Origin of the sequence: Curtobacterium sp. RIT-PI-V (assembly GCF_025642935.1) — a bacterium.
Lineage (GTDB): Bacteria > Actinomycetota > Actinomycetes > Actinomycetales > Microbacteriaceae > Curtobacterium.
Window position 1 is genome coordinate 1 of record NZ_JANZKM010000021.1, and the last position, 57,671, is coordinate 57,671.

The window sequence follows — 57,671 nt, forward strand, 5'->3', positions numbered from 1 at the left end:
GGTATGCCCGAGAACATCAGGTATCGCGCGCGCCCTGGGAAAGAACGGGCGAGCTCAGGCGCCGAGTTCGACGAGCACCCGCGGGATCTCGGCTACGAGCTCGCTCGCCAGGTAACCGAGCGGGCCGACCTGCACCGCGAGCCGGTCACCCGCGGCCGCGTGCACGTACGACGCCCACGCCACTGCCTGCGCGGGATCGGCACCCCGTGCCAGCAGCCCCGTGACCGCACCCGACAGGACGTCCCCACTGCCGCTGGTGCCGAGTCCTCCGGCGCCGGTGCCCTTGATCCAGCTCCGCCCCTTCGGAGTCGCGATGGCGTCCCCGAGGGCCACGACCGCACCGAACCGCTGCGCGATCGCCATCGCGTCGGCCACGTCGTCGTCGCTGCCCTCCCGACCGAGGAGCCGTTCGGCTTCGCCGGAGTTGGGCGTCATCACCAGCCGGCCCCGGAGCGGTTCCAGACGGTCCCGCACGTCGGCCGCCACCCCGAGGGCGAACGCATCGAGCACGACGGTGGTCTGTGGTCCGACGACGTCGGCGAGGCCGGCCACCAGGTCACGGGTGCCGTTCGGCTCGTCGAGCCCCGGGCCGACCAGCAGCGCGTCCGCACTCGCGGCGGCGGCGGCGATCCCCTCGATGGCACCGACGGCGACGTGACCGTCCGCGTCCTCGTCGAGCGGTTCGACGCCGGACTCGGGCACGGCGACCGCGACCTCGTTCGCGATGCTCCGTCCCACTGCGAGGGTGAGCCGCCCCGCTCCCACCCGGAGTGCAGCGAGTGCCGAGAGCATCGCGGCTCCGGGCGTCCGCGCTGCGCCGCCGACCACGAGCACCTGCCCGCGACCGTACTTGCCGGCGCCGGGCTCGGGGAGCGGCCAGTCCCGCAGGAAGTTCGGGGTGACGGTCTCAGCGGACATGCTCGTCGTCCTTCCGGCCGGTGTGTGCCGTGACCTCGTCGTCGTCGAGGTGCCCGACGGAGGAGAACTCCTCGAGCACCCACGGTGCACCGGCACGTTCGCGCCGGAGTCGTGTGAGCGAGGCGTTCGCGACCGCGTGCGTCCGAGCGAACTCCATGAGCGCCGGCTCGTCGAGGTCGAGGCACACCGCCACGACCAGCATCACGACGGCGTCGTGGGCCGCGACGACGAGCCGCTCGGTGCCCTCGATCCGGTCGACGTCGACCAGTGCCGATCGGAGGCGGAGCATCACATCGGCCCAGGACTCACCGCCCGCTGGCCGGTGGTAGTACTTGCCGAGCCACTGCCGGCGACGTTCCTCGTCGGGGTGCCGGTTCCGGACACCCTGCAGGGTGAGCAGGTCGAGGACACCGAGCTCGCGGTCGCGGAGCCGCTCGTCCACCCGTCTCTCCGGCTCGGCCAGTCCGCCGGCCCCGAGCGCGATCTCGATGGTCTGCTGCGCACGCAGGTACGGGGAGACCCACAGTGCCACGGGGACGTCGTCGATGCCACGATCGGCGAGTTCCTGCCCGAGCGACCGCGACTGCGACTCGCCGAGCGGGCTGAGCGGGACGTCGGCGTCACGGTACTGGACGTCGATGACGTCGTCGCCCGCGGCCTCCGCTCGGGCGGCGGCGACGTTCGCGAGCGATTCACCGTGGCGGACGAGCCAGATCTCCTGCACTGCCATGCGGCCACGCTAACCACGACGCGCTGAGCCGGCTCACCGACGCCCACCGACTGCGGTGCGGCGGGCGCTCCGGACCGGGCGGATCGCGCAGGGCAACCCCGCGGCGCGGAACCGGAGCGCCAGCGCATCGAGGTCGAACAGGTCTCGCCACTCGAGCCGGATGATCGTCCGGACACCCGGCACGGTGAGCAGCCGACCGTGCCGCCGCTTCTCGTCGAGGAACACCTCGGCCTGGCTGCGGCCCCCGAGGTAGCGCTCCTGCGTGTACTTCGCGCGTCCGTCGATCTCGACGACGACGCCTTCTGCGGGGAACCAGAAGTCGACGGCGGACCGGTGACCATCGACGACGAACTCTCGCTGCAGCACGGGCGTAGGCAACCCGAGCTCGCGGAAGACCACGCGCGCGAGTGACTCCGCCGGGGAACCCGAACGCCCGTCGGCCAGGTCGAGGACCTGCGCTGCCCTCGCCCGCCCGCGAGCACTCGGGTGCACCGCTCGCCACAGCTCGTCGCGCCCGGTCCCGTTGCGCAGCGCGGCGTCTGCCACGACGACCCCCGTGCGCAGGTCTCCGGTCATCGCGATGTCGATCACCGTCCGCGGGACCGCGGTCACTGCGAGGTCGCCGACCCGGACCCGTTCGGCACCGGACACCGGTCTCGTGTGCAGGACCAGCTCGGGGGTCCTGCCCCGGTACATCGAATCCGGCACGGTGGCGTGCACCGGGACGCTCCACCCGCCGAGCGCGGGCAGCCCGTGCACCGCGGCCGCTGAGTCGTGCGATGCCGTCGCCCGCGGGCCGAGCCGGCCGAGCCGCGCGTACACGCGGGTGACGTACCGCTGCCGTGGCCCGGCCGCGTCCCACGCTGCCCCGTCGACGAACGCGTTCGGCCCTGCCCGGACGAGTCGGCCCGGACCCTGGAGTCGGGTCCGGCGGCGCAGGGTGGTGGCGTCGAGTCCGGCCTCTCGCGTGGCCGAGGCTCGGAGGATGGGCAGCGGTTCGTTCATGGAGGAGACGTTGCCCGACCCGCCACGCGCCCAGCGGGCTGACGTCGAGGACTGTGGACGGGCCTCCAGGCCTGCCCGTCTGTGGAGGAAGGACGTTCCTTCCCAGAACGGCCGCGATGCCAAGTGGAATCGGGCGTACCTGGTCGGAACTTTCGACCAGGTACACCCGAATCGACCACCTACGCCCGAATCGACCAGGCCCCCACGCACCACACAGAAGGCGGCGCCGGACGGAACGCACCCGTGTCCCGTCCGACGCCGCGGTCTCTCCCCCGAAGGGGACCGGCCCCGCTGCCTCAGGCCCGGCGTACCCGCAGGGTCACGATCTCGAAGGGCCGGAGCGTGAGCACGACCGGCTCCCCCGAGTCCCACGAGTCCCCCAGCGGGCGTTCCAGCAGGTCCACCGTCGCCACCGAAGCGACGTCGAACCCGAACGACACCCCGACGTCGGTCGCCCGACCACCGGAGGCCTCGTACAGTCGCACGACCACGTCACCGGAGCGGTCCTCGGCGAGCTTCACGGCCTCGACCAGCACCTGCGGCGACGACACGGTCACGATCGGGTCGACGGCAGTCGTCCCCGCGACCGAGCGCACCGGCAGGTTCAACCGGTAGCCGGAGTCGGCGGCGTCGAGCACCGATGCCCCCACCCGCAGCACCGTCCGGAACACGTGGTGCCCCTGGTCGGCGTTCGGGTCCGGGAACGTCGGTCCGCGCAGCAGCGACTCGCGCACGAGCGTCGTGGTGCCGCCGTCGCGCCGCGTGGAGCGCGTGATGTCGTGTCCGTAGGTGGAGTCGTTCGCCACCGCGACGCCGAACCCGGGCTCGGCGACGTGCACCCATCGGTGCGCCGAGGTCTCGAAGCGGGCGTGGTCCCACGAGGTGTTCTGGTGGGTCGGCCGGTCGATGTGGCCGAACTGGATCTCGCTCGAAGCGGACGAGGCGCGCACATCGAGCGGGAACGCCAGCTTGAGCAGCTTCTGGTGCTCGTGCCAGTCGACCTCGGTCTCGATGGTGAGTTCCGGCCCGCCCTCGACGGCCGAGTAGCGGGTCGTGAGCGTCGACGACCCGAAGGACCGTTCCACCACGAGCGAGGAGCCGTCGATCGCGACCGACGAGGCCGACAGCACGGTGCCGTTGCGCTGGTACGCGCGGTCGATGTCCCACGCCTCCCACTGGTTCGGGGTGTCGCGGAAGACCGTGTACTCGGCAGCGGCCGCACCCGGTGCGATCGCGTCGCGTCCGCTCGCGCGGTCGACGAGCGACACGACGTGCCCGGCTCCGTCGATGGTCGCCGTGACGACGCCGGTGTCGAACACGAAGTGGTCGCCGGAGCGGACGGGAGGCACGGGTCGCGGTTCCGAGCCGAGCGAACCACCCAGGGCGGTTGCGTCCCCTGCCGCGACCGGCGAGGCGTTGAAGCGCACGACGTTCCCGGACGAGCCGCTGCCGCCGACGGCGTCGCCGCCGGACGGCGCGTCGAGCAACGCACTGCTGCCGCCGGCGGCCGTCGACGACGAGGCCCCGACCCCGGCGAGTGCCGCAGCGCCCCCGTTCGCGAGCGCGGTCGTCGCGTTGCCGATCAGCCCCTCGAGCACCCGGGCGATCTGCGCGTAGTTCTCCTCGGCGTTCTCGTAGACCCAGGCGATCGAGGACCCCGGCAGGATGTCGTGGAACTGCTGCAGCAGGACGGTGTGCCAGGCGCGCTCGAGCTCTTCGTAGGGGTAGTCCAGCCCGAGGCGCACGGCCGCGGTCGATGCCCAGAGCTCGGCTTCGCGGAGCAGGTGCTCCGAGCGGCGGTTGCCCTGCTTCGTGCGGATCTGCGACGTGTAGGTGCCGCGGTGGAACTCGAGGTACATCTCGCCGGACCACACGCCGGGGGTCGGCAGGGCCCGTTCGAGCTCCTCGAAGACCTGCGCCGGGGTGCCGAGCTGCACGCGCGGCGAGCCGTCCAGGTCGTGCTGGCGTCGGGCTGCGGCGACCATCTCGCGGGTGGGTCCACCGCCGCCGTCACCGAAGCCGTAGAGCAGCATCGAGGTGTTCGCGACCCCGCGCTCCTTGTTGTTCCGTTCGCCGCGGTGCAGGTCGGCGGCGGAGACGTCGGAGTTGTAGGTGTCGGCCGGCGGCAGGTGCGTCAGGACGCGCGAGCCGTCGATGCCCTCCCAGTGGAAGGAGGTGTGCGGGATGACGTTCGTCTCGTTCCACGACGGCTTCTGCGTGACGAACCACTTCGAGCCGGCGGCGCGGACGATCTGCGGCAGCGCCCCGGAGTAGCCGAACGAGTCGGGCAGCCAGGCCTCGGGGGTGTCGATGCCGAACTCCTCGAGGAAGAAGCGCTTGCCGGCGACGAACTGTCGTGCAAGCGCTTCACCACCGGGCAGGTTCGTGTCCGACTCGACCCACATGCCACCGACCGGGATCCACCGGCCCTCGGCGACGCGCTGCTTGATGCGGGCCCAGATCGACGGGTAGCCGTCGCGGATCCACGCGTACTGCTGCGCGGACGAGCAGGCGAAGGTGAAGTCCGGGTCGCGGTCCATCAGGTCGAGGACGTTCGAGAACGTGCGGGCGCACTTGCGGATCGTCTCGCGCACCGGCCAGAGCCAGGCGGAGTCGATGTGCGCGTGGCCGACGGCGATCGCCCGGTGTGCCGCGGCGCTCGCGGGGACGGCCAGCACGGGTGCGAGAACCTGGCGGGCGTCGGCTGCGGTGCCGGCGACGTCGTCGGGGTCGAGGGCGTCCGCTGCCAACTCGAGCGCGTGCAGGATGTCGGCGCCGCGGGTGCCGTCGGTGGGCAGCTCCGCCATGAGGCCGCGCAGGACCCAGAAGTCCTGCTGCAACTCCCACACGGTGTCGTCACGCTCGACGAGTTCGAGGGCACGCACGCGGTAGATCGGCTTGTCCCCCGCGGTCGATCGCGACCCGAGGGGCGTCGCGCCCTGGAACGAGTCGCCGCCGATGTCCGGGTTCGCGCCGGCTTCGACGTACAGCTCGAAGGACTCCCCGGGCCGGGCCTCGACGGGCACGGTGTCGTTCCGCGGCTCGACGCCCTTGATCGTGGAGCCGTCGGTGCGGTACGCCAGGCCCTCGGCCTGGAACCCCGGGTGCCGCTTCGTGAACCCGAGGTCGACGAGCAGTTCCGCCGTGGTCCCCGGCGCGGTGCCGAAGTCGGCGGGGACGGTGCCGGTGATCCGGAACCAGGTGGTCCCCCACGGCCGGCCACCCCAGGCGCTGCCCACGGTGAACGGTGTGTACGCCTGCTGGACGGCGGAGTCGAACGGCACCGGCTCGTCCGGCACCTCCCACGCCTCGATCGTCACCGGCGCCGAGCGGCGGTGGACGGCGGGGTCGACGCGGTCGCGAACGAGGCGGGCGATCCGGGCCTCGACGAGCGGTTCGTCCTGGTGCATGTGGTTCCTTTCGAGAGAGCCGGCCGGAGCCAGCAGATCAGCCCTTGATGCCGCCGGCGAGGGCGTTGCCGCCGCCGAGGCCTCGGGACACGATCACGTAGAGGGCGATGACGGGCACGGAGTAGACGATGGAGAACGCGGCGAGCTGTCCGTACGCGACCGCCCCGTTCTGCCCGAAGAAGTTGAAGATGCTCACCGCGGCGGGCACCTTGTCGGGCGAGAGCAGCAGGACGAACGGGACGAAGAAGTTCCCCCACGCCTGGATGAACACGAAGATGAACACGACGGCGATGCCCGGACGCATGAGCGGGACGACGATGCGCGTCAGGGTGGTCATCATCGACGCCCCGTCGGTCCACGCAGCTTCCTCGAGCGAGATCGGCACGGAGTCCATGAAGTTCTTCGCCATCCAGATCGCCATCGGCAGCGACGTGGCGGCGAGGAAGAAGATGCAGCCCCACACGTTGTCGATCAGGTTGAGCGACACGAACAGCGCGTAGACGGGCACCATCATGGCGGTGATCGGCAGACCGGTCCCGAACAGGATGCTGTACAGGAACGGCTTGTTGACCCGCATCTTGTAGCGGGACAGCGGGTACGCGGCGAGCAGTGCGAAGACCACGGTGACGACCGCCGTGCCACCGGAGAGCAGCAGGCTGTTCGCGAGCGGGATGAACGACAGCTCGGGCGTGAGCACCTTCGTGAAGTTGTCGAGCGTGAACTGCGTCGGCAGCTTCACGGACAGCGACGCCTGGGTGTCGACCGAGGCGAGGACGAGCCAGAGCAGCGGGACCGCGAAGCACACCGCGATCACGAGGAGCACGATGTTCGCCACCCACCGCATGGTGCGGCCGCGGGGCGACGTCATGTGCAGCGAGCCGGGAGCGGTCACCGATCGGGTGGTGGTCGGGTCGAGGGACGGGGCAGTGATGGCCATCAGTCCACCTCCGGCTTGAGGGCTCGGATGTAGATGATCGAGAAGACCGCCCCCACCACGAGCAGGATGGTCGCGATCGCGGTCCCGAAGCCGAGCTGCGAGAACTTGAACGCCTCTTGGTAGGCGAGGATCGGCAGGGTCGACGAGTTCGTGCCCGGCCCACCCCCGGTCATCACGAAGATGAGGGTGAAGACCGACAGCGTCTGCAGCGTCGTCAGCATCAGGTTGGTCGAGATGCTCCGTCGGATCACCGGCAAGGTGATGTAGACGAGCCGCTGCCACCCGGTGGCACCGTCGACCTCGGCGGACTCGGTGATCTCCTCGGGGACCTCCTGCACGGCGGCGGAGTAGACGAGCATCGAGAAGGCCGTGCCGCGCCAGATGTTCGCCAGGATCACGGCGAACATCGGGAACGTGTAGAGCCAGTTCGGTCCGCTGATGCCGATGGACTTCAGGAACTCGTTGAGCGTGCCCTCGTCGTTGAAGAAGGCGTACGCGGCGAACGAGGCGACGATCTCCGGCAGGACCCAGGCGGCGACGACGAAGGTGCCGACGATCGCGCGGACGGCCTTGTTGGCCGAGCGCATCAGGAGTGCGAGGCCGAGCCCCAGCACGTTCTGTCCCACGACCGCCGAGGCGAGCAGGAACACGACCGTCAGGATGACGGACTTCGGGAAGTCCGGGTCCTGGAAGAGTTCGACGTAGTTCTGGAAGCCGACGAACTGCTGGTCGGCAGCGCCGGCGCCGGTGAGCGCGGAGTTCGTGAACGACCCGTAGAACGACGAGATGACGGGGCCGAGCAGGAAGATGACGAGCAGGACGAGGGCGGGCAGGAGCGGGACCGCTCGGCCGACGTTCCGCAGTGGTCGCCGCTTGCGCGGCACGGGTGGATCGGTGCGCTTCGGCGCACCGGGCGCCGACAGCGTCGGCGCGAGGGGGGTGCTGGACACGATGGGTGCCTTCCGGGTGCGGAGGGGTTCCGAAGGTGGGGAAGGACGGACCGGGAGGCGCGGTGCGGGGCCGCCCCGCGCCTCCCGTCCGTCAGTGGGGGACGTCCGTCAACCAGCCGAGACGGTGTTCTCCTTGCCGACCACCTGCGTGACGGCCTTGTCGTACACGGCGGCCGCCTGCTTCGGCGTCTGCTGTCCGGTCATGACCGACTCCATCGCGACCTGGATCGCGTTGGACACCTGCGAGTAGTCGCTCGTCGCCGGGCGGAAGTTCGTGTTCTCCACCAGCCCGGAGAAGAACTTGAACGTCGGGTTGGCGTCGGTGTAGGCGGTGTCGTCCGCGACGTCCTTGCGGACGGCGATCTGGCTGTTCTCGGTGTCGTACTTCAGCGAGCCGTCCTTGTCGAGGAAGCTCGTGATGAAGTCGAACGCCGCCTGCGGGTTCTTCGACTTCGCGCCGACCGCCAGGGTCCAGCCACCGGACATCGAGTTGTAGCCCGGGTCCTGACCGTTCTGCGTCGGCATCGGCGCCTGACCCATCACGTCGTTCCACTCGGCCCACGGCGCGGTGCCGGACTTGAGCCACGTGCCGGACTGCCACGAACCGTCGAGGTCGATCGCGAGCTTGCCCTTCGGCAGCCACGTCTGCGCGATCGTCGTGCCGACGTTCGTGTCGAGCGCCTGCTGCGGTGTCGGGCCGAGACCACCCTGGTAGACGTCCTTCACGAACTGCAGCGAGTCCTCGAACTGCTTCGAGCCCGTGACCCACTTCTTGTCCTTGTAGAGCGTGTTGCCGGAGCCGTCCGCCCCGTACAGGAGCATCTCGAAGCCCTGCATGGTCGATGCCTCGCCCTGCGCCTTGCCCGAGTAGATGTTGAACGGGATGAGGTCGGGCTTCTTGTCCTTGATCGTCTTCGCCGCGGCGAGCACGTCGTCCCAGGTCTTCGGCTGCCACGGCACGGGCAGGCCGACGGACTTGAAGATGTCCTTGTTGTACCAAAGAGCGCGGGTGTCGGTGCCCATCGGGACGCCGTAGATCTTGCCGTCGTCACCCTGCCCGGCCTGCTTGGCGTTGTCGAAGAACTGGTCCCAGTCCTTCCACTTCGCCGTGTACTTGTCGAGCGGCAGGAGGTAGCCGGCCTCGGCGTCGGCCTTGACGAGGAAGGTGTCCTCGTACATGACGTCGGGAGCCGTCGCGGGCGCCTTGTTCATGAGCGCGAGCTTCGTGTAGTAGTCGTTGCCCTGGGCCTGGATCGGGACGAGCGTGACCTTCTTGCCCGGGTTGTCCTTCTCGTACTCCTTCTTGACGAGCTTCATCTGGGCGTCGAGCTGCTGGAAGGCTCCGAACTTCTGGTACGCGATCTTGATCGTGTCGCTCGAGGCGGACCCCGAGGCTGAGCAGCCTGCCAGGCCGACCGCGGCGACGGCCACGGCTGCGAGTCCGGCGATGATGCGGGTGCGTTTCATCGGTGCTCCTTTGCACGGGTGACATCCGCGGGCTCCATCGCCCGCGCGCAGGATTAGTCCAGCGTATGGACTTATCCGTGTCAAGGAGTTTCTCGCGCCGCGCGCGTCGCGTGCGCGTGGTTGGGGGCGTACCGTGCCGAAGCGGGCGTACCTGGTCGGAACTTTCGACCAGGTACGCCCGAATCCGCTTCCCATCCCACGCGCTGCGGCTCACTCGATCGGGGTCGCGCCCCCGGTCACGGTGATCCCGCCGGCCGACGGGACGTCGACGAGCAGCAGGCTCGGGCGACCGACGTGCCGCCCCTGCCGGATGACGACGCGGTCCCCCGGCTCGACGGCACCGACCTCGCGCAGGTACGCCCCGGTCGACGCTGCCGCCGAGCCCGTCGCCGGGTCCTCGGTGATGCGGCCGGCGGGGAAGAGATTCCGCGCCTCGTACTCACGCTCCCCGGTCCGGTGCAGCACCGTGACCGTCCCCTGCCAGCCCGCCTCGTGCTTGAGGTCGGCGAGCGGGCCGGGTGCGAAGCGGAACTGGTGGAAGAGCTCCCGGTCGTGCAGCACGAGCACCGGGTGCCAGTTGCCGGCGAAGGACTCGAGCACCGGGAACCCCGGCGCGATGTCGTCAGCCGTGAACCCGAGCAGGTCGAACAACCGAGCGAGGAGCGCCGGGTCGATGTCCCGCGTCGCCGGTTCGACACTCGTCATCGCGACCTGGACCGCACCATCGGCACCGGTGGTGGCGTCGAGGGCGACCTCTCCGGCGGCCGTCGTGAACACCCGGCGGCCGAGCCCCTGCCGTTCGGCGAGCGCCACCGCGAGCGCGACCGTGGCATGGCCGCAGAACGGCACCTCGGCGGCGGGCGAGAAGTAGCGGACGTGCGGGCCCGTTGCGGTGGCGCCGACGACGAACGCGGTCTCGGGGTAGCCGACCTCGCGGGCCACGGCGAGCATCTCGTCGTCGGAAAGCGCTGCTGCGTCGAGGACCAGACCGGCGGGGTTGCCGCCCCCGGACTCGGCGGCGAAGGCGGTGTACCGGAGGACGTCGATGCTCATGGTGCGACGCTACTGCGGGGGCAGCGAGGTCCGCGCGGGCCGATCACCGACGGGTGGCTCGGCACCTCAGGTGGGGGTAACCCCCGCACGGGTCCGGGTGTGCACGTGATGTTTCAGCAGGTGATCCGTCACGAGACTGGGTGCATGAGCACCGACACGCGACCGAACACCTCCCGCCGCACCCTCCGCATCGCCCTCGCCGGGGCCGCAGCACTGTCCGCGCTGCTGCTGACCACGGGGTGCAGCGTGATCCAGGACATCGTCCCGAACAAGACGCCGCAGAAGCACTTCGCCACGTACTCGGACGCGCCGCGGTCCGGTGAGTCGGAGGACATGGCGTTCTTCATGCCGGAGTGGGTGCCCGAGGACGCTGAGGACATCGACGTCCGACTGCATGCCTCCCAGCCCGGGTACGTCATCCGGTTCGCCTCACAGGACGGTGTCGACCTCACCGCGTGCACGAAGCTCGACGGCTCGTACGGCGGCCCGGCGATGGAGGCGGACTTCCTGCCCGACGACCTGCCCACGACGGGCCTGGTCACGTGCGGCGACGGCCGCGCGGTCGCCGAGATCGGCGACCGCTGGTACGGCTGGACCACGAAGGACGCGATCCCCGGTCAGGACGACTCGAGCACGCTGCGCACGGACGGCTGACGCGCCCCCAGGGCGGACGGGAGGCCCGTGGCGAACCCGCCACGGGCCTCCCGTCCGCCTGGGACTCGCGCCCAGGGCTACTCCGCAGCCGCCGCCGTGCGACGGCGGACGATCAGGACGCCGGCTCCCGCAGCGAGCAGCAGGAGCGCGATCAGCGCACCGGCCCCGAGGCCTTCGGCACCCGTGAACGCGAGCTGCCCGTCAGCGGTGATGGTGATCGTGGTCCAGCCCAGCACCGTGCCGTCCGCAGCGGTCACCACGATGCGGTGCTCGCCAGCCGGAGCATCGGCCGGGATCGTGACGCGCACCGTGCCGTCAGCGGCGACCGTCACCGTGCCGAGCAGCGCCGGGGTCGAGTACAGCCACACGCTCACCCGGTCACCGGCGTACTGCTCGCCCACCGTGACCGTGATGGTCTCCCCCGCGCGGGCGGACGACGGGGCCGAGACGCTTCCGCGATTCGTGTCCGTCAGGCCGGTCTCCGAGGGGGCCACCGGAGCGATCGGAGCGGCCGGCGACGGGGTCGGCGTCGATCCACCGGTCCCGGGGGTCGGCGCGGGCGTGGGCGTCGGTGTCGGCGTCGGCGTCGGGTCCGTGCCAGGGTCCGTGCCAGGGTCCGTGCCGCCGCCCTCGCACGGGTACGTCCCCGTGCGGAGCGAGAACCCGTCCGTGTCGTTGTCGTCGGCGTAGAAGGTCGCACGTTCCCCGTCGGTGCAGACGCCGGAGATCGCGAAGCCCTCGTTGGCGAGGGTCCGGTCGGCGTTCGACGGTGCCTCGAAGACCTTCGCGGCGGTGAAGGCGCCGTCGGTCAGCTCGTACAGCGCGGTGCGTCCGGCGCAGGCGTCGTCGCACACCACCCAGAGCGCGTCGAGGGTCGGGTCGAACTGCACGTCGGCGACGACCGCGAACGGCGACCCGATGGTGGCCACGCGCTGGGACGAACCGTCCGCCATCAGGGCGTACGCGTACACGCTCGCGGTGCCCTCGACACCGACGAAGAAGAGCCCCTCGCCGTGTCCGGCGTACGTCGACGGCGCGTAGGCCGCGCCCGTGTGCTCGTCGGCGAAGCCGTGCTCGGTGAGCCACGAGTCCGGGATCCAGGTGACGCCCTCGAGACCGGCGTTCGCACCGAGTCCCGGGAAGTCGGCGGCGAGGTCCCACTCGTCGGTGGCGCGCAGGGTCGACTCGGACCCGTCGGTGGTGGCGTACCGCAGGACCGACGGACGGCTGGTCTTCGACACGTCGTTGTCCCGCTCGGTCGACACGTACACGGCGCCCGGGTCGTCGCTCGTGACGGTGACGCCCTCGGCGTCCGGGGTTCCCGTGCCGTCGGCGTACCGCAGGTCCGTGCCCGCGGCGTTCGACGGCGCCCAGCCGCCCTGACCGTCCGAGGTCAGGTGGTAGAGCAGGCCGTCGCCGTTCTGCACGGCCCAGAGCTGGCCGTCCTCGGACGTGCTGGAGGTGGTCCAGTCGATGCCGCTCAGGTCACCAGTGAAGGTGTCCTCGTCGTCGAGCACGGTCTCGTCCGGGCCGCCGGGCCAGGGCTCGGCGGTGACGACTCCGGCGAACCGGTTCGCGGTGCCCTTCGTCGGCTCGGCGGTGTCGGCGAAGTCGCCGGTGCCGTCCGGGTTGCGGCCGTACGTGGCGGCAGCGTGGGCCGTCCACGAGTACGAGTCGACCAGCGCACCCCGCGGATCGACGACCCGCGCGGAGTCGGCCTTGCCGAGGCCGAAGCCGAAGTCCGCCTCGTCGAGGACGGCGAAGCCCCCGGCCGCGACGGTCGTGCCGGCGGGGATCGTGTACGCGTGGTCGTCCTCGCTGTCCTTGAGGACGTACCCACCCAGGTCGACCGTGGCGCTGCCGACGTTGGTCAGCTCCACCCAGTCACCGGGGGTGCCGTCCTGCGACTCGACCTCGTTGATGCGCACGGGCGAGGAGCAGTCGTTGGCGGCCCCCTTCGTCGACGCGGTGGTGTCGACCAGCGCACCGGTCCCGTCGGCGCACCGGCCGTACGTGACGACCGCGTGGCTCGTCCACGAGTACCGCAGCACCAGGTCGCCGGCGGGGTCGTACACCCGCGCGGTGTCGGCGCCGCCGAGCCCGAAGTCGAACCCGGGCGCGGTCGCCGAGACCTGGTCGATCACGAAGTACCCGCCGGCGGCGATCGTCGAGCCGGCGGGCAGGACGTACGCGTCGTGGGTGCTGTCGTCGTCGAGGAACGCGTAACCGGTCAGGTCGATCGACGCCGACGACGTGTTCTTCAGCTCGACCCAGTCGGTGTCGTCGCCGTTCGACTCGACCTCGTTGACGACGAGGCCGTTCCGAGCGGCGGCGCCGACGCTCGGGTCGTCGTCACCGACGGCGGCGAGTGCCGGGCTGGCCGTGACGACGCCGGCACCGAGGGCCAGCGCGGTGACGAACGTGGCACCGAGCCGCACGGAGCGGGGGCGCAGGGCAGGAGTGCGCATGCAGGTCCTTCTCGGGAGGGGAGGGAGACCTGCACGACTGTTCAGCACCCGGGCGTCCGACCGGTGGCCGGCCGGTGAACGACAGGTGTCGCGCGGCGCCGCAGCGCGACGCCCCAGCGCTCGACGTCGCAACGTTCGACGTCGCAACGTTTGACGTCAGCGGCGGATGAGCAGCCCGCTCGCCCGCGGTGACAACGCGGCGTCGAGCACCAGGCACGCGGCTCCCACCGCGGCGACGTCGGCACCGCGGTCGCTCTCGACCACGTCGACCGCGTGCTTCGGGACGAGCAACGGCGACCCGACGATCGCTGCGCGGGCCGCCGGCAGTGCGGCACTGGCGATGCGCGACCAGAACGGTCCGCCGAACACGACCCGGTCGATGTCGAGCAGGTTCACGATGACGACCGCGGCGTCGCCCATCACGGTGCCGGCCTCGGCGGCGAGGGTGATCGCGGCCTCGTCTCCGGCGACGATGGCCTCGGCGAGCTCGTCCCACGCGCGGTTCACCGCATCGACCGCTTCATCGGACGAGACCACACCAGCAGCATCGCCGCCGCCGGACAACGCCACCCCCCGATCCCGCGCGATCCGCACGAGCCGGTCCGGCGCCACGGCCGCCCCCACCTCGCCCCGGGTGCCGGACCCGTCGGGGGTGCCGGCGAGCGATCGCTGGTCGACCATGATGTGCCCGGCGTCCCCGGCGTTCGACCCGACGCCGCGCACGGGTTCGTGGTCGACGACGAGCCCGACGCCGAACCCGGTGCCGAAGTACACGAACGCGAAGTTCCGGGCCGACGACTCCCCCGCAAGGAACATCTCGCCGACCGCGGCGGCCGTGACGTCCTTCTCGAGCAGCACCGGGTAGCCGGTCGCCTCGGCGAGCGCGTCGCGCAGGGGCACGTCCCGCCACCGGGGCAGGAACGGCGGGTCGACGACGATGCCGGCGTCGACGTCGATGGGGCCCGGGCTGGCGATCCCGACACCGAGCACCCCGTCGACGTCCACGCCGGCGTCGGCGATCAGGCCGTCGACGGCGGAGCCGATGGTGCGGACGACCTCGGACGGGTCGTCGGCGGTCGGGGTCGAGGTGGTGGACGAGGCGACGACGGTGCCGGCCAGGTCGAGGAGCACGTAGGTGACGACGGCCGGGTCGACGTGCACGCCGACGGCGTAGCGGCTGCCGGGTTCGAGCCGCAGGATGGTGCGCGGCTTGCCCCGACCGGCGACGACGGTGCCGGACTCGACGATCATGCCCGCCTCGATCAGGAACCGGGTGACGTTCGACACCGTCTGCGCGCTGAGGCCCGTTCGTGAGGCGAGTTCGACACGGCTCAGGCCGTCCGGCGAGCGTCGGACGGCATCGAGCACGACCGTGCGGTTGAAACCGCCGATCGACGGGAGGTTCGCTCCACGCCGATGTTCTGCCATTCCGCGACCATACCGCGGCAACGGTGCGGTCTCGGTCTCCCGTCCGCGCTGGCCCCCACACGGGTCGCACCGTTACCCTGGCCGCATGGCCGACCTGCGTCTCGAAGAACTCTCCGCGAAGACCGCTGCCGCGGCGAACTCCCTGACGCTCAAGCCGGGGCAGGAACAGTTCGTGCAGCCGACCACCTACGGGGTCGCCGAGTCCGACGTCAAGCCGAGCTCCGCGTGGACCCGGGTGGTCCTGGACGGTGACGAGGTCCTGGGCCTCATCATCGGTTCGTTCGACGCCGACAATTCGCAGGAAGAACTGCGCAGTGCCATCTGGCGGGTCAACGTCGCTGGCACCGCGCAGGGTCGCGGCGTCGGCCGCTTCGCGGTGCACGGCCTGGCGGACGAGGCCCGCAGCCGTGGGCAGGAACGCCTGACGGTCGTGTACGAGCCCGGTGGCGACGACAGCCCCGAGGCGTTCTTCCGCGCCGTGGGCTTCGAGGTCGTCCGCGAGACCCAGTACGGCGACCACTTCGCGGTCCTGACGCTCTAGTACTTCCCGACGACGTGCCCGAGGACGACGCCCCCGCGCCGGAGCAGGACTTCGGGGCGGCGGTGGCCGAGGTGGTCCGGATGATCCCGTCCGGTCACGTCATGACGTACGGCGACGTCGCCGCGGCGCTCGGCTCACGCGCGTCGCGTGCGGTCGGCAAGGTGATGGCGCACGAGGGCGCCGACCTGCCCTGGTGGCGTGTGGTGCGCGCGGGTGGGCACCCGCCGCTGCACCACGAGGCCCGTGCACTCCAGCACTACCGCGCGGAGGGCACGCCGATCGTGCAGGGGACGGCGGTCTGGAGGCTCGACATGCGTCGTGCCCGCTGGTCGCCGTCCACGGATGCGGACGACCCGTTCTGACGCGCCGCCCGCGGACGTCGGCCGTCAGCGGTCGAAGCGCTCGCCTCTCGGGCTCGTCGGGATCAGGCACAGCACGTACACGACGAGCGAGCCGATGCCGGGCACGACGTGCAGGAACTGCCAGAAGCCGGACAGGCCGGCGTCGTGCAGCCGTCGGGCGCCGAGGGCGAGCGACCCGATCAGGGTCGCGAGGCCCCAGAGGACGAACAGGTAGGACCCGACGGGGTTCTCGAACAGCGCGGTGTCCGGCGTGAACGCCTGCGGGACGAGCTGCAGCACGAGTCCGATCGCGAGCGACGTGATCCACCACCACCAGAACTCGGCACGCGAGGCCCGTCCGGTGAACACGGTGTACTTCCGCCAGAACCGCCGGACGGCCTCGGTGAAGGGTGCGCCGTAGAAGGGGTCGCGCAGGGCGACGCCGCCGGGCTGCACGCTGTCGTTGCTCATGGAGCAAGCCAACCACGTGGTGCAGCCCGGCTGCGTCCTACACGAGCGAGTCGCGCCAGGCCGCGTGCAGCTGGGCGAACCGCCCGGTACCCGAGATGAGGTCGGCGGGGGTGCCGTCCTCGACGATCTTCCCGTGCTCCATGACGAGCACCCGGTGCGCGATCGCGACGGTGGACAGGCGGTGCGCGATGATCACCGCGGTGCGGTCGGCGAGCAGGGTCTCGAGCCCTTCCTGCACCAGCCGCTCCGAGGGGATGTCGAGCGACGCCGTGGCCTCGTCGAGGATGAGCACCTTCGGGTCCGCGATGAACGCCCGCGCGAACGAGAGCAGCTGCCGCTGTCCCGCCGAGACACGACCACCGCGCTTGTTCACGTCGGTGTCGTACCCGTCGGGGAGCGCCATGATGAACTCGTGCGCGCCGACCGCCTTGGCGGACGCCTCGATCTCGGCGCGGGAGGCCCCCGGCTTGCCGAGCGCGATGTTGTCCGCGACCGTGCCGGAGAACAGGTACGCCTCCTGCGTGACCATGACGATCGCGCGGCGCATGTCCTTCGTGTCGAGGTCGCGCAGGTCCACGCCGTCGAGCCGCACGGAACCGTGCGACGGGTCGTAGAAGCGCGCCATGAGCTTGGCGAGCGTCGACTTGCCGGCGCCGGTGGACCCGACGAGTGCGATGGTCTGCCCCGAGGGGATGTGCAGGTCGAACTCCGGCAGGACGACCTTGCCCGCGTTGTACGCGAACACGACCTCGTCGAAGTCCATCTTGCCCGTGGCGTCGGCCAGCTTGGTCGGCTTCACGGGGTCCGGCACGCTCGGCCGTTCCTCGAGGACGCCGGAGATCTTCTCCATCGCCGCCGAGGCCGACTGGTACCCGTTGTAGAACATCGCGAGCTCCTGCGCCGGGTCGAAGAAGCGCTTGGCGTACAGCGCGACCGCGAGCAGCGCACCGACCTCGAGCGTCCCGCCGACGATCCGGAAGCCGCCGACGATGACGACCGCGGCGAGCGTGGCGTTGCCGATGAGCACGAGCACCGGGTCGAACGTCCCGAACAGGTTGAACACCTTCGTGTTCGCCAGCCGGTAGTCCTCGACGAAGCCGCCGTACTCGTCCTTGTTGCGGGACTCCTTGCGGAACGCCTGCACGGCGCGGATACCCGTCATCGTCTCGACGAAGTGCACGATCACGCGTGCCGAGGTGACGCGGGTGGCGCGGAACAGCGTCTGCGAGTTCGTCTGGAACCAGCGGATCAGGAACCAGAGCGGCACGAGCGACACCGCGAGCACGAGCCCCGACGTCGGGTCGAGCAGCACCAGGGCCACGGCGGTGAACACCATGTAGAGCACGCCCTGGATGAGCTGGTTCAGCCCGGAGTCGAGCAGCTCACGGATCGAGTCGAGGTCACTCGTCTGGCGGGAGATGATCCGGCCGGACGTGTAGGTCTCGTGGAACTCGAGCGACAGCCGCTGCGTGTGCAGGAACACCCGCTTGCGCAGGTCGAACAGGATCGCCTGGCTGATCCGTGCGGCGAGCACGGTGTACCAGGCGGTGAGCACCGCGCCGAGGACGGCCACGACGATGTACGTCGCGACGACGCCGAACGCCGGCACCCAGTCGTTCTGGTCCATCACCGCGGGCAGAGCGTTGTCGATGCCCCACGCGATGAGCGCCGGACCCGCGACGGTGCCCGCCGTGGAGACCACGACGACGATCCCGAGCAGCACCAGGCGGAGCTTCAGCGGGGCCGCGAGGGAACCGAGCAGGGCGAGGGAGCGACGCCGCAGGCGCTTGCTCTCCGCCTTGGTGAAGTCCTCGCGCTCCTCGCCGCGCACGCCCAGGGTGGTGATCGAGGCGGTGACGGGCGCGGCAGACTGCGCGTCCGCAGCGTCGTCGGTGACCGGTGCCGTGCCTCCCGGCAGGTCCTGGTCCGTCTGCTGGCTCATGCCATCGCCTCCTGTCGTGCGACCTGGTCATCGTCGTCGAGCGACGAGATGACGTAGCGGTAGTGCTCGTTGGTGGCCATCAGGTCGTGGTGGGTCCCGACGGCGGTGATGACGCCGTTCTCCATCAGGGCGACCCGGTCGGCCAGCGTCACCGTCGACGGACGGTGCGCCACGATGAGCGACGTCGTTTCGGCGAGGACGCGGCGGAGGCCGGCCTCGACCCGCGCCTCGGTGTCGACGTCGAGCGCCGACAGCGGGTCGTCGAGCACGAGCACCGACGGCCGCGCCGCGATCGCACGGGCGAGCGCCAGACGCTGTCGCTGTCCACCGGACAGCGACAGGCCCTCTTCACCGACGCGCGTGTCGACGCCGTCGGGCAGGTCGTCCACGAAGGACGCCTGCGCGATGTCGAGGGCCTCGCGCATGAGCGCCTCGGCCTCGTCACCGTCGACGTCCGGACGACCGAGCAGCACGTTCTGCCGCACCGTCGTCGAGAACAGGGTGGCGTCCTCGAACGCGACGCCGACGTGACGTCGCAGTTCTTCGCGGGTGAGGTCGCGGATGTCGACCCCGTCGATCGTCACCGAACCGCCGGTCACGTCGTAGAGGCGCGGCACCAGCGAGAGCAGCGTCGTCTTGCCGCAGCCCGTGAGCCCGACGAGCGCCATGGTCTCGCCCGGCTGCAGCTGCAGCTCGACGCCGTTGATCAGGTCCGGGTACTGCGGGGCGGAGTCCTGGTACCGGAAGTGCACGCCGTTGAACGACAGTGCACCGTGCGGCTCCGCGATCGTCTTCGGGTCCTTCGGGTCCGTGATGGTGTTCTCGGAGTCCATGACCTCGAAGAACCGGTCGACCGCGGTGCGGGTGTCGAACGTCATCGAGAGCAGGAAGCCGATCGACTCGATCGGGAACCGCAGCACCGTCGCCGTCGCGAAGAACGCGAACAGCTGCCCGACGGTCATCTCGCCCTGCGACGCCAGCCAGATGCCGGCGAGCAGGCACAGCGCGAACGCGACGTCCGGCACGAGCAGCAGCCACAGCCAGATGCTCGCGATGGCCTTCGCCTTCTTGATCTCGGTTCCACGGAGCGCTTCGGCCTGCTCGCTGAACTCCTCGAGCTTCGACCCGCCGCGACCGAACGCCTTGAGCACGCGGATGCCGTGCACCGACTGCTCGACGCTCGTCGCGAGGTCACCGACCTGGTCCTGGCTGCGGCGCGCGACGACGGAGTACCGACGCTCGAACAGCAACCCGTTGATCCACAGCGGGATCGACGCGATCAGGAAGATCAGCCCGAGCAGCCACCCGAAGGTGAACAGCACGACGAAGCCGACGACGATCGTCACGACGTTCACGACGAGCAGGACGACACCGAAGGCCAGCCAGCGGCGGATCAGCGACAGGTCCGACACGGAACGGGACAGCAGCTGCCCCGACTCCCACCGGTCGTGGAACGCGACGGGCAGGTCCTGCAGCTTCGCGTACAGCGAGTTCCGCATGCTGGCCTCGATCCGCGTCGAGGGACGCATCACCATCCGGCGGCGCGAGGCGATGAAGAACGCCTCGAGCACACCGAGGGCGAGCACGCCGAGGCCGGCGGGCCAGATCTGTGCGCCGTCCTTCGATGACAGCGGACCGTCGACGAGCCACTGCAGGACGTAGGGGATTGCGAGCGCCACCAAGGAGGCTCCCATCGCTGCGGCCATGCCGCCGATGAGGCGCCCCTGGTAGGGCTTCACGTAGGGGTGGATCCGCGCGATCGCGCGGAAGGTGGACGGGCGCGCCGTGGTGGGCGACTTGGACATGCGTTGCGTCCTCATGCGTCTGCCGGGTCCCCGGGTCGCGCTGCGCCCTGGCCGCCTGCTGCTTGCTTGCTGCTGGCAGGCGGTGCGTGCGCGGCCTCGACCTGGAGGCTCGGTGTGGCGTTGCGTGGTGATCATCGGCCGGGCGCGTGGTCGCGCCTCCGCCGTCACTCGCGTGACGTCGGTCGGGCCGGAGGGCACCGGGAGACACTCGTCCCCCGGGTTCAGGCGGGTGGTTCGCGGACGCTCGTCGTGCGGCGCCGCGAGGCCGTGGGAACGGCCTGGCTAGACGGCGGCCGCGACGCGCGGTCGCGGTTCGATCAGGGATCGCCGTGCGGGAGTGGTCCCCACGACGGACACGAGACCTGCACGGGCGGCCGTCGCCACGGTTCCGGTCATGTTGTCCATCGTCACTCCAGTCGTCGTCTTCGTCACCGTTGTGTCCGCGGTGCCACCGGTCCCGGAGGATCGTCGGCTGCCTGTCGCGGAGCCTTACAGACTATTCACAGTGACTCTCAGCGCGCAATAGGGTGCCGCGATTTGTTCACTTCAGTGGACGAACCGGTGCTCGCATCAGTGGAAGAAGTGGCGCTCACCCGTGAAGTACATCGTGACCCCCGCGGCCGTCGCTGCGGCGATGACCTCGTCGTCGCGGACGCTGCCACCGGGCTGGGCCACCGCGCGCACACCGGCGTCGAGCAGCACCTGCAGGCCGTCGGCGAACGGGAAGAACGCATCGGACGCCGCGACGCTGCCGGTCGCGCGGTCACCGGCGCGGTTGACCGCGAGGTGGCACGAGTCCACCCGGTTGACCTGGCCCATGCCGACCCCGACGCTCGCGCCCTGGTTCGCCAGCAGGATGGCGTTCGACTTGACCGAACGGCTCGCCTTCCACGCGAAGGCAAGGTCGGCGAGGGTCTGGTCGTCGGCCGGCTCGCCGGCGACCAGGGTCCACGTGGACTGGTCGAACGCCGTGAAGCGGTCGGCGTCCTGCACCAGGAAGCCGCCGGAGATCTGCTTGACCTCGCGCGGCGCCAGGGTGAAGTCGGCCGGCAGCGTGAGCAGGCGGATGTTCTTCTTGCGCGACAGGATCTCGAGCGCCTCGGGGTCGAAGCCCGGGGCCACGACGACCTCGGTGAAGATGTCCTTCACGGTCTCGGCCATCGCCACGGTGACCGGACGGTTCGCGGCGATGACCCCACCGAACGCCGACAGCGGGTCGCAGGCGTGCGCGGAGGCGTGCGCGGAGGCGATCGGGTCGGCGGCGTCCGCGGGGGCGATCGCGATGCCGCACGGGTTGGCGTGCTTGATGATCGCGACGGCGGGGGTGTCGAAGTCGAACGCTGCACGGACGGCCGCGTCGGCGTCGACGTAGTTGTTGTACGACATCTCCTTGCCGTGCAGCTGCGTCGCCTGCGCGATGCCGGCGCCGTCGGTGCTCGTGTACAGCGCGGCGGCCTGGTGCGCGTTCTCGCCGTAGCGGAGCGTGGCCGACAGGTCGGCGGTGAAGCCGAGGTGCTCGTCGAACGCGCCGGGTGTCTGGATGTCGCCGCTGGTCGTCGGCGCCGCAGCGGCCGCGACGACGTCGCTGGCGAAGTAGGACGCCACCGCGGTGTCGTACGCCGCGGTGTGCGCGAACGCCTGGGCCGCCAGACGCTTGCGGAGCTCGAGCGAGGTGCCGCCGGCGCGGACGGCCTCGACGACCTCGGCGTAGGACGACGGCGAGACGACGATCGCGACGTTCGGGTGGTTCTTCGCCGACGCACGGACCATCGCGGGGCCGCCGATGTCGACGTTCTCGACCACGGTCGCGGTGTCGGCGCCGGAGGCCACCGTCACGACGAACGGGTACAGGTTCACGACGACGAGCTCGAACGCCGCGATCCCGAGGTCGGCGAGCTGCTGCTCGTGCGACTCGAGCCGCAGGTCGGCGAGCAGACCGGCGTGCACCGACGGGTGCAGCGTCTTGACCCGGCCGTCGAGCGACTCCGGGAACCCGGTGACGCTCGCGACGTCGGTGACGGCGTACCCGGCGTCGCGGATGGTCTGGGCGGTGGACCCCGTCGACACGATCTCGACACCCGACTCGGCGAGGGCGCCGGCGAGCTCGAGCAGGCCGGACTTGTCGCTCACCGAGATGAGTGCGCGGCGGACCGGCACCACGTCACGGTCGCGGTAGAGGCTGGGGTCGGCTGCGTGCACGCTCATGCGCTCGGGGTGCCCTTCAGGTCGGTGGTGCCGTTGGCGATGTCGAGGATGGTCTGGATGAGCAGGCGGCGCTCGACCGGCTTGATGCGGTCGTGCAGCGTCGACTCGGAGTCGCCCGGGAGCACGGGGACGCGCTCCTGGGCCAGGATCGGGCCGGTGTCCACGCCGTCGTCGACCGCGATGACGCTCGCGCCGGTCTCGGTGACGCCGGCGGCCAGGGCGTCCCGCACGCCGTGGGCGCCGGGGAACTCGGGCAGGTAGGCCGGGTGGGTGTTGATGATGCCCGGGGCGAACTCGGACACCACGGCCGGGGGCAGCAGGCGCATGAGGCCCGAGAGCACGAGCAGGTCGGGCGACCACGGTCGGATCTGCTCGGCGAGGGACTGTCCCCACTCGGCGCGGGTCTGGTAGCGCGAGAACGGCACCGTGAAGGTCGGGATCGAGAACTCCTCGCCCAGGCCGAGGCCCTCGGCATCACGGTCGGCACCGATGGCGACGACACGGGCGGGGTACTCGGCGTCGAAGGTCGCTTCGAGCAGGGCTCGGAGGTTCGACCCGGTACCGGAGATCAGGACGACCAGTTCGAGCACGGCACCAACCCTACCGGGACCCGCGGGTCGTGACGTCGGCGCTAGCGATCGCCCTTCGGGCGGCGCCACCAGGGCAGCTCCTCGTCGGGGATCTGGTCGGTGACGTCCCAGTTCGTCGGCCGGGCCGACGGGGTGGAAGCGGCGGCGGCCTCGGGTGCGGCCGGTTCGTCGTCGACGTCGTCCCGTCCGGCGACGAACTCCTCGGTGCTCCACGGGAACGCCGGCTGCGCGTCGGTGTGGTCGGGCGTGGACGTCGACGTGGCGGGCCGTTCCGGAGCGGGTACCGGGCGCTGCTGCTCGGCGACGGCGTCGGCACCGGTCACACGGTCGCGGAGTCCACCGGCGCGGTCGCGGAGTCCACCGGCGCGGTCGCGGAGTCCACCGGCTCGCTCGCGGAGTCCACCGGCTCGCTCGCGGAGTCCACCGGCCCGTTCGCGCGCACCGTCGGCGACACCGTGCAGTCGATCGCGCAGGGCACCCATCGCGGCACGTCCCGACGAGCGGGGTTCACTCGGGCTCTCGTCGGCCAGGCGCTCCGAAGCGACGGCGTCGGTCTTCGCCCAGGCCGGCAGTTCCACGTCGTGGTCCGGGTCCTGCGGGGGCGTCCGATGCGTTGCGATGGGCGCAGGCAAGACCGGCTCGTCGGCGATCGGTTCCGTCGGGCTGTCCACAGTGGCGCGCGAGCGAGCAGCGGTCGAGCCGTCGTGGGACTCCTCGACCACGAACCGGTGCACGTCCGTGGTCCGTCCCGCGCCGGCCTGGTCGAGCGCGGCGAGCAGCGAGCCCGCCCCCGCGTCAGCACCGCCGCGAACGGCCTCGTCGTCGTCGGCCTCGGTCCAGCGCTCTCGTGTCCAGCCCCGGTCCGGCAGGCGGACGAGGTCGCTGCCCGCGGCGAGGGCGATGACCGCCGGCAGGCCGATCTCGAGCGCGGCGAAGCCCCCCACCACCAGGGCGTGCGGGCCGACGTCGGCCAGTCGTCCGGGGCCGAACGATCCGGACGACACCCAGGCGATCAGCCCGGTCAGCACACCGGCGACGACGCCCGTCGCGACACCGGCGAGCGCTCGGTGGAGTGCGGAGTCGGCGTTCCCCAGCGCGCGGACGAGTCGCGGGCGCATCAAGCCGCCGATCGCGAAGCCGGCGATCACCGGTACCAGGATCCAGACCAGGCCGAAGGTGTGACCAGCGGCCGGCAGTGCGCCGAACACCGGCAGTCCGGGGATCGGCCCGAGGGTCGTGGCGATCGGGGACACGCTCGAACCGGTGCCGATGGCGAACCCGGGGCCGATCAGCCACGACGTCGCCCACCCGACGAAGTCCGGCAGGAACGCGAGCTGTCCGACCGTGAGGGCGATGCCGCCGATGACGCCGGCGTGTGACTGTTCGTACAGGGTGATGACCTCGGCGAACGAGGTGAAGAGCAGGAGCGCGACGACGACTCCGGCGAACGCGACGACGACTGCGGTGGCGGCGGTTCCGGCGCGGAGTCCGAACCCGGCGATCGCACGCCAGAGCAGGGGCACGCGGTCGAGCAGGTCGAGCACACGCTGGGTGGCGGGGTCCGCCGGCAGGTCCCGCCGGCGTCGGCAGACCTCCGAACTGATGAGCGCCGGTATCCCGAACCACAGAGCAGGCAGGACCACGGCCTGCCAGATCGTGGGCTGCGTGGCTGCGGAGGTCGACGACAGCGCGACGCCGAGCCCGAGCGCCGCGACGACCGCCGTCCCGACCAGCAGGCCGGTGGTGCGGTGCTCGGTCTCCGCGAAGCGTCGACCCGCACGGGCGCCGAGCCAGGCGGTCACGACCGCGAAGCCGAGCGCCGCGAGCGTCACGTGGATGGGGTCGGCGGCACCGCTGACCCCCGAGCTCTTCGCCAGCGCGGACCCGAGCAGGAACGAGACGTCGACGCCGTGGCCGACGAGCCAGACGCTGCCGGTGGCCTTCCAGAACACGTCCCAGTCGATCTGCAGGCCGTACTCGAAGCCCCACAGCAGTGTGAGCGGGACCAGTGCGATCCCGATGCCGACGCCGACCGTCACGACCGCCTCGATCGCGGCGAGCAGAGCGGTTCCCAGGCGGTTCATCGCAGCGAGGATACGTGGCAGTCCGGCTCTCGGCCGTGAGCCGCGCGGCTCCGCAGCAGACTCAGCGGGTGGTCCCGGACGAACTCAGTTCCGACGGCGCCCGCTGATCGTGATGATCTGCCACGCGACGACCGCGATGCCGATCGCGAATGGCCAGGCGATCCACCGATCGAGTCCGATGAGTCCGCCGACGAAGAGCGCGCACATCAGGGAAGCAACCGACACAGCGACCGCGATGGGCGTCTGGCCAGTGCGACCGTCGACCTCGGTCACGTAGCCCGGTCGCCGTTCGTAGTCGGCCGGGTCGTAGATCGCCGGGTCGTGCGGCATGTCGATGTCCTCGCGACGCAGGCTCGGGTTCGTGCGAGAACGCGGCAGGAGGAATGCAGCCCACGTGAACCATGCACCGAATGCGATCAGAGCGATGGCGATGCTCCAGAGGTGCACGCCTCCCGGGGTGTCGACCGCACGGATCGGGGTGGCGAGGAAGCCGATGCCGACCAGTGCCGACACGAGCCCGACCACGATCCCCACGCGTGCGGGTTCACCCCGCTGCACGCTCCGCTCGACCACGCCGCGATGCTACCGGTGCCGCGGGGACCCCACGCAGAACACCGGTGCTCGTCGGACGAACACGCGCAGGACGCGGTTCGACGAACGAACACCGGTGTTCAGCGGAACGGACGAACCGCTAGCGGGCGGCGACGACCTCGCGCAGCAGCGCGGCGGTCTCGGACGGCGTCTTGCCGACCTTCACGCCGGCGGCCTCGAGCGCCTGCTTCTTCGCCTCGGCGGTGCCGGCGGAACCGGACACGATCGCTCCGGCGTGGCCCATCGTCTTGCCCTCGGGGGCGGTGAAGCCCGCGACGTAGCCGACGACCGGCTTCGTGACGTGCGCCTTGATGAACTCGGCTGCGCGCTCCTCGGCGTCGCCACCGATCTCACCGATCATCACGATGGCCTCGGTCTCGGGGTCGGCCTCGAACGCGGCGAGCGCGTCGATGTGCGTCGTCCCGATGACCGGGTCGCCGCCGATGCCGATGGCGGTCGAGAAGCCCAGGTCCCGCAGCTCGTACATCATCTGGTAGGTCAGGGTCCCTGACTTCGAGACAAGGCCGATCGGGCCCTTGCCGGTGATCGTCGCCGGGGTGATGCCGACGAGCGACTCCCCCGGGGTGATGATGCCGGGGCAGTTCGGGCCGATGATGCGGGTCTTCCCGCCGAGCGCCTTGGCGTGCGCCCAGAACTCGGCGGCGTCCTGCACCGGGATGCCCTCGGTGATGACGACGACGAGCGGGATCGCGGCATCGATGGCCTCGAGCACGGCGTCCTTGGCGAAGGCCGGCGGCACGAAGACGATGGAGACGTCGGCACCGGTGGTGTCGATGGCCTCGCGCACGGTGCCGAAGACGGGCAGCGACACGTCACCGTGGGTGACGGTGGTGCCGGCCTTGCGGGCGTTGACGCCACCGACGACCTGGGTGCCGGCCTTGAGCATGAGGGCGGTGTGCTTGGTGCCCTCGCCGCCGGTGATGCCCTGGACGATGACCTTGGAGTCCTTGTTGAGGAAGATCGACATGGTCAGTCCCTTCAGGCCGCGGCAGCGGCGAGTTCGGCGGCCTGCTCGGCCGCGTCGTCCATGGTCGCGGCGACGGTGACGAGCGGGTGCGCTGCCTCCGCCAGGATCCGTCGGCCCTCTTCCACGTTGTTGCCGTCCAGGCGCACGACGAGCGGCTTGGTGGCCGCGTCGCCGAGGATCCCGAGGGCGGCGACGATGCCGTTCGCGACGGCGTCGCAGGCGGTGATGCCACCGAAGACGTTCACGAAGACGCTCTTCACCTGCGGGTCGCCGAGGATGACGTCGAGGCCGTTGGCCATGACCTCGGCCGAGGCGCCGCCGCCGATGTCGAGGAAGTTCGCGGGCTTCACGCCGCCGTGGCGCTCACCGGCGTAGGCGACGACGTCGAGCGTCGACATGACGAGGCCCGCACCGTTGCCGATGACGCCGACCTGGCCGTCGAGCTTGACGTAGTTCAGGCCGTGGGCCTTCGCCTTGGCCTCGAGCGGGTCCTCGCTGGCGGAGTCCTCGAGGTCCTTGTGCGCGGGGTGGCGGAAGTCGGCGTTCTCGTCGAGCGAGACCTTGCCGTCGAGCGCCAGGATCTGGCCGTCGCCGGTGCGGACGAGGGGGTTCACCTCGACGAGCGTGGCGTCCTCGCCCTTGTAGACGTCGTAGAGCTTCGAGAAGACGTCGGCCACCTGGTCGACGAGCTCCGCCGGGAACCCGGCCTGCTCGGCGATCGCGCGACCGGCGGCAACGTCGATCCCGGTGAGCGGGTCCACCTCGACGCGGGCGAGCGCCTCGGGCTTCTCGACGGCGAGCTGCTCGATCTCCATGCCGCCCTCGACGCTGGTGAGCGAGAGGTAGGAGCGGTTGGCCCGGTCGAGCAGCACGGAGAAGTAGAACTCCTCGGCGATGTCCGCGCCCTGGGCGATCATGACGCGCTTGACGGTGTGGCCCTTGATGTCGAGCCCGAGGATGGCCTGGGCGTGCTCGAACGCCTCGTCGGGGGTCTTCGCGACCTTGACGCCGCCGGCCTTGCCGCGCCCACCGACCTTCACCTGGGCCTTGACGACCACGACGCCACCGATCTTCTCGGCCGCCACTCTCGCCTCTTCCGGGGTGTCGGCGATGATCCCCTGCAGTACGGGGACGCCGTAGGACTCGAAGAGGTCCCTGGCCTGATACTCGAAAAGATCCACGCTGTTCTTCTTCCCGCACGGTACGTGCGATCGGCATCGGTTTCCCGGTCGCGCACTCCACATCGAGGGTCGCTCGATGTCGAGACAACGGCCGGGAGCCAGCCTAGCGCCGGACCGTGGACGTCCGGTGCGCGCTATCCCGGCCCGTTCCCCAGCGAGCTCCCGGCACGGTGGATCGGTGAACGCTGCACTCCGTACCCGCACCGCCGACGTGTTCGGCTGGCACCTCCGCCCCGACCAGGAATCCGTCATCGACGCCGTGCTCGACGGGCGCGACGCGCTCGCCGTGATGCCGACCGGATCGGGAAAGTCGGCGATCTACCAGGTCGCCGGCCTCGAGCTGGAGGGCGTCGTCATCGTCGTCTCGCCCCTCGTGGCGCTGCAGGAGGACCAGGTCGTCGGACTCGAGCACCACGTGGACGCTCCCCGCGCGGTCGCGATGAACGCCACAAGGAAGGCCCGGGACGTCGCCGAGGCCTGGGACGCGGTCGCCGCTGCCGAGGTCGGCTACGTGTTCCTGGCACCCGAACAGCTGGTGAAGGACGACGTGCTCGAACGACTCCGCGACGCCGGTGTCGCGCTCGTCGCCGTCGACGAGGCGCACTGCATCTCGTCCTGGGGGCACGACTTCCGACCGGACTACCTGGCGCTCGGCGAGGTCGTGGAACGCCTCGGCCGGCCGCCGGTGCTCGCACTGACCGCGACGGGCTCCGCTCCCGTGCGGGACGACATCGTCGAACGGCTCGGCATGCGTGACCCGTTCGTGCTCGCCTCGGGGTTCGACCGCCCCGGCATCCGGCTCGAGGTGGTCCGGCACGCGGAGGACGCCGAGAAGCGCGCGGCCGTGGTCGACCAGGTCGTCGGACTCGACGGGGCCACCGTCGTCTACGTCGCCACCCGCGCCGCGACGACGGAGTACGCCGACGCGATGGCCGCCCGCGGTCGTCGCGCGCGGCCGTACCACGCCGGCATGCGGGTGGCGGAGCGCGAGGCGGTCCACACGGGGTTCCTCGACGGCGACGTCGACGTGGTGGTCGCCACGAGCGCGTTCGGCATGGGCATCGACAAACCCGACGTCCGCTTCGTCGTGCACGCCGACGTCCCCGAGTCGGTCGACGCCTACTACCAGGAGATCGGGCGGGCCGGCCGCGATGCCGAGCCGGCCGGCGCGACCCTGCACTACCGGGCCGAGGACTTCGGCCTGCGCACGTTCTTCGCGTCCGGTTCGCCCCGACCCGCGTCGGTCCGCGCCGTCTTCGACGCGTTCCCGGCCACCGGCCCGATTGCCCGGTCGGCGCTCGCGGAGGCCTCCGGTCTGTCGTCCCGCACCGCCGGCCGTGCCCTCAACGCCCTGCTCGACGCCGGCGTCCTGCGCGACGACGTCGACGGGGTCACGCGGGTGCCGGACGGCCCGGCGACCGCGGCCCACGCGGCCCGCGCAACGGCGGACCGCGCGGCGGAGCGCGAACGGGTCGAGGAGTCCCGCATCGCGATGATGCGCCAACTCGCCGAGACGACCGGGTGCCGACGGCAGTTCCTTCTCGGCTACTTCGGCGACGAGCTCCCGGAGCCGTGCGGCAACTGCGACACCTGTTCGTCGGGGACGGCCCTCAACGGCGGAGCCCACGTGGCCGACGGCGCGAACGACGACGTCTGGCCGCCGGATGCCCGCGTCGAGCACGCCGAGTGGGGCACCGGCGTGGTGATGAGCACGGAGGAGGACCGCATCACCGTCTTCTTCGAGTCCGCCGGGTACCGCACGCTCGCGTTGGCGGACATCGCCGAGCGGGATCTGCTCCAGCGGGTCTGATCCGCCCCCGCGACCCACGGGGGAAGGCGCGGTCGCTCGACCACCCGTCGGCGACCGCGCTCCACTCCCCCGAGCACCGGCAGTGTGCACGGCCGTCGTGACGAGCAGGTGACGTCGAGGTGAACTCCCTCGGCGTTCCGGGTCGTCCCAGGGGGACCGGCGTACACCAGAAGACCCCGACGGAAGGACCCCGCATGACCGCGGAACGGAACCAGCAGGCGCAGGAACGACTCGGCGAGATCCTGGAGGCGCGCGCCTTCGACCGCTTCCCCGAGGTGTGGGCCGAGGACGTCGTGGACCACGACCCCGCGCCCGACCAGCAGCCCGGCCTCGCGGGGATCGTCGACTTCTGGACCGAGTTCACCACAGCGTTCCCGGACCTCACGCTCGAGCCCGACCCGCTCGTCGTCACGGACGACTACATCACCGCGGTGTTCACGATCCGCGGGACCCACACCGGTCCGTTCCAGGGCCACGCGCCGACGGGTCGCACCTTCGAGGTCCGCGGCATCCAGGTCTCGAAGTTCCGTGACGGCAAGATCGCCGAACGCTGGGGCGCGACCGACGAGAAGGGTCTGGCGGAGCAGCTCGCGCTCGGCTCCGGCGACGTCCACTTCGTCAGCGCCTGAACACCATCAGACACCCGGCACCACCCACACCCAGGAGGACACCATGAGCGATCCCGGCATCAGCCCCGTCGACGACTTCGAGGCCCAGCAGCGCCGCGACGACGACATCGACCGCGAGCACGTCGGCCCGTACGAGGTGGACGAGTCCGAGGAGTCCCTCGAGACCGTGACGAACGACGCCGTCGCCGGCGAGACCGTCGAGCCGCAGCCCGGTGACGGTACCGACGACGGTCCGACCGGCGGCTCCCCGCGCGAGGGCTCGCCCGACCTGTGGGAGCACGACGCCGACGAGGACCGGCCGGACCTGGGTGACGACCTCGGCACCAAGCCGCTCTGATCCGCTTCCCCTGACCAGCGATCCCCAGGGATCCGCGGAACACGGCCCGTAGCATCGGGCCGTGTTCCGTCGCGTCCGAGCCAGCGTCCGCAGCACGCCGTCGGCCGCCCGGCTGGTGGCGATCGCGGCGATGCTGCTCGTCGCGGCCTCCGCACACCTCGCCGCGCAGTCCGAGCCGGCAGGACGGTGGGTCCCGCTCCTCGCGGTCGCGGTGGTCGGAGCCGTCGTCGCCGGAGCACCGAGTCGCCTGTGGCCGCTCCCCGCGATCTGGCTCGTCGCGACCCTGCTCGCCCTGACGGGCGCCGTCCGGGTCGACGGCACGTACCTGGTGATCGCCCTCGCGACCGGCGCGATCACGCTCGTCGCGGCGATCGCCGCTGATCTCGTCCCCGTCCTGCGGGCGCGACGCCGACGGGGTGCGTCGTGACCACCCCGCAGCCTGGAGGCCCGGTGCCGGGCCCGCCACGTCCCTCCAGTCACGGCCGTCACCCCGCTGGCGCGGTGCGCCGGAACCGGCTGGTGGGGCTCACCTCCCGTCCGTCGTCCGGTCACGTCCACGACCGCAGCCTGCGTCGGTTCCTCGGTGACAGCACGCCCGTGGCCGCGGGCGGCCGTGCCATCCTGCTGCAGATCGCCGACCCGGTCGTCGCGGCGGGCGTCCGCCGGCACTCGGACTTCGCCCGTCGACCGCAGCAGCGGCTGGCCCACACCCTGATGTTCGTGTACGCCGTCGTCTCCGGCACGGAGCGGGACGCCGCGATCGCCGCCGGCTTCGTGAACCGGGCCCATGCGCCCGTGACCGGCGCGGACGAGGTCGACCGGCAGCTGTGGGTGGCCGCGACCCTGTTCGACTCGGCTCGTCGGGCGCACGACCTGTTCGGCGCTCCCGTCACGGCGGAACGCGCGGAGGACGTCCTCGCCGCGTACGCCCCGATCGCGACGACGCTGCGGGTGCCCGCCGAGCGCTGGCCGACCTCCGTCGCGGCCTTCGACGAGTACTGGGCCGACGCCCTCGAGCGGCTCGAGGTCACCGACGACGCCCGCGGCGTGGTGCGGGACCTGCTCCACCCGCGCTTCGCGCCGTTCTGGGTGCGTGCCGCGATGCCGCTCGTCCGGATCGTCACGGTCGGGATGCTGCCGGAACGGCTGCGGACCGCCTACGGGTTCGCGTGGGGGCCGCGCGAGCACCGTCGGTTCCAGCGCACGGTCGCCGTGGTCAGCTGGGTGCGGTCGGTCCTGCCCGGGGCCCTGCTGCGGCTGCCGGGTCCGCTGCTGCTGCGGGCGATGCGGCGGACGGCCGGGCGACACGCCACTGCTGCTGGCGCTGCTGCTGGCGCTGCTGCTGGCGCTGCTGCTGGTGCTGCTGCTACTGCTGCTCAGCCGGCGAGTACCCGCACGGCGTAGTCCCCCACCATCACGACGTCACCGGGCCGGGCGATGACCTGCGCACCGCCCACGCTCGGTTCCTGGGCACCGGAGGCGCGGACGACCACCGTGCCGTTCGACGATCCGAGGTCCTCGACCACCAGGCCGCCGTCCCCCGTCGGCCGCATCGCGGCGTGCTCGCGCGACACCGACTTCCCCGGGTCGTCGAGCAGCACGGCTCGTCGCCCCGGCGCGGTCGGGACGCGTCGTCCCACGACGACCGGCTGGTCGAGCGGCACGACGGTGCCCGGCGCGACCTCGAGCACGAGGCGCGGCACGATGCCGATCGTCGGCAGCGGCTGCTCGGTCCGGACGACGGCGTCCGGCTCGTCGTCCGACACCGGAGCCGCTGGCAGCACCCATGCCCGGGACAGGTACCCGGCCTGTCGGTCGCGCTCGACGTCGGCACGCGTCACGACCGGACGTCTCGGAGTGTCGTCGTCCTTCCGGCGTCGAGCCACCGTGTACCCCTCGTTCTGGTGATTGTTCAGAAGTGGTGCGAGATGCAACGCGATCCAGTATGGTCGAATCGCGCCGGGGGTCGCCCGGTACTTCACATACGCATCGGGAGGGCATGCGCCATGGCCAACGTCAACGTCACCTACGACGATCTTCGCAACCAGGCTTCGCAGCTTCGCAACGGCCAGAAGGCCATCGAGGACCAGCTGAGCCAGCTCAAGAGCCAGATCGACAACCTCGTCTCGTCGGGCTACGTCACCGACAAGTCCTCGAAGGCGTTCGACTCGACGTACTCGGAGTTCAACTCCGGCGCGACGCAGACGATCCAGGCCATCGACGGCATGGCCGGGTTCCTCGAGAGCGCGGCGAACACCCTCGAGTCGACCGACGAGCAGCTCGCGTCCAGCATCGGCTGAGACCGGCTCGGAACCGTGGTGGCCGGCGTCTTCGGATGCCGGCCACCGCTCTCGCTGCTCCGGCAGCACACGCTTCGAACGACGACTTGACCAACGGGGGGGACCGTGGGCGGCACGCTCAAACTCGATCTCGACATGATCGGCGGCCTGGCAGCTGATCTATCGAGGCTGCACGGCGACTTCGAACACGTCGCCTCGACTGCTGCTGACTACAAGTCCGGGGTCGGCTCGTCGACCATCGTCAGTGCGATCGACGAGTTCGCCAGCAACTGGGACATCCGCCGGGGGCGACTCCAGGAGTCCATCAAGGCGGTCGCCGAGATGGCTGAGAGCGCACACGACGGTTTCACGGAGACCGAGGTCGAACTCGCCAACAAGATCCTCGGGAAGGACAGCTGATGGCGCGTCCCACCGACTGGAGCGCCGTCGACCTGCCGATCGACCCGGTGCCCGGCGATCCCACGGAGATCCGCCAGTCCGCATCGGGCGCTCGTTCGATCGAACGGGCCATCACCGAGCAGGTCAACCGCCTCAATTCCCTCAAGGACGGCGAGGGTTGGGAGAGCGAGTCGGGTACGAAGTTCCGCGACTCGGCCGGTGACCTCGCCGGCGCCATCGAGAAGGCGAAGGGGCGCTACACCCAGCTCGCCGCGGCGCTCGACGACTGGGCGAACGGGCTCGAGGGGCTCCAGCGCGAGGCCGACGCGGCCCTGGTGCAGGCGCAGGACGCGCGGGATGCGCACCGCGCGGCGGCGAACCAGACGATCACCGCCGAGGCCGACAGCCCGGACCACCAAGACCAGGTCGACGCGCAGGACCGCGCGCTGAGTGCGGCGCAGGGCGACATCGACGCGGCGAAGGCGATCATCCACCGGATCGCTGGCCCGTCCGGGCTGGCAGGCGAGTACGGGGACCTCTCCGACCGCGTCGCGAGCCGCATCCGGGACGGTGCGGACGACGGGATGAAGGACGGCTGGTTCGACCACGTGAAGCAGGCGATCCACGATGCCAAGGGGGTGCTCGAGGCGATCAAGAGCATCCTGAACGTGGTCGCCCTCGTCCTCGTGGTGGCCGCGGTCATCGTCGCCTTCGCGATCCCGGGCGTCAACCTCATCGCGTTCGCCGTCGCCGGTCTCGTCGTGGCGAGTCTGACGTTCGGTATCACTGCAACGCAGGCCGCCGCCGGAGACGCCACAGCATCGGATGTGGCGTGGGCGGCCGTCGGCGTCGCGGCGTCCGCTGTAGGTCTCGGAGCCGCGAAGACTGCTGCGTCCGCGCTACCGGCCTTGACACGGTCGACCCTGCAGTCCGGCGCACGCGGAGCTGCGAACAGCGCGCGAGCGGCCGGCATCCCGGAGGGACCGGTCTTCTCTGCCAAGTACGCCGAACTGCGAGCGAGCGCGGCAGCGGTCGGCGACAAGGCCTTGGTCAAGTTCTTCGACAACACGCTCACCAACGGTGCGATCGCGCCGGTGCTCATCAGCCGGCTTGCGAGCGGAGGGCCGATCGCTCAGGAGATGCTGCCGAAGATCCTGCTCCCAGCCGTGACCGCCTCGGTACTCGGGGCGAAGGGCATCTACGACGGCGTCGTCGACGCTGCTGACGACCTCGGCGACCTCTTCTCCGGCAACTACTGGAAGAACGCGACGTCGGTGCAGGTCGGCTCTCTGTGACCGGCTACCGCCTGCAACTCCCGGAAGGGTGGATCCGGACCCGTCTCTCCGGTGACCTCGACCACGTCGTCGACCAGACGGTCGAGCGGACGATCCCGCGCGGGCGCTTCGGAGACTCGGACGGTGCCATCGCCAGACGCCGGCTCAGAGACGACCTTCGCCAGTCCTTCGGCGCCGCCGCCGACGCAGGAGCGGTCGACATGTACTCCTTCGAGGGCGAGGTCAGCGGTGTCCGGCTGCCGATGAGCTTCTCGGTCTCCGTGGCGCACTTCGGCGTGACCGTCGGCGCCCTGCCGCTCGAGGTCTTCGCAGAGGCGCTCAGCGACTCGGGTGACGCGCGGGTCGTCGACTTCCCCGCGGGCAAGATGATCCGTGCTCGGAAGGAAGTCAGCGAGACTGCCGGAGCAGCACTCCGCGCCGCAGGGCCCCCTGCCACCGGGATCGGTCTCCTCTCCGCGCCGTCCCAGCGCTCGCTGGAGGCGTTGAACCGATTCGTCGCAGACAACGCCGACGTCGAGGTGTCAACGACAACGGTCGATTACCTCGCTCCCATCCCGGGTGAGCAGGGGACCTTCGTCCTCGTTTCGCTGACGGCTCCCGGCCCCACGGACGTCGAAGCACGTGTCGGGCACTTCGACGTGCTCATGGCAGGGTTCGGGTGGACACGATGACGACGCGGCTGGAGGTCCCTGTCACCACCGTGATGGCCCCGCTCGGGATCGTGTCGAACCGCGTCCAGACCAGCGAGGACCTCGCCACGACGGATCGCGAGGACCTTTCCGAGCTCGGCCAGCTGCTGGCTGCGCGGGGAGCAGATGCCGCATGGGCCCTCCTCGACGAAGTCGACGATTCGATCGCGTCCTGGATCGCGCTCACGCTCCGACCCCTCGGAGGTGCTGCGCCGGGTGTCGTCCGTCGAGCCGCGCGCTACGACGATCCGATCGAGAGCGACGAGGCGATGCGCAACACGACGCTCGGCCGAGCGCTTCGACTTCGACAACGAGCCGCCATCACAGCGCCGAGGCGCGACGAACCGAATGCCACCATCGTGAGCGAGAGCCTCAGTTGGTCGTGGGTCCTCCCCGCGGACATGATGTTGTGCGTGCACTCGAACACAACACAACTGGTCTATGCCGATTGGGTCGCCCGTCACGTCGATCTGGTAGCGAACGGCATCGACGTTGTCCACTGATCTCCCTGAACTCGTCGTCCGCAGCGCGGTCGTCAGTGATCGGGCAGCGGCGCGTGACCAGTTCATCGGTCTGACCGTCGTCGATGGCACGGTCTTCTCGGTCCGATCGGACGGCCGCATCGAGACGCTCTGCTCCGGCATCCGCCGAGCGGCATGGGCTCCCGCCACGGCACTGCCACGGGAGATCGGCGTCGTCACCTCCGTCGGGGCGGTTGTCCTGATCAGCGACGACAGCACCAACGTGTTCCCACTGGACGTGTGGTGGATCGAGCCTGCCGCTCCGGCGACGGCTCGCCAAGCAGTGTCATCAAGCGGGTTCGACGACCTCGCCGACCGACTCGGTCTCGAGATCGCGTTCGATCCGGACGCGATGACGGGCTTCCAGACAGCGAGTGCCGTCGTCCACGTCCCGCTTCCGGACACCGCAGCACGCCGCGCCCGACGGCGCACCTTCGTGGTCGCGCTCCTGCAGGCGATCGCGCTCGTTCCCGTCCCCATCGCGTTCGCGCTGCTCGGCCGAGGGTGGGGCGGCAGCGTCGCGGTGCTGGGTTGGCTGAGTGCGGCCGTCTCAGCAGCCGCTCTGGTGAACGTCGCGCTCAGTGTCCGAGGACGACGTCGAACGCGACTGCGGATCGGGACCACGGTGGTTCGTCCGAGATCCGGGCCCGGGTGGTTCCGAGCGCGAGCCGGCATCTCAGTCGCGAGCGGCATGGTCGTGATCGACGACGGACGCGGCCGATCCGTCCTGCTGTCCACACCGCAAGCGACCTCATCCGCGTCGGCTGTCGTTCGTGCGCGCACGGTCCGCGGGAAGCAGGCTCGCGCGGTACTGATCGACGGGACGGACGTCGTCCGCGCCGAGCTGCCGTTCGCGTCCTGGCCCGAGTCCGACATCGACGAACTGCTCCGAGAGCTCTCGGTGATCCGAGATGCAGGCAGCGACCGACGCAGGTCTGCGGACGTGTGCTTCGACCCGCACCGCGGTGCCGCCGTTCCTGGCACATCACTCATCGCGTGGACCTCGCTCGGGGTCGTCCCGCTCACCGCCGTGGGCGGTGCGACGATCCTGCAACTGATGGTCTCGGTCTTCGCGAAGATCGGAGGGCCGCTGACATGGGGGATCGCCCTCTCGTTCGGTTCCGCGTCCGTCGTGATCCTGCTCGCGGTCATCGGTACCGAGCTCGGCGGACGACTGCCCCCTGTCGAACCGCCTCCTCGAGGTTTCCGGCCTTCTCGGACCTTCGGGTCTGTTGTCGGCTGGTTCGTCCTCCTCTCCGCCGTGGCAGTCGGGTTCCTCGCGGTCGGAGACCCGGGGACCGCCTGCTACGCGGAAGCGCTTGCTTTCGCGAGTGTGGCGTTGCACTGGTCGCTGTACCGTCGCCGTGCCATCCAGTCCCGGCGTGGAGTGACGAGCATCGGGCGCTGGCTCGCAACGGGATGCAGGAATTGACCGGACAGCCGAGAAGGGAGAACTCCTGATGGGACTCGAATTCGATTACGTCAACGCCTGGACGAGGTTCATCGAGGGCGACCCGGCCACCGCGGGGCGCGCCGCAACAGCGAACGTGATCAGCCACATCCACCGGCCTGTTCCGAAGCGTGTCGCAGGATCGCTCGAGTCGGCGATGACTGAACTGGCACGACTGCGAAACGACGTCGATGCCCACGACTTCTTCGTCCTGACGACCGACGCCCCGACCATCGAGATACTCGCCTACACGGTCATCCAGTACTTCCCAGGACTCGATGCTGCAGCCCGGGCGGTCGACGACGCACTCCTCCCGCTCGCCGAACGGACAGCGGATGCCGATGTGTCCACCGTCACGACGGCACTCGGCCCCGCAACAAGGATCCTCGACCGGACGGAGACACCGGCTCGCTCACTCCTGCGCCGCGCGGTTCCGTCCACGACGATCCGATGGGTGCAGCCCATCGGACAGCTACCCGATCCGCTGACCGCCGTCCTGACCACGTTCATCCCGAAGCGTGCGGACGAGTCGTTCGCTGCGCCCTTGGCCGACCAGTTCGCCCTCGGGCTGGTGCTCACTCCAGACGCCGAGTGAGAACGACCACGACAACCACCACGACCACGACCACCGACCCGCGAAGGAAGCGATGACACGACGGCTCCCCCGCACACCCGGACGCCGCTGGGCCGCATTCGCCCGCGACACGGTGATCGTGCTGGCCATCGGTGTCGGCGTCTCCCTCCTCCCAGGTGGCAAGTACGACACGGGTCCCTGGGACGGACCGACCGCGTGGCTCATCCGGTACGTCGTGTGGGCGATCGCGTTGGTCGTCGGCGTCGTCATCGGAAGTCGTCACCTGAAGGCATCCCGTCCTTCGAGGGGCGGACGATGACGACGCCCGCTGGCGGCGGCGCACCGCCCGCGCACTTGCAGCGCATGACCTGGCCGTTCGTGTCCGACGCATCCACGGCGCGACGTGACCGATGGGGGCTGCACTGAGCCCGCGTCGAGGTGAACCGACCCGCTCCCCCACACCGCGCCTCCAGGCCGAGCGCCCATCCACAATCCGGACGCAACACGACCTGCCCGACCGGGGAACCTGCGAGAATCGACGAATGAGCGGCAGCATGACGCTGCGGGGGGCCTCGTCCGACCACCGCGCTGCGACCACGACGACCACGATTTCCGGTGCGGGGCGCCACACGTGCGCCTGACGTTCACCGCGAGCCACCTTCCATCGAGCGCCTCCGCCGACTTCGTGGTGGAGTGCGACGAGGACACCCTGCTCGGCGAGGTCGTCGAGGTCGTCGCCAAGCGGCTCGGCCACGGGGCCGCGGCGATCGTCGACGTCGCGGTCGACGCGGTTCCGACCACCCCGCACGCCCGCATCGGTGACGGCGTCCTGCTCGAGGGTGCTCGGCTGACGTTCGGGGCCCCGGCCCCGGTGCTCCCACTGCCCGGTGACCTGCCGAGCGTCCGCATCGTCGGCGGACCTGGCGCCGGCACCGTCGTGGTGCTCGACGCCGGCATCGCCCACGTCGGTTCAGCGCCCGACGCGACCGTGCCCCTGCCGGACCGGAGCGCACCGGAGTACGCCGCGATCCTGCGGCTCGACCTCAACCGTCGGTTCACGATCACGCCGACCGAAGGCGCCACGGTACTGGTGGACCGCGCCGAGATCGACGACGAGACCCCGGTCGAGCCGGGCAGCATCGTCACCATCGGCGACACCCTGCTGTCGGTCGCGGTGCCGGACGCCGACCGAGCAGCGATCACCCTGACCGCCGGCGGCGGCTCGCTCGACTACACACGGCCGCCGCGGCTCCTGCCCGAGGACCACCCCTCCGTGTTCAAGTTGCCGGCCGTGCCGGCGCAGCAGTCGCGGCGCTCCATCCCGATCATCGCGGCGCTCGCGCCGCTGGGCATGGCCGCCGTGATGATCTCGATCTTCCACAACGTCGCGTACCTCGCGTTCGGTCTGATGTCGCCGATCATCATGTTCGGCAACGCCTGGTGGGACCGCCGGAACGGCAAGAAGACCCACAAGCAGCGCGTCGCCGAGTACGAGGAGACCAAGAAGGCGGTCGAGGCGGACGCCCTGGAGGCAGTGGTCCGGTACCAGCGCGAGCTGCGGACGAGCGCACCCGACCCCGCGACCGTGCTCGACGTCGCGTTGCGGCGTCGCGCCCGCCTGTGGGAGCGACGCCGGACCGATCCGGACTACCTGACGCTCCGCGTCGGGACCGCTGACGTGCCGTCGGGTGTCGTGCTCGAGGACCCGGCGGCGCTCGAGCACCGTCGTGCCGTGGACAAGCTGGCGGAGGACGTGCCGGTGGTCGTCGACCTCGGCGTGCAGGGCGTCGTCGGCGTCGCGGGTCGTGACGAGCACACCCGCCACCTCACGTCGTGGTTCGTCGCGCAACTCGCGGTGCTGCAGAGCCCGCGCGACACCCAGTTCGTCGTGCTGACCGACACCCGGTCGGCTGACGAGTGGGCGTGGCTACGGTGGATCCCGCAGGCCCGTCCGGGCTTCGGGCAGGACGCGGTGATCGCCATCGGCAACGACGCCGAGACGCTCGGCGCCCGGGTGGCCGAGGTCGGTCAGTTGATCGATGCACGACAGCGGGCGATGCGGGAGTCCAACCTGCGCGGCATCCCCGGTCCGGACATCGTCGTCGTGCTCGACGGCGCTCGACGGCTCCGCGCGCTGCCCGGCCTCATCCGCATCCTCAAGGAAGGTCCGGCGGTCGGCGTCCGGTCCGTCTGCATCGAGGAAGAGGCGCGTCTGCTGCCGGAGGAGTGCTCGGTCGTCGTCACCGTCGGCCCGGAGCGCATCCGCGTGGCTGCCCAACGCCAGGCGACGGTCACCGACGTGCGTCCCGACCGGATCCCGGACGGCTGGTTCGAGACGGTCGCCCGTGCGGTCGCACCGATGGTCGACGCCGACGACGAGAGCGATGCCGGCGGCCTGCCAACCTCGTCGCGGTTGCTCGACGTCATGCTGCTCGAACCGCCGACGGCCCGGGCGATCACCGGGAAGTGGACCGCCCGACCGCGGACGACCGAGGTGGTCGTCGGGGAGAGCCTCGACGGTCCGTTCGCGTTCGACCTGCGGAAGGACGGCCCGCACGGGCTGGTCGCGGGCACCACGGGCTCCGGCAAGTCGGAGCTCCTGCAGACGATCGTGGCCTCGCTCGCGGCGACGAACACGCCAGAGGGCATGAACTTCGTCCTCATCGACTACAAGGGCGGCGCGGCGTTCCGCGACTTCGCACCGCTGCCGCACACCGTCGGCATGGTGACCGACCTCGACACGCACCTGGTCGAGCGGGCACTCGAGTCCCTCGGCGCCGAGCTCCGGCGTCGCGAGCACCTGCTGGCCGATGCGGCGGCGAAGGACATCGAGGACTACCTCGACCGCCTCAGCCGTGGCGAGCCCCTGCCGCCGATGCCGCGCCTGCTCATCGTGATCGACGAGTTCGCGAGCCTGGTGCGGGAGCTGCCCGACTTCGTGACGGGGCTCGTCAACATCGCCCAACGCGGCCGATCACTCGGCATCCACCTCATCCTCGCCACCCAGCGTCCGACCGGCGTCGTGTCGAACGACATCCGCGCGAACACGAACCTGCGGATCGCGCTGCGGGTCACCGACTCGAGCGAGAGCACCGACGTGATCGACGCCGGAGATGCGGCGCAGATCCAGAAGAGCACGCCGGGCCGTGGGTACATCCGGCTCGGCGCCGGTGCGCTGCTGCCGTTCCAGTCCGGTCGCGTCGGTGGCCGCCGTCCCGGGCAGTCGACGCAGCGGAAGCAGGTCTGGGCCGGCGCCGTCTCGTGGTCCGCGCTCGGCACCACCCCGCCGGCGCCGCCCAAGTCGCAGGAGCAGCACACCGACGAGCGCACCGACCTGCAGGAGCTCGTCAGCGCCGTCACCCAGGCCGCGGTCGACCTCGGCGGGCCGGCACCGTACCGGCCGTGGCTCGACGCCCTGCCGGAGACCCTGCTCTTCACCGACCTCAACGACCGTGCGTGGCAGCTCGACGACAGCACCGTGACCGACGCCCGGCTGACCCCGCTGCCGTTCGCGTTGCAGGACTTCCCGGCCGAGCAGGCCCAGCGGGTGCGCAGCTTCGACCTCGATTCCGACGGCCACCTGTACGTCGTCGGCGCCCCGCGGAGCGGCCGCTCGCAGGTCCTCCGCACCATCGCGGCGGCCATCGCGCGGAACACCTCGTCGGCCGATGTCCACGTGTACGCGCTCGACTGCGGCAACGGCGCACTGCTGCCGATCCAGGCCCTCCCGCACGCCGGCGCGGTCGTGCAGCGGGTGCAGACCGAGCGGGCGCAGCGCCTCCTGACGAAGCTCACGCAGGAGCTCGCCCGGCGGCAGCAGGTCCTGGCAGACGGCGGGTTCGCGAGCATCGTCGAGCAGCGCGCCGCTGCAGTGGTGCCGGCCGAGCGGCTCCCCCACGTCGTGTTCATGCTCGACCGGTGGGAGGGCTTCGTCGGTTCCCTCGGAGAACTCGACCACGGTGCCCCGACGGACCAGGTGATGACCCTGCTGCGCGAGGGCGCGAGCGTCGGCATCCACCTCGTCGTCACCGGGGACCGCCAACTGCTCTCCAGCCGGATGGCGACCCTGGTCGAGGACAAGCTCGTCCTCCGGCTGTCGGACCGCGGGGACTACGGGCTCGCGTCGCTCAACCCGCGCAAGCTCCCGGAGCAGGTGCCCGACGGTCGCGCCTTCGCCTCCGAGTCCGCGACCGAGACCCAGATCGCGCTGCTCGCCGCCGCCGGGACCGGCCAGTCGCAGGCCGCGGCGATCACCGCCCTCGCGACCTTCGCCACCGAACGCGACCGCGCGGTCGAACGTGCCCGCCGTCCGTTCCGGGTGGACCAGCTCTCCGGCCCGGTGCCGTTCGAGCGCGCATGGGAGATGCGCGACGACGATGCCGGGCTGTTCGGCCTGGTCGGCATCGGCGGTGACGACCTCACCGCGATCGGACCGGACCTCGCAACCGCCGGATCGTTCGTGGTGGGTGGACCCGCGAAGTCCGGGCGCAGCGCCGTCCTGCTGTCGATGACCCGGTCGGTCCTGCGCGAGGGAGGCGAGGTCGTGCTCGTGACCCCGCGGCAGTCCCCGCTCCGCGCACTCGCCACCGAGCCCGGCGTCCTCGCGGCCCACGAAGGCGTCGACCTCGCCGAGGACGACCTCGCACCGCTGTTCGACGGTCAGCCCGGCCGCCGGGTCCTCGTCATCGACGACGCCGAGCTCGTCAAGGACGCCCCGGCGAAGAGCTGGCTGCAGGCCTTCGTGAAGAGCGCGGCGGACAACGGCCAGGCGATCGTCGCCGCGGGCCTGACGGCCGAGTTCGGTGTCGGGTTCACCGGGTGGCAGGTCGACATGAAGCGCCGCCGGTCCGGAGCCCTGCTCAGTCCGCAGACGATCACCGAGGGCGACCTGCTCGGCATGCGCCTGCCGCGCAGCAGCATCGTCGAGCGCGTGCAGGTCGGCTCCGCGATCGTGCACCTGGGCGACGGCGAACTGGTCTCCGTCCAGGTCCCGACCCCCTGAGGCGGGGGAGTCGACACGGCTTCTTGTCATCCTGACAATTACCGTGGTACGGTCGAGTCATGGCAGTCGAACTCAGCACCTGGGATGCCCAGGGCAACCAGACGACACCGACGTTCTCCACCATGCGGTTCCCCGCCGGTGAAGCCCACGTCAAGGTCGCGAACGACACCGCCGAGCCGGGGGACCTCACCGAGATCGCGACCCTGCGCGGCACGAACGGCGACGACCTGATCATGCTCGGCATGTGGGCGGACGCCGTGCGACAGCGCGGCTCGAAGTCCGTCGCGCTCGTCCCCTACCTGCCCGGTGCGCGGCAGGACCGCGGCCTGCCGTTCGGCGCGAAGGTCTACGCCGACATCCTGAACGGCTTCCACCTCGACCAGGTCATCGCGTTCGACCCGCACTCGCCGGTCATCGTCGGACTCGTCGACAACCTGACCGTCGTCACGAGCGAGCAGGTCGTCCGCGACGCCGTGGTCAGCGCACCCGAGCACGACGGCGGCGACCCGTACACCGGCATCATCGCTCCGGACAAGGGCGCGGTCCTCCGGGCCACCGCGGTCGCCGAGGCGTGCGGGCTGCCGCTCTACCGGGCCGAGAAGCACCGCAACCCCGACACCGGCAAGCTCGACGGCTTCACCTGCGAACCCCTGCCCGACACCGGACGGTTCCTGGTGGTCGACGACATCTGCGACGGCGGCGGCACGTTCATGGGCCTCGCCGGCTCGACAGGTCTGCCCAAGGAACGCCTCGGCCTCTGGGTCTCGCACGGCGTCTTCTCCGGTCGGGCCGCACAGCTCGCCGACCACTTCGGCGAGATCGTCACCACCGACTCGTACCCCGCGCAGAACGCCATCGACGGCCTGCGCACGATCGCACTCACCCCCTACCTGACGGAGCAGATCCGATGACGCAGACCACGAGCACCACGAGCAGCACGAGCACCGGGATCGAGCCGCGCATCACCACGGCGAGCCCGATCGCGCCCCTGCTGGCCGTCGACGGCTACAAGCACTCGCACCGGCAGGTCTACCCGGCAGGCACCACCCGCATCCTGATCAACTGGACGAACCGGTCGAACGCGCACATGCCCGAGTCGACGCACGCCGTGGTCTTCGGACTGCAGGCGTTCATCCAGCGCTCGCTCGTCGAGGCCTGGGCGCCGTTCTTCGCTGCAGACGAAGACGAGGTCGTCCGGCTGTTCGACGAAGCGCTGCAGAGCTACTTCGGCCCGAACCACATCGGCACCGACCACGTCCGGGCCCTGCACCGTCTCGGCTTCCTCCCCCTCGAGATCCGTGCGCTTCCCGAGGGCACCCTCGCCCCGATCGGCGTCGCGACCCTCACCGTCGAGAACACGATCGACGAGTTCTACTGGCTGCCCAACTACATCGAGACCGCCCTGTCGGCGTCGATCTGGCACCCGTCGACGGTCGCGACGAAGGCGCTCGAGTACCGCGACCTGATGGAGGACTGGGCCGCCCGCACCGGCGCGGTCCCGGCCGGCATCGACTTCGCCGCGCACGACTTCTCGTTCCGTGGGCAGTCGAGCATCGAGTCGGCCGCAGCCGGCGGCGCGGGCCACCTCCTGTCGTTCCTCGGCACCGACTCGATGCCGTCGCTCGACTTCATCGACCGCTACTACCCGGGCGACAACGGCCTCGTCGCCGCGAGCGTGCCCGCCACCGAGCACAGCGTGATGTGCGTCCGCGGCGCCGACGGCGAGCTGGCGACGTTCGAGCAGATCCTCGACGTGTACCCGACGGGCATCGTCTCGGCGGTCAGCGACGGCTTCGACCTGTTCAAGGTCATCACCGAGACCCTGCCGCAGCTCAAGGACCGCATCACCGGTCGTGACGGCAAACTCGTCATCCGACCCGACTCGGGCGACCCGGTGGACATCGTCACCGGCACCGTGCACGGCGTCGACGAGGCGGAACTGTTCGCCGCCGACCGCAGCCACGAGCAGAAGGGCGTCGTCGAACTGCTCGACGAGATCTTCGGGCACACCGTGAACGAGCAGGGCTTCAAGGTCCTCGACCAGCACATCGGCGTCATCTACGGCGACAGCATCACGCTCGACCGTGCCCGCCGCATCTACGAGCGCCTGGCCGCCAAGGGGTACTCGAGCGACAACATCGTGCTCGGCATCGGGTCGTACACGTACCAGTACATGACCCGCGACAACCTCGGCAGCGCGGTCAAGGCCACGTGGGCACTCGTCGACGGCGAGCCCGTCGACATCCAGAAGGACCCGAAGACCGGCAGCGGCAAGAAGAGCGCGAAGGGCCGCATCGCCCTGCACCGCGACGAGACCGGCGAGATCCGGCAGACGGACCAGGCCACGGCCGACGACGAGGCGACCAGCCTGCTCCAGCCGGTCTGGGTCGACGGCCGCTTCACGCGCCTCCAGTCCTTCGCAGACGTCCGCCAGACGCTCCGCGACGAGCGTTCGGCCCGCGCAACCCGCCGGGCGGCCACCGCGTGACCGACGCCGCAGCGGCGATCCGCGACCAACCGCTCATCGCGATCGACGTCGTCCCGGTGTCCTTCGCGACGACGGACGGTCTGCGGATCGCCACCGCGCGTCGGGCGTACGCACCGTACGCCGGACGAGAAGCGCTCCCCGGCGTGCTCCTCGACGGCACCGAGATCCTCGCCGACGGTGCGCGGCGCGCCCTGCGGACCAAGACCGGGATCGGCTCGACGGCGGTACGCCACCTCGCGCAGGTCGGCGCGTTCGACGGACCCGACCGCGATCCACGGAGCGCCGCGATCAGCATCGCGTTCCTCGCGGTCATCGACCCGGCAGCGCACGCCGACGCGACGTGGCACGACGTCGGTGCGCTGCCGCTCGGGTTGCCGTTCGACCACGACCGGATCGTCGACTCGGCGCTCGAGCGCGCACGGGTCCTCCTCTGGTCGGACCTCCCGTTCACACGGGCACTCCTCGGTGATCCGTTCACCACGGCGGACGCCGCTCGGCTGCGGATCGCACTGACGGGGACCGCACCGGACCCGGGCAACCTCAACCGGACCCTCCGCACGAACACCGCGCTTGCCCGGGTCGACCTCCCAGCGAGTGCGGGACCCCGCGGGGGGCGTCCCCCGGCAGCCTGGACGTGGCAGGACTGAGCACGGTTGGGTGGAGTCATGTCCTCCTCCCTGTCCGGTGACGACTCCCTGCACCTGCCCGAGTTCGACGCACCCCCGGCGTCGCCGCTCGACCTCGCGCAGCAGTGGCTGGATGCCGCGGACGAACGCGACGTCTCCGAGCCGAAGTCGATGACCCTTGCCACGGCCGGGGCGGACGGCCGAGTGTCCGCCCGCACGGTCGACGTGAAGCGGCTCGACGATCGCGGGCTCGTGTTCGGCACCTCGACGCTGAGCCCGAAGGGTCGTCAGCTCGCCGACAACCCGCACGCGGCGCTGCAGGTCTACTGGCGCGAGACCATGCAGCAGCTCCGGTTCGAGGGCCGGGCGGTGCAGCTGTCCGACGACGAGTCCGACGCGCTGTTCGCCGATCGTTCGCCGAAGTCCCGCGCCGCCACAGCCATCGCCGACCAGTCCGCCGTGCTCGAACCGCGGACGCTGCAGGACCTGATCGACGACGCCAACGTGCTGCTCGACGAGTCCGACGACGCCGTGCCACGACCCGCCGGGTGGGTGGCGTGGCGGCTCGAGCCCGACGTCGTCGAGTTCTGGCACGGCAGCCGCGACCGCATGCACCGCCGGTTGCAGTACGTGCTCGACGAGGGCACCTGGTCGGCCACCCGCCTGCAGCCGTAGTCGAGTCCGCTCCCGCCCGCAGCCCCTACCGCCCGATCGGGTTCGGCATCGCCCCCGCCCGGATGAGCGACGACGACTGGTCCGCCAGGTCGACCATCGACAGGGTGTTCCGCAGCTGCAGCCGGTTCAGGCAGGAGTGCTCGAACGTCGGCACCCGCAGGTCCAACGGCCGGCGTAGGCCCGGGTGCGCGGCGGCGTGCGCGTCGATGCACTCCCCCACGACCTCCCAGAACCGGCCCTCCGGCAGCACCCCGTCGTCGTCGAGGATCGCGCCGACGAACCGCAGCACCCCGTCGAACACGTCGGTGAACACCGCGAGCGCAGCCTCGTCGTCGGACACCGGGTGCACGATCCGGTCGATGTCGGCGGGCACGGGACGGTCGTCGTGCCGCCCGAGCACCGCGGCCTCTTCCCCGATGTCCTTCATGACGGCACGGACCACGGCACCGTCGCGGACGACGAGCACGAGGTTCTCGCCGTGCGGCATGAACACCAGGTCGTGCACGGTCAGGCAGTGCACGACGGGCAACAGGTAGGCGTCGAGCCATCGCCGCACCCACTCGTCGGCAGGAAGTCCCGACGCCTCGATCAGCGCTGAGACGACGGCGTTGCCCGAGGCGTCACGGTGCAGCAGCGCCGCCATGGTGAGCAGCCGTTCGCCCTCCGCCAGCCGCGGCAGCGGGCTCTCCCGCCACAGTGCCGCGAGCATCTTCCGCTGCGGCGACGACACGTCGACCCGGTGGTAGGCGTCGCCGGTGTACCCGATGGCGGCGTGCTCCCGGAGCACCGAGAACCCGACCGACTCGAGTGTCGGGTCGGCGGCGACGATCGACTCGACCCAGTCGTTCACCGCCGGGGTGTTCCGCATGTACGCGGGCGACATCCCCCGCAGGAATCCCATGTTCTGCACGGCGAGCGCCGTCTTGACGTACGAGCGCGTCGGGTCCGAGTGGTCGAACGCGGTGCGGATCGACTGCTGCGGCTGGTACTCGTCCGGCCCCTCACCGAGGTCGACGAGGTCCTGCCGCCCCAGGTCGGGTGCGAACGTCACGGCGATCCGGTGCTGCCACTGCCAGGGGTGCACGGGGATCCACACGTAGTCGTCGGGGTCGAGGCCGCGGGACACGAGCACGGCCCGGAACCCATCGATGGTCTGCGGGTCGAGCTCAGCCGCCCAGTGGTCGCGCTCGGTGCGGTCCGCGGCGAGCGCCAGGTGGGTGTGCTGGCGTCGGGCGGCGAGCCACCGGTAGCGGAACCGGCCGTCGACCTCGGGCGCGAAGGCGCGGTACTCGTCGAGCCCGAACCCGATCCGCCCGTTCGCGGCGACGAACGCCGGGTGTCCTTCGGTCATCGCCGCCTCGACGTCCTGGAACGAGGCGACGGCAGCCTCGACGGAATCGCCAGTCCGCCCACGCGCGAGCTGCGCGGCCGACGGCCCACCCCGCCGGTGCTTCGCCGCGGCGCTCGCCAAGGTCGAGGCGATCTCCTCCAGGTACGTGCCGAGCAGCTCGTCCGGGATCCCGAGGACCTCGTGCAGTTCGAGCACGAGGTCCTGCGCACTGAGTGACGTCGGCATCCCAGAGCGAGTGCGCGTCAGCGAGGCTTCGTCGATCGACCAGTGCTCGAGCACGTGCTGCCGTGCGCGGAACCGGTAGGTCGAGTCCGCCGCGTCGAGCCGCCAGCCCTCCTCGTCCGGAACCGGTGCGATCAGCCGCTCGTGCGTGAACTCGGCGATGGCCTTCGCGACGAGGTGCCGTTCGGCGGGTTCCAGGTGCTCGGGTCGCAGGTGCGCGGCCGGCCCGTCGTCGTCCGTCACGCCGATCCGGTCGGTGTCGAGCACCGACAGCAGGGCCCGCTTGCCGTCGACGTCCACCTGGCGCAGCGCGCGGAACCCCACCTCGGCGTTCTTCGCCTGCACCGCGGTGTTCCGCACGTCCGGCTCGACGACGACCCGGCGTGCACCGAGGGCGTCGCGGCAGTGCTCGACGACGGCGCGCATCACGGCGCTCGTCAGTCCGTGCACGCGTCCGCCGGCAGGGACCGGTGCGACGAGCAGGTGCATGCCGACGTCGCCCGGCTCCGCCGCCCACACGTCGGTGAGCAGGACGACGGCGGGGTCGTAGGTCTCGACCAGGAAGCACGACTCACCGTCGCGTCGGCCGAGCCACGCGGCCTGCGCCGGGTCGGCCTGCACCCCGGCCAGGTAGTCGCGGACGCCCGCCACGTCGAGGTGCCCCATCTCCCACCACGACGACGCCGGGTGGGCGAGCCACGACCGGACGACGGCGGCGTCGCGATCCGGGTCCACGGGTTCGACGGTCAGGAGGCCCGGAGTGACTCCGGCAGACACCGGCACCTCGGGCACACTGGCCAGTCCAGTGCCCGTCAGACCGGCGCCCGTCAGATCGGCGCCCGTCAGATCTGCGCCCGTCACGTGCGTGCTCATGCGGGCACCTCCGTGCGCTCGGTCGTCTGCCGGGCCGGCGCGCGGTGCGCGCCGTCGGGTGGGGTCGTGGACTGGTCCGTTGCGGGCAGGCCGAACTCCTGGAAGGCGATCCGGGCCTCCAGGCCGTACACGGGGCGACCCGTGACGGACCGGATGATCGATGCGTTCCGCCACGCACCCATCCCGAGGTCGGGCGTGGTCAGGCCGTGCGTGTGCTCCTCGGCGTTCTGCACCCAGATGCGTCCGCCGAGGGTGTCGACGTGGTGGTCGCGTGCGACGGCCAGGCGACCACGGGAGTCACGGGCGACGAGGTGCTCGACGGGGTCGAGGAACCGTGGCGTCCGCGGCGTGTACCCGGTCGCCAGGACCAGCCGCTCGACCTCGTGCTCGTACGTCTCGCCGAGCTGCTCGTGGCGGAGCGTCAGCCGGTACGTCCCCCGGTCGGCGAGCCACTCGGCGTCGACGACGCTGGTCTCGGTGCGCAGGGTCGTCGGGATCGGGCCTCGAGCGCTGATCCGGTACAGCTGGTCGTAGAGCTCGTCGACGAGGTCCGCGCTGATGCCCTTGTAGAGCCCGCGCTGCTCGCGGCCGAGGCGGTCGCGCTCCCCCTCGGGCAGGCCGTGGAAGTGGTCCGTGTACTCCGGGCTCGTCATCTCGAGCGTGAGCTTCGTGTCCTCCATCGGGAAGAACCGCGGCGACCGGGTGATCCAGTCGAGTCGGTAGCCGTCCTGGCGCAGGTCCTCGAGCAGCTCGCGGTAGACCTCGGCAGCGGACTGCCCGCTGCCGACCACCGCGATCGAGGCGGCACCGCGGAGCGCGTCGCGGTTCGGCAGGAACTCGGCGGAGTGGATGACCGGTCCGGCGATCCCACGCAGCGGGGCGGGGACCGACGGCTCCGTACCGATGCCGACCACGACGTGGCGCGCGCGGTACGTCTCGGGACCCTGATCGGTCTCGGCGTGCACCGTGAACACGTCCGTCGCCGGGTCGTGCTCGACCGCCGTGACGGACCGGCCCCAGCGGAGCGTGTCGAGCCGGTCGGCGGCCCACCGGCAGTAGGCGTCGTACTCGCTGCGCAGGGGGTGGAAGTCCTCGCGGATGTAGAACGGGTACAGCCGGCCAGTCTCCTTGAGCCAGGCGAGGAACGAGAACGGCGAGGTCGGGTCGGCCATCGTCACCAGGTCCGCCATGAAGGGCACCTGGATCGTGGCGTCGTCGAGCATCATGCCGTGGTGCCAGGCGAAGCCGTCGGCGGCATCGAGGAACACCGCGTCGAGGTCGTCGAGCGGGTCGGTGAGGCAGGCGAGGCCGAGGTTGAACGGGCCGATGCCGATGCCGATCAGGTCGTGGACGGGCTGCTCGTCGTGGCTCATCGGATCGCTCCTTCCGGGGTGGTGGTGACGGCTCGGACGCGCGCGGCCGTCGCGGCGACGTGCTCCAGCGAGGCGCGCATCTGCGCCGGGGTGGTCTCGGGGTTGAGCAGCGTCAGCTTGTTGCAGGGTCGGCCGTCGATCACGGTCTTCGCGATGAGGACCCGGCCCTCGGCGAGCAGGGCCGCACGGATCGGGGCGACGAGCGCGTCGGCCTGCTCGTCGGTCACCCCGGCCGGCTGCCAGCGGAAGAGCACGGTGCTGAGCTGCGTCGGGGCGACGAGCACCAGGTCGGGGTGCTCCTCGACGATCCGGTGGGTGGCGGCGGCGAGGTCGATGACGGCGTCGAACGCGGTGCCGATCGCGTCTGCCCCGGTCGCGCGCAGGGTGGCCCAGAGCTTCAGGGCGTCGAACCGGCGGGTGGTCTGCAGCGACTTGTCGACCTGGTTCGGTTCGGCGGCGTCCTCGGGGTTGAGGTAGTCGGCGTACCAGGCGGTCCTGCGCAGGTCGGCCGGGTCACGGACGAGCAGTGCACTCGAGGACACCGGCTGGAAGAAGGACTTGTGCAGATCGGTCGTCACGCTGCGCGCCCGCTCGATGCCGGCGAGCAGGTGCCGACGCGTCGGGGACACGAGCAGTCCGCAGCCGTACGCGGCGTCGACGTGCAGCCAGACGTCCTCGAGGTCGCACACGTCGGCGATCGGCTCGATCGGGTCGATGACCCCGCGGTCGGTGGTGCCGGCGGTCGCGACGACCGCGATCGGGGTCCCGCCCGATGCCCGCGTCGCGGCGATCGCCTCCGCGAGGGCCGCCGGCCGCATCCGACCGGCGTGGTCCGTGGCGACGTCGACCACGGCCTCGAGGCCGAGGAGTCGTGCCGACTTCGCGATGCTGAAGTGCGTCTCGGCCGTCGTGAACACGGTGCCGGCCACGCCGACCGATTCGCGCGCCAGCAGCAGCGCCTGCAGGTTGGACTGCGAACCGCCCGAGGTGAACACCCCGTCACCGGCAGCGAACCCGGCACGACGGGCCAGCCAGTCGATCACGTGGCGTTCGATGTCGGTGCCGATGCGGGACTGGTCCCAGGTGTCGACCGACGGGTTCACCGCGGCGAGGACGGACTCGGCGGCGACCGCGGGCAGCGCGACCGGGCAGTTGAGGTGTGCGAGGTAGCCGGGGTCGTGGAACCACACGGCCTCGCGGACGAACAGGTCGTCGAGTTCGGCGAGCGCCTGTTCCGTCCCGACGGGAGCGGCGTCCAGGTCGACCGCGCGCACCCGGTCGTGCAGCGCTTCCGGGTTGGTCGCGGTCGTCGGGCGATCCACGGTGGCGAGTCGGTCGGCGAGCTGGTCCACCGTCGACCCGACGGTCGACCGGTAGCGCTCGGCGTTGGCAGTGGTCAGCAGTTCGATGGGTGTCACGTTAGGTAAGGCTAACCTCACCTGGTTTTCGGTGTCACCCGAACAGGGGTGGACTCTCAGGTCTCGGGCGTGGCGCGACGTCCTCGCACCCACGACGAGCGCACCCCGCCGGGGAACCGGCGGGGTGTACGGACGTTCAGCCGGCTCTGGCTAGAGCTTCTCGATCGGCGCGATCTTGATGAGCAGCTTCTTGCGGCCCGCGGAGTCGAACGCGATCTCGGCGATGCGCTTCGCGCCCTGGCCGGTCACCGCCGAGACGGTGCCCTCGCCGAAGTCGACGTGCTTGATCCGGTCGCCGGCGACGAGTTCCATGTCGCCGTTGTCGCGGACCTGGCCGGACACCCGGTTCGCCCACTCGGTCTTCGGGCGGGTCTTCGACGCAGCGGCCGCGCGGTCGTACGAGCCACCGCCCCAGCCGCCGCCACCGCGGTAGCCACCGCCGCCGCCACCCCCGCCGATGCCGCCCTCGCGCTTCGCGTTCAGCGCACGGGGCTGCGTGCCGCCACGGCTGTTCGCCATGCCCGGCGACTGCTTCCACTCGATGAGCCCCTCGGGGATCTCCTGCAGGAAGCGCGAGGGCATGGCGACGTTGACGTCACCGAACTGGGCGCGGGTCATCGCCAGTGACAGGAACAGGACCTTCTTCGCGCGGGTGATGCCGACGTAGAACAGCCGGCGTTCTTCCGACGGACCACCCGGCTCGTTCGCGGACATCCGGTGCGGCAGCAGGTCTTCCTCGACCCCGGTCAGGAACACGGCCTCGTACTCCAGCCCCTTGGCCGTGTGCAGCGTCATGAGCGACACCGTGCCGGACGAGTCGTCGAGCTCATCCGCCGCCGCGACCAACGAGACCTCGGTCAGGAAGTCCGTCAGCGTGCCCTCGGGGTTGTTCTTCTGGAACTCGCGCGTCACCGCCACGAGCTCGTCGATGTTGTCGGCCCGGGCGGCGTCCTGTGCGTCGGGCGACTTCCGCAGGTTCTCGAGCAGGTGGGAGCCGTCGAGCAGCTGGGTCAGGGTGTCGACGACCGGCTGCGTCGGAGCCTTCTCGGACACGGAGTCCAGCAGCGCCGCGAACTCGGTGATGGCGTTCCGCACCTTCGGCCCGAAGCCGAGCTCGCCCGCGTGCCGCAGGGCATCGCGCATCGTGGTCTCGTGCTCGTCGGCGTAGCGCTGCAGGGTCGTCTCGGTGACGGAGCCGATGCCGCGCTTCGGCACGTTGAGCACGCGACGGAGCGCCATCGGGTCGGCGGGGTTCGCCACGGTGATCAGGTACGCCATGGCGTCCTTGATCTCGGCGCGCTCGTAGAACTTCGTGCCGCCGAGCACCCGGTACGGGATCGCGGCGCGGATGAAGATCTCCTCGAGCGCGCGGGTCTGCGAGTTGGTCCGGTAGAACACCGCCATGTCGCGGTAGTCCATGCCGTCCTCGCGCAGGCGCTGGATCTCGTCGGCGACGAACTGGGCCTCGTCGTGGCCGGTGTACCCGGTGAAGCCGACGATCTTCTCGCCCGCGCCGACGTCCGTGAACAGGTTCTTCGCCTGACGGTCGAAGTTGTTCGCGATGACGGCGTTCGCGGCGTCGAGGATGGTCTGCGTCGAGCGGTAGTTCTGCTCGAGCAGGATCACCTTGGAGTTCGGGAAGTCGCGCTCGAACTCGACGATGTTGCGGATGTCGGCCCCGCGGAACGCGTAGATCGACTGGTCCGAGTCGCCGACGACGGTCAGGGACGCTCCGGCGATCGACCCGTCACGCTCGCGCATGCGGGCGACGTGCTGGCCGGAGTCCTCGAGCTTGTCGACCTGGTCGACCGGCACCGGACGCGTGAGTTCGCGGATCAGGGAGTACTGCGCGTGGTTGGTGTCCTGGTACTCGTCGACCAGGATGAAGCGGAAGCGCCGCTGGTAGAGCGCAGCGACCTCGGGGAACGCCCGGAACAGGAAGACGGTCTGGCCGATGAGGTCGTCGAAGTCGAAGGCGTTCGCCCGGCGCAGGTCGTTCGTGTACCGACGGAAGACCTCGGTGAACATGACTTCCTGCGGGTCGTTCACGTTGATGTTGCGCGCGTACGAGTCGATGTCCTGCAGCTCGTTCTTGAGCTTCGAGATCTTCGACGCCGCGGCGCCCACGGTGAGCCCGAGCGTGTCCGCTTCGAGGTCCTTGATGATCCGCTTCAGCAGCGCCTTGGAGTCGGCGGAGTCGTAGATCGTGAACGACTGCGCGAACCCGAACCGCTCGGCCTCGCGCCGGAGGATGCGCACGCACGCCGAGTGGAACGTCGAGATCCACATGCCGTCGGACTCGCCGCCCACCAGGGCCCGGACGCGCTCACGCATCTCGGCCGCGGCCTTGTTCGTGAAGGTGATCGCGAGGATCTGCGACGGCCAGGCTTCACGGTTGGCGAGCAGCAACGCGATGCGGCGCGTGAGAACGCTCGTCTTGCCGGATCCGGCACCGGCCACGATCAGCAGGGACTCGCCGCGGTACTCGACGGCTTCCTTCTGCTGGGGGTTCAGACCCGCGGTGAACGGGTCTTCGTACGCACGGGCACCGGCGCCCGGCTCGGGCGTCGATTCGAAGGGGTCGAGCACGATCGTCATGTTCGGGACAGTCTAAGCGGGACCCCCGACAGCCGACCGGGCGAGGACCGCCAGGTCGGTGTGGTCCGCGAACACCCCGTCGAGGCCGGTCCGGATCACCGAGGTGTACCAGCGCTCCCAGTCACCGAAGGCCGCGACGTCCCCACCGCGGCGCAGCGGCCCGGGCAGGAACCGGTTCTCCGGCCGGAGCGTCCACGTGTACACCGCGAGGCCCGCGGCGTGCGCACGGTCGACGATCGCGCTCCGGACCGGCGTCGGGTCCTCGAGCGCGACGCTGTCCACCCCGGCCATCAGCGTGCCGAGGTCGACGCTGATGCCGTGGAACTCGGTCGCGAGCGACACGAGCGCGTCCTCGGAACGCTCCGCAGCGTAGGTGGGGGCGAGCGATCCGTGGGACGCGACCTCGTCGGCGGCACTGCCACGGGCCTCCTGGAGGTACACCAGCCGACCACCCGTGTGCCGCTCGCGCAGGTCGCGGAGCACGCCCTTCTCGAAGCTCTCGACCGTGAGCCGCTCGTCACGGCGCCACCCGGCGTCACCGAGCGTGCGGTCGACGAGTTCGCCCATCGGGAAGCCCGCGCGGTCGAAGAACGCCGCGTGTTTCACCTCGGCGACCAGCCCGACCGGACGAGGCGCGGCGTCGAGGATCGCGAGCAGGTCCTCGAGGCGCAGGATCGGCTCCTCACCGTCGTGCTCGGCCGACCCGGGCCGCAGGGCGGGCAGACGTTCCCGGGTGCGGAGCGTCTGCAGCTCGGCCCAGGTGAAGTCCTCGGTGAACCAGCCGGACAGGCTCTGGCCGTCGACGGTCTTCGTCGTGCGCAGGTGCCGGAACTCCGGGTGGTCCGCGACGTCGGTGGTGCCGGACACCTCGTTCTCGTGGCGGAGCACGAGCACGCCGTCCTTCGTGGGCACCAGGTCCGGCTCGATCGCGTCGGCACCGAGCTCGATGGCGAGTTCGTACGCGCTCCGCGAGTGCTCGGGGCGGTAGCCGGACGCACCGCGGTGGGCGATCACGAGGGTCATGGCGCGACCCTACTGGGCCAGGGTGACGGCGGACCGTCCTGTGTCGCGGGACACACGCACCCGGCCGGAGCCCGTGCATCTCAGCATCGGCGCTGACCATCGCTGCATGACCGTCCGATCGCTCTCCACCGCCGTCGAGGCCAGGATCGACCGTGCCGCCCGCCGACTGCTCGACGCCGGGCACCAACCGCACCGGCCCGTCCGGCTGTTCGTCACCGAGTTCCTGGTGTTCGGCGCGAAGCAGGCGTGGGCGTGCGCGTTCGGGGCACTGCTGCTCGGTTCGATGGCCGTGGCCTCGCTGACCGTGCCGGCGGCGTTCCGGAACGACGCGCTGACCGTCGTGGCGGTGCTGCTGCAGCTCGGCATGCTCGTGTTCGGACTCGAGGCCGTGCGGGAACTCCGGGTCGTCCTGCTCTTCCACGTCGTCGGCACCGCCATGGAGGTCTTCAAGACGCACATGGGCTCGTGGTCGTACGAACCCGGCGGGCTGTTCGTGATCGCCGGGGTCCCGCTGTTCTCCGGGTTCATGTACGGCGCAGTCGGGTCGTACATGGTCCGCGTGTACCGCCTGTTCGACCTGCGGTTCGACCGGTACCCGCGGCAGTGGCTGCTCGCCGTCGTCGCTGCCGGCGTGTACCTGAACTTCTTCGGGCACCACTTCCTGCCCGACGCCCGCTGGGTCCTGCTCGCACTCATCGTGCTGCTCTTCGCCCGCACGACCATGCACGTCCGGATCCACCGAGCGACGATGCGCATGCCGGTGCTCGTCGCCATGGGACTCGTCGCCGTGTTCATCTGGTTCGCCGAGAACGTCGCGACCTGGGCCGGGGCCTGGAGCTACCCCGCGCAGCTCGCCGTCTGGCACCCGGTGGCCCCGATGAAGATCGTCGCGTGGTTCCTGCTCATGACGATCTCGGTGGTGCTCGTCACCTGGCTCCACCCGGCGCTGCCGTCGGACTCGGCTCGCTCGACAGCGGACTCTCGACGTCTTCGAGGCGCGCGCGCAGCGGGCGCCCATAGGCTGCCGTCGTCAGGGCCTGCGGGCCCGCGTCCGCTCGCCGCGAATCCTCAGCCTTCCGCGACCGAGCGCACCTAGTCTGAGAGGACTCATATCTCCTAGGAAGAGGACACCATGGCCTTCAAGCCCGGTTTCGACCAGTCCCCCGCCTTCAACGCCCAGGGACCCAACACCTGGGGCGGGCGCGGCGCTGGTCAGCAGCAGGCCGGCTGGGGACAGACCCCGCAGCAGGCACAGGGCGGGATGACCCCCGAGCAGCTGCAGTACATGTACGACCGTCCGGCGGCATCGACGGTCGACACCGACCGCATGTCGTACGAGGACACCATCGTCAAGACGCTGCTCGCCTTCGGCGTGCTCGTCGTCGGTGCAGTCGCCGGTTGGAACCTGCCCCCGATCGTCTGGATCATCGGCGCCGTCGTCGGGTTCGTCCTGGCGCTCGTGAACATGTTCAAGAAGAAGCCCTCACCGGGCCTCGTCCTGGCGTACTCGTTCGCCCAGGGCCTGTTCGTGGGTGGCATCTCCGGCGCGTACAACTCGATGTGGGGCGGCATCGTCACCCAGGCAGTGTTCGGGACGCTCGGTGTCTTCGCCGTGACGCTCGCGCTGTTCGCATCGGGGAAGGTCCGGGCCACACCGAAGGCCACGCGCTTCTTCCTCGTCGCGATGGTCGGGTACATGGTGTTCTCGCTCATCAACCTGGTCCTGATGTGGACCGGGGTGACGAACACCGCGTTCGGTGCCCTCGGGTACGAAGTCTTCGGCATCCCGCTCGGCGTGATCATCGGCATCCTCGTCGTGGTCATGGCGGCGTACTCGCTGATCCTCGACTTCGACCAGATCCAGACCGGTGTCCGTCGTGGAGCTCCCCGCATCTACGCCTGGACCGCGGCGTTCGGCCTGATCATGACGATCGTCTGGCTGTACCTCGAGATCCTGCGCATCCTCGCCATCGTCGCGAGCAGCGCGCGCAACTAGTACCACCGCGTACACGAAGGGCCCCGGCGCTGCCGGGGCCCTTCGTCGTTCCCGGGCCGTTGGGCGACCACGCTCGCTCCGCCGCCCGGTCACAACATCCCGCCAGTCGCCCGGCGAGTGGTCACGAAGTGTCGCTCGGGCCGGGGCCAGCCGACAGTTCGTGACCGCTCGGCAACGGGTCGCGGGGTGTTGTGGCCACTCGACGGTCCCCGGCAGCGCACGCGCACGCCCACACGCACGCCCGGGCGCCCAACCCCGGACGCGCGGAGGCCCGGCACGCAGGG

The 57,671-nt window shown here is 70.8% G+C and carries 47 protein-coding genes; 22 read left to right on the forward strand and 25 right to left on the reverse strand.

From position 1 onward, the window contains the following. Nucleotides 1-54: 54 nt before the first annotated feature. The 8 genes from OGL88_RS12935 to OGL88_RS12970 form a co-directional block, all read right to left on the reverse strand. Nucleotides 55-918 carry an NAD(P)H-hydrate dehydratase gene (locus OGL88_RS12935; protein WP_263091659.1) on the reverse strand — a complete coding sequence of 288 codons (864 nt, stop codon included), beginning with the start codon at nucleotides 916-918 and terminating at the stop codon, nucleotides 55-57. Continuing rightward, complete coding sequence (locus OGL88_RS12940; RefSeq protein ID WP_205463275.1) at nucleotides 908-1,648, reverse strand: histidine phosphatase family protein; 741 nt, start codon at nucleotides 1,646-1,648, stop codon at nucleotides 908-910. The genes OGL88_RS12935 and OGL88_RS12940 overlap by 11 nt, the downstream gene beginning before the upstream one ends. 33 nt (nucleotides 1,649-1,681) lie before the next feature. Next, nucleotides 1,682-2,653 carry a hypothetical protein gene (locus tag OGL88_RS12945; RefSeq protein WP_263091660.1) on the reverse strand — a complete coding sequence of 324 codons (972 nt, stop codon included), beginning with the start codon at nucleotides 2,651-2,653 and terminating at the stop codon, nucleotides 1,682-1,684. Between the two features lie 296 nt (nucleotides 2,654-2,949). Then, on the reverse strand, nucleotides 2,950-6,063 hold the full coding sequence (locus OGL88_RS12950; RefSeq protein WP_263091661.1) for an alpha-mannosidase: 3,114 nt from the start codon (nucleotides 6,061-6,063) through the stop codon (nucleotides 2,950-2,952). 37 nt (nucleotides 6,064-6,100) lie between these two features. Next, on the reverse strand, nucleotides 6,101-7,000 hold the full coding sequence (locus OGL88_RS12955) for a carbohydrate ABC transporter permease (protein WP_374114446.1): 900 nt from the start codon (nucleotides 6,998-7,000) through the stop codon (nucleotides 6,101-6,103). Continuing rightward, nucleotides 7,000-7,950, reverse strand: coding sequence for a carbohydrate ABC transporter permease (locus OGL88_RS12960; RefSeq protein WP_111085332.1), 951 nt, complete (start codon nucleotides 7,948-7,950; stop codon nucleotides 7,000-7,002). The genes OGL88_RS12955 and OGL88_RS12960 overlap by 1 nt, the downstream gene beginning before the upstream one ends. A 108-nt stretch (nucleotides 7,951-8,058) precedes the next feature. Next, nucleotides 8,059-9,417, reverse strand: a complete 1,359-nt coding sequence (locus OGL88_RS12965) for an extracellular solute-binding protein (RefSeq protein WP_263091662.1) — start codon at nucleotides 9,415-9,417, stop codon at nucleotides 8,059-8,061. A gap of 210 nt (nucleotides 9,418-9,627) precedes the next feature. Beyond that, nucleotides 9,628-10,470, reverse strand: coding sequence for a PhzF family phenazine biosynthesis protein (locus OGL88_RS12970; RefSeq protein ID WP_263091663.1), 843 nt, complete (start codon nucleotides 10,468-10,470; stop codon nucleotides 9,628-9,630). A gap of 144 nt (nucleotides 10,471-10,614) precedes the next feature. Between OGL88_RS12970 and OGL88_RS12975 the strand changes: the two genes are divergently transcribed. Further along, nucleotides 10,615-11,124, forward strand: coding sequence for a hypothetical protein (locus OGL88_RS12975; RefSeq protein ID WP_263091664.1), 510 nt, complete (start codon nucleotides 10,615-10,617; stop codon nucleotides 11,122-11,124). A 77-nt stretch (nucleotides 11,125-11,201) separates the two neighbouring features. Here the strand turns inward: OGL88_RS12975 and OGL88_RS12980 are convergent, their stop codons facing one another. Continuing rightward, nucleotides 11,202-13,592 (reverse strand): lamin tail domain-containing protein, encoded by a 2,391-nt coding sequence (locus OGL88_RS12980; protein ID WP_263091665.1) that lies wholly within the window; start codon nucleotides 13,590-13,592, stop codon nucleotides 11,202-11,204. Nucleotides 13,593-13,748: 156 nt separating this feature from the next. Further along, nucleotides 13,749-15,020 (reverse strand): ROK family transcriptional regulator, encoded by a 1,272-nt coding sequence (locus OGL88_RS12985; protein ID WP_263091666.1) that lies wholly within the window; start codon nucleotides 15,018-15,020, stop codon nucleotides 13,749-13,751. Between the two features lie 85 nt (nucleotides 15,021-15,105). Here OGL88_RS12985 and OGL88_RS12990 point away from each other — a divergent pair, with 85 nt between their 5' ends. Together OGL88_RS12990 and OGL88_RS12995 are read left to right on the forward strand one after the other, a co-directional pair. Next, the gene (locus OGL88_RS12990) at nucleotides 15,106-15,561 is read left to right on the forward strand and encodes a GNAT family N-acetyltransferase (RefSeq protein ID WP_205463285.1); all 456 of its coding nucleotides are present in this window, start codon (nucleotides 15,106-15,108) and stop codon (nucleotides 15,559-15,561) included. A gap of 14 nt (nucleotides 15,562-15,575) precedes the next feature. Further along, nucleotides 15,576-15,923 carry an MGMT family protein gene (locus OGL88_RS12995; protein WP_263055224.1) on the forward strand — a complete coding sequence of 116 codons (348 nt, stop codon included), beginning with the start codon at nucleotides 15,576-15,578 and terminating at the stop codon, nucleotides 15,921-15,923. Between the two features lie 24 nt (nucleotides 15,924-15,947). Here the strand turns inward: OGL88_RS12995 and OGL88_RS13000 are convergent, their stop codons facing one another. The 9 genes from OGL88_RS13000 to sucC all read right to left on the reverse strand — a co-directional run bounded on the left by OGL88_RS13000 (nucleotide 15,948) and on the right by sucC (nucleotide 27,759). Next, entirely contained in the window at nucleotides 15,948-16,373 is a 426-nt protein-coding gene (locus tag OGL88_RS13000; RefSeq protein ID WP_263055223.1) for a DUF805 domain-containing protein, read from the reverse strand. Between the two features lie 37 nt (nucleotides 16,374-16,410). Beyond that, entirely contained in the window at nucleotides 16,411-18,219 is a 1,809-nt protein-coding gene (locus OGL88_RS13005; RefSeq protein ID WP_374114447.1) for an ABC transporter ATP-binding protein, read from the reverse strand. Nucleotides 18,220-18,311: 92 nt separating this feature from the next. Beyond that, nucleotides 18,312-20,120, reverse strand: coding sequence for an ABC transporter ATP-binding protein (locus OGL88_RS13010; RefSeq protein WP_263055221.1), 1,809 nt, complete (start codon nucleotides 20,118-20,120; stop codon nucleotides 18,312-18,314). 570 nt (nucleotides 20,121-20,690) lie between these two features. After that, nucleotides 20,691-22,325 carry a bifunctional phosphoribosylaminoimidazolecarboxamide formyltransferase/IMP cyclohydrolase gene (gene purH / locus OGL88_RS13015; RefSeq protein WP_263055220.1) on the reverse strand — a complete coding sequence of 545 codons (1,635 nt, stop codon included), beginning with the start codon at nucleotides 22,323-22,325 and terminating at the stop codon, nucleotides 20,691-20,693. Next, nucleotides 22,322-22,915, reverse strand: coding sequence for a phosphoribosylglycinamide formyltransferase (purN, locus tag OGL88_RS13020; RefSeq protein ID WP_263055219.1), 594 nt, complete (start codon nucleotides 22,913-22,915; stop codon nucleotides 22,322-22,324). Before purN ends, purH begins: the two co-directional genes overlap by 4 nt. A 41-nt stretch (nucleotides 22,916-22,956) precedes the next feature. Further along, nucleotides 22,957-24,999 (reverse strand): cell division protein PerM, encoded by a 2,043-nt coding sequence (locus OGL88_RS13025; RefSeq protein WP_263055218.1) that lies wholly within the window; start codon nucleotides 24,997-24,999, stop codon nucleotides 22,957-22,959. Between the two features lie 84 nt (nucleotides 25,000-25,083). Then, the gene (locus OGL88_RS13030) at nucleotides 25,084-25,572 is read right to left on the reverse strand and encodes a hypothetical protein (protein ID WP_263091668.1); all 489 of its coding nucleotides are present in this window, start codon (nucleotides 25,570-25,572) and stop codon (nucleotides 25,084-25,086) included. A gap of 118 nt (nucleotides 25,573-25,690) precedes the next feature. After that, nucleotides 25,691-26,578: a succinate--CoA ligase subunit alpha gene (gene sucD / locus OGL88_RS13035; protein WP_111085344.1), complete on the reverse strand. Its 888-nt coding sequence runs from the start codon at nucleotides 26,576-26,578 to the stop codon at nucleotides 25,691-25,693. Nucleotides 26,579-26,589: 11 nt separating this feature from the next. Continuing rightward, nucleotides 26,590-27,759, reverse strand: a complete 1,170-nt coding sequence (gene sucC / locus OGL88_RS13040; RefSeq protein ID WP_263055216.1) for an ADP-forming succinate--CoA ligase subunit beta — start codon at nucleotides 27,757-27,759, stop codon at nucleotides 26,590-26,592. A 178-nt stretch (nucleotides 27,760-27,937) separates the two neighbouring features. On the opposite strand from sucC, the gene OGL88_RS13045 reads away from it, so the two are divergent. The 5 genes from OGL88_RS13045 to OGL88_RS13065 all read left to right on the forward strand — a co-directional run bounded on the left by OGL88_RS13045 (nucleotide 27,938) and on the right by OGL88_RS13065 (nucleotide 31,939). Beyond that, nucleotides 27,938-29,569, forward strand: coding sequence for a RecQ family ATP-dependent DNA helicase (locus tag OGL88_RS13045; RefSeq protein WP_263055215.1), 1,632 nt, complete (start codon nucleotides 27,938-27,940; stop codon nucleotides 29,567-29,569). 194 nt (nucleotides 29,570-29,763) lie between these two features. Continuing rightward, entirely contained in the window at nucleotides 29,764-30,198 is a 435-nt protein-coding gene (locus OGL88_RS13050) for an ester cyclase (protein ID WP_123340960.1), read from the forward strand. Nucleotides 30,199-30,241: 43 nt separating this feature from the next. Further along, nucleotides 30,242-30,535, forward strand: coding sequence for a hypothetical protein (locus tag OGL88_RS13055; RefSeq protein WP_111085347.1), 294 nt, complete (start codon nucleotides 30,242-30,244; stop codon nucleotides 30,533-30,535). 61 nt (nucleotides 30,536-30,596) lie between these two features. Then, nucleotides 30,597-30,962 (forward strand): hypothetical protein, encoded by a 366-nt coding sequence (locus tag OGL88_RS13060; RefSeq protein ID WP_263055214.1) that lies wholly within the window; start codon nucleotides 30,597-30,599, stop codon nucleotides 30,960-30,962. Nucleotides 30,963-31,054: 92 nt separating this feature from the next. After that, nucleotides 31,055-31,939 carry an oxygenase MpaB family protein gene (locus tag OGL88_RS13065; RefSeq protein WP_263055213.1) on the forward strand — a complete coding sequence of 295 codons (885 nt, stop codon included), beginning with the start codon at nucleotides 31,055-31,057 and terminating at the stop codon, nucleotides 31,937-31,939. Here the strand turns inward: OGL88_RS13065 and OGL88_RS13070 are convergent. Further along, complete coding sequence (locus tag OGL88_RS13070) at nucleotides 31,912-32,376, reverse strand: FHA domain-containing protein (RefSeq protein ID WP_205463292.1); 465 nt, start codon at nucleotides 32,374-32,376, stop codon at nucleotides 31,912-31,914. The two genes, OGL88_RS13065 and OGL88_RS13070, sit on opposite strands and share 28 nt — an antisense overlap. A gap of 165 nt (nucleotides 32,377-32,541) precedes the next feature. On the opposite strand from OGL88_RS13070, the gene OGL88_RS13075 reads away from it, so the two are divergent. From OGL88_RS13075 to OGL88_RS13130, 12 genes are all read left to right on the forward strand, one after another. After that, complete coding sequence (locus OGL88_RS13075) at nucleotides 32,542-32,835, forward strand: WXG100 family type VII secretion target (RefSeq protein WP_111089241.1); 294 nt, start codon at nucleotides 32,542-32,544, stop codon at nucleotides 32,833-32,835. Nucleotides 32,836-32,940: 105 nt separating this feature from the next. Then, on the forward strand, nucleotides 32,941-33,234 hold the full coding sequence (locus tag OGL88_RS13080) for a hypothetical protein (RefSeq protein WP_263055212.1): 294 nt from the start codon (nucleotides 32,941-32,943) through the stop codon (nucleotides 33,232-33,234). Continuing rightward, complete coding sequence (locus tag OGL88_RS13085; RefSeq protein WP_205463293.1) at nucleotides 33,234-34,508, forward strand: hypothetical protein; 1,275 nt, start codon at nucleotides 33,234-33,236, stop codon at nucleotides 34,506-34,508. The genes OGL88_RS13080 and OGL88_RS13085 overlap by 1 nt, the downstream gene beginning before the upstream one ends. After that, nucleotides 34,505-35,179, forward strand: a complete 675-nt coding sequence (locus OGL88_RS13090; protein ID WP_263055211.1) for a hypothetical protein — start codon at nucleotides 34,505-34,507, stop codon at nucleotides 35,177-35,179. The genes OGL88_RS13085 and OGL88_RS13090 overlap by 4 nt, the downstream gene beginning before the upstream one ends. After that, on the forward strand, nucleotides 35,167-35,700 hold the full coding sequence (locus OGL88_RS13095; RefSeq protein ID WP_263091669.1) for a hypothetical protein: 534 nt from the start codon (nucleotides 35,167-35,169) through the stop codon (nucleotides 35,698-35,700). Before OGL88_RS13090 ends, OGL88_RS13095 begins: the two co-directional genes overlap by 13 nt. After that, on the forward strand, nucleotides 35,690-37,150 hold the full coding sequence (locus OGL88_RS13100) for a hypothetical protein (protein ID WP_263055209.1): 1,461 nt from the start codon (nucleotides 35,690-35,692) through the stop codon (nucleotides 37,148-37,150). Before OGL88_RS13095 ends, OGL88_RS13100 begins: the two co-directional genes overlap by 11 nt. Before the next feature lie 28 nt (nucleotides 37,151-37,178). Next, nucleotides 37,179-37,763 (forward strand): hypothetical protein, encoded by a 585-nt coding sequence (locus OGL88_RS13105; RefSeq protein ID WP_205463297.1) that lies wholly within the window; start codon nucleotides 37,179-37,181, stop codon nucleotides 37,761-37,763. 610 nt (nucleotides 37,764-38,373) lie between these two features. Then, a complete protein-coding gene (locus OGL88_RS13110; RefSeq protein ID WP_263055208.1) occupies nucleotides 38,374-42,744 on the forward strand; it encodes an FtsK/SpoIIIE domain-containing protein in 4,371 nt (1,456 codons plus the stop codon). 59 nt (nucleotides 42,745-42,803) lie between these two features. Then, nucleotides 42,804-43,655, forward strand: coding sequence for a hypothetical protein (locus OGL88_RS13115; protein WP_263055207.1), 852 nt, complete (start codon nucleotides 42,804-42,806; stop codon nucleotides 43,653-43,655). After that, nucleotides 43,652-45,232, forward strand: coding sequence for a nicotinate phosphoribosyltransferase (locus OGL88_RS13120; protein ID WP_263055206.1), 1,581 nt, complete (start codon nucleotides 43,652-43,654; stop codon nucleotides 45,230-45,232). The genes OGL88_RS13115 and OGL88_RS13120 overlap by 4 nt, the downstream gene beginning before the upstream one ends. Next, the gene (locus OGL88_RS13125; RefSeq protein ID WP_263055205.1) at nucleotides 45,229-45,879 is read left to right on the forward strand and encodes a hypothetical protein; all 651 of its coding nucleotides are present in this window, start codon (nucleotides 45,229-45,231) and stop codon (nucleotides 45,877-45,879) included. Before OGL88_RS13120 ends, OGL88_RS13125 begins: the two co-directional genes overlap by 4 nt. Nucleotides 45,880-45,897: 18 nt before the next feature. Beyond that, entirely contained in the window at nucleotides 45,898-46,533 is a 636-nt protein-coding gene (locus OGL88_RS13130; protein ID WP_263055204.1) for a pyridoxal 5'-phosphate synthase, read from the forward strand. A 25-nt stretch (nucleotides 46,534-46,558) separates the two neighbouring features. Here the strand turns inward: OGL88_RS13130 and OGL88_RS13135 are convergent, their stop codons facing one another. The 5 genes from OGL88_RS13135 to OGL88_RS13155 form a co-directional block, all read right to left on the reverse strand. Further along, the gene (locus OGL88_RS13135) at nucleotides 46,559-48,979 is read right to left on the reverse strand and encodes a GNAT family N-acetyltransferase (RefSeq protein WP_263055203.1); all 2,421 of its coding nucleotides are present in this window, start codon (nucleotides 48,977-48,979) and stop codon (nucleotides 46,559-46,561) included. After that, nucleotides 48,976-50,352 (reverse strand): lysine N(6)-hydroxylase/L-ornithine N(5)-oxygenase family protein, encoded by a 1,377-nt coding sequence (locus OGL88_RS13140; protein WP_263055202.1) that lies wholly within the window; start codon nucleotides 50,350-50,352, stop codon nucleotides 48,976-48,978. The genes OGL88_RS13135 and OGL88_RS13140 overlap by 4 nt, the downstream gene beginning before the upstream one ends. Continuing rightward, a complete protein-coding gene (locus OGL88_RS13145) occupies nucleotides 50,349-51,770 on the reverse strand; it encodes a pyridoxal phosphate-dependent decarboxylase family protein (protein ID WP_263055201.1) in 1,422 nt (473 codons plus the stop codon). Before OGL88_RS13145 ends, OGL88_RS13140 begins: the two co-directional genes overlap by 4 nt. Before the next feature lie 150 nt (nucleotides 51,771-51,920). Then, complete coding sequence (locus OGL88_RS13150) at nucleotides 51,921-54,368, reverse strand: ATP-dependent helicase (protein ID WP_263091670.1); 2,448 nt, start codon at nucleotides 54,366-54,368, stop codon at nucleotides 51,921-51,923. Between the two features lie 12 nt (nucleotides 54,369-54,380). Beyond that, on the reverse strand, nucleotides 54,381-55,391 hold the full coding sequence (locus tag OGL88_RS13155) for a glycerophosphodiester phosphodiesterase family protein (RefSeq protein ID WP_263055421.1): 1,011 nt from the start codon (nucleotides 55,389-55,391) through the stop codon (nucleotides 54,381-54,383). A 106-nt stretch (nucleotides 55,392-55,497) separates the two neighbouring features. On the opposite strand from OGL88_RS13155, the gene OGL88_RS13160 reads away from it, so the two are divergent. Continuing rightward, nucleotides 55,498-56,487 carry a DUF817 domain-containing protein gene (locus OGL88_RS13160; protein WP_263091671.1) on the forward strand — a complete coding sequence of 330 codons (990 nt, stop codon included), beginning with the start codon at nucleotides 55,498-55,500 and terminating at the stop codon, nucleotides 56,485-56,487. Nucleotides 56,488-56,523: 36 nt separating this feature from the next. Continuing rightward, complete coding sequence (locus OGL88_RS13165) at nucleotides 56,524-57,387, forward strand: Bax inhibitor-1/YccA family protein (protein WP_263055419.1); 864 nt, start codon at nucleotides 56,524-56,526, stop codon at nucleotides 57,385-57,387. Nucleotides 57,388-57,671: the final 284 nt, after the last annotated feature.

Excerpts from the sequence above, each read along its gene's own strand:
- OGL88_RS12935 (WP_263091659.1), bottom strand. The coding sequence starts at position 918 with ATGTCCGCTGAGACCGTCACCCCGAACTTCCTGCGGGACTGGCCGCTC.
- OGL88_RS12940 (WP_205463275.1), bottom strand. The coding sequence starts at position 1,648 with ATGGCAGTGCAGGAGATCTGGCTCGTCCGCCACGGTGAATCGCTCGCG.
- OGL88_RS12945 (WP_263091660.1), bottom strand. The coding sequence starts at position 2,653 with ATGAACGAACCGCTGCCCATCCTCCGAGCCTCGGCCACGCGAGAGGCC.
- OGL88_RS12950 (WP_263091661.1), bottom strand. The coding sequence starts at position 6,063 with ATGCACCAGGACGAACCGCTCGTCGAGGCCCGGATCGCCCGCCTCGTT.
- OGL88_RS12955 (WP_374114446.1), bottom strand. The coding sequence starts at position 7,000 with ATGGCCATCACTGCCCCGTCCCTCGACCCGACCACCACCCGATCGGTG.
- OGL88_RS12965 (WP_263091662.1), bottom strand. The coding sequence starts at position 9,417 with ATGAAACGCACCCGCATCATCGCCGGACTCGCAGCCGTGGCCGTCGCC.
- OGL88_RS12970 (WP_263091663.1), bottom strand. The coding sequence starts at position 10,470 with ATGAGCATCGACGTCCTCCGGTACACCGCCTTCGCCGCCGAGTCCGGG.
- OGL88_RS12975 (WP_263091664.1), top strand. The coding sequence starts at position 10,615 with ATGAGCACCGACACGCGACCGAACACCTCCCGCCGCACCCTCCGCATC.
- OGL88_RS12980 (WP_263091665.1), bottom strand. The coding sequence starts at position 13,592 with ATGCGCACTCCTGCCCTGCGCCCCCGCTCCGTGCGGCTCGGTGCCACG.
- OGL88_RS12985 (WP_263091666.1), bottom strand. The coding sequence starts at position 15,020 with ATGGCAGAACATCGGCGTGGAGCGAACCTCCCGTCGATCGGCGGTTTC.
- OGL88_RS12990 (WP_205463285.1), top strand. The coding sequence starts at position 15,106 with ATGGCCGACCTGCGTCTCGAAGAACTCTCCGCGAAGACCGCTGCCGCG.
- OGL88_RS13000 (WP_263055223.1), bottom strand. The coding sequence starts at position 16,373 with ATGAGCAACGACAGCGTGCAGCCCGGCGGCGTCGCCCTGCGCGACCCC.
- OGL88_RS13010 (WP_263055221.1), bottom strand. The coding sequence starts at position 20,120 with ATGTCCAAGTCGCCCACCACGGCGCGCCCGTCCACCTTCCGCGCGATC.
- purH (WP_263055220.1), bottom strand. The coding sequence starts at position 22,325 with ATGAGCGTGCACGCAGCCGACCCCAGCCTCTACCGCGACCGTGACGTG.
- OGL88_RS13025 (WP_263055218.1), bottom strand. The coding sequence starts at position 24,999 with ATGAACCGCCTGGGAACCGCTCTGCTCGCCGCGATCGAGGCGGTCGTG.
- sucD (WP_111085344.1), bottom strand. The coding sequence starts at position 26,578 with ATGTCGATCTTCCTCAACAAGGACTCCAAGGTCATCGTCCAGGGCATC.
- OGL88_RS13050 (WP_123340960.1), top strand. The coding sequence starts at position 29,764 with ATGACCGCGGAACGGAACCAGCAGGCGCAGGAACGACTCGGCGAGATC.
- OGL88_RS13055 (WP_111085347.1), top strand. The coding sequence starts at position 30,242 with ATGAGCGATCCCGGCATCAGCCCCGTCGACGACTTCGAGGCCCAGCAG.
- OGL88_RS13075 (WP_111089241.1), top strand. The coding sequence starts at position 32,542 with ATGGCCAACGTCAACGTCACCTACGACGATCTTCGCAACCAGGCTTCG.
- OGL88_RS13085 (WP_205463293.1), top strand. The coding sequence starts at position 33,234 with ATGGCGCGTCCCACCGACTGGAGCGCCGTCGACCTGCCGATCGACCCG.
- OGL88_RS13105 (WP_205463297.1), top strand. The coding sequence starts at position 37,179 with ATGGGACTCGAATTCGATTACGTCAACGCCTGGACGAGGTTCATCGAG.
- OGL88_RS13115 (WP_263055207.1), top strand. The coding sequence starts at position 42,804 with ATGGCAGTCGAACTCAGCACCTGGGATGCCCAGGGCAACCAGACGACA.
- OGL88_RS13120 (WP_263055206.1), top strand. The coding sequence starts at position 43,652 with ATGACGCAGACCACGAGCACCACGAGCAGCACGAGCACCGGGATCGAG.
- OGL88_RS13130 (WP_263055204.1), top strand. The coding sequence starts at position 45,898 with ATGTCCTCCTCCCTGTCCGGTGACGACTCCCTGCACCTGCCCGAGTTC.
- OGL88_RS13135 (WP_263055203.1), bottom strand. The coding sequence starts at position 48,979 with ATGAGCACGCACGTGACGGGCGCAGATCTGACGGGCGCCGATCTGACG.
- OGL88_RS13140 (WP_263055202.1), bottom strand. The coding sequence starts at position 50,352 with ATGAGCCACGACGAGCAGCCCGTCCACGACCTGATCGGCATCGGCATC.
- OGL88_RS13150 (WP_263091670.1), bottom strand. The coding sequence starts at position 54,368 with ATGACGATCGTGCTCGACCCCTTCGAATCGACGCCCGAGCCGGGCGCC.
- OGL88_RS13155 (WP_263055421.1), bottom strand. The coding sequence starts at position 55,391 with ATGACCCTCGTGATCGCCCACCGCGGTGCGTCCGGCTACCGCCCCGAG.
- OGL88_RS13160 (WP_263091671.1), top strand. The coding sequence starts at position 55,498 with ATGACCGTCCGATCGCTCTCCACCGCCGTCGAGGCCAGGATCGACCGT.
- OGL88_RS13165 (WP_263055419.1), top strand. The coding sequence starts at position 56,524 with ATGGCCTTCAAGCCCGGTTTCGACCAGTCCCCCGCCTTCAACGCCCAG.